Origin of the sequence: Serratia sp. CY84636, assembly GCF_052166245.1 — a bacterium.
In the GTDB taxonomy this organism is placed as follows: Bacteria; Pseudomonadota; Gammaproteobacteria; order Enterobacterales; family Enterobacteriaceae; genus Serratia; species Serratia nevei.
In genome coordinates this window covers 669602-725377 of record NZ_JBJNOX010000001.1, presented here as the reverse complement: position 1 = coordinate 725377, position 55776 = coordinate 669602, and the positions used below count along the sequence as shown (strand labels likewise).

Annotated in this window: 53 protein-coding genes (2 of these 53 only partly in view); 22 read left to right on the top strand and 31 right to left on the bottom strand. The window is 60.4% G+C overall.

The annotated features are described in order from the left end of the window. A protein-coding gene (locus tag ACJ8QI_RS03700; RefSeq protein WP_033637718.1) for an S-(hydroxymethyl)glutathione dehydrogenase/class III alcohol dehydrogenase crosses the window boundary here: on the top strand, positions 1-1012 show its 3' portion. The gene continues 113 nt to the left of window position 1, outside the view; 1012 of the gene's 1125 nt are visible here — the last part of the coding sequence; its start codon lies off the left edge, out of view; its stop codon occupies positions 1010-1012. A 14-nt stretch (positions 1013-1026) separates the two neighbouring features. Next, on the top strand, positions 1027-1869 hold the full coding sequence (gene fghA / locus ACJ8QI_RS03695) for an S-formylglutathione hydrolase (protein ID WP_015377214.1): 843 nt from the start codon (positions 1027-1029) through the stop codon (positions 1867-1869). 142 nt (positions 1870-2011) lie between these two features. Here fghA and gsiD read toward each other — a convergent pair whose 3' ends face one another. The 6 genes from gsiD to ACJ8QI_RS03665 all read right to left on the bottom strand — a co-directional run bounded on the left by gsiD (position 2012) and on the right by ACJ8QI_RS03665 (position 9207). After that, complete coding sequence (gsiD, locus tag ACJ8QI_RS03690; RefSeq protein WP_049233469.1) at positions 2012-2920, bottom strand: glutathione ABC transporter permease GsiD; 909 nt, start codon at positions 2918-2920, stop codon at positions 2012-2014. Between the two features lie 9 nt (positions 2921-2929). After that, the gene (gene gsiC / locus ACJ8QI_RS03685; protein ID WP_038880960.1) at positions 2930-3850 is read right to left on the bottom strand and encodes a glutathione ABC transporter permease GsiC; all 921 of its coding nucleotides are present in this window, start codon (positions 3848-3850) and stop codon (positions 2930-2932) included. A gap of 52 nt (positions 3851-3902) precedes the next feature. After that, on the bottom strand, positions 3903-5438 hold the full coding sequence (gene gsiB, locus ACJ8QI_RS03680; protein ID WP_064290234.1) for a glutathione ABC transporter substrate-binding protein GsiB: 1536 nt from the start codon (positions 5436-5438) through the stop codon (positions 3903-3905). Positions 5439-5461: 23 nt separating this feature from the next. Then, positions 5462-7336, bottom strand: a complete 1875-nt coding sequence (locus ACJ8QI_RS03675) for a dipeptide ABC transporter ATP-binding protein (RefSeq protein WP_442532089.1) — start codon at positions 7334-7336, stop codon at positions 5462-5464. A 19-nt stretch (positions 7337-7355) separates the two neighbouring features. Next, on the bottom strand, positions 7356-8312 hold the full coding sequence (locus tag ACJ8QI_RS03670) for an isoaspartyl peptidase/L-asparaginase family protein (protein WP_442532088.1): 957 nt from the start codon (positions 8310-8312) through the stop codon (positions 7356-7358). Between the two features lie 358 nt (positions 8313-8670). After that, the gene (locus ACJ8QI_RS03665; protein ID WP_063988863.1) at positions 8671-9207 is read right to left on the bottom strand and encodes a DUF924 family protein; all 537 of its coding nucleotides are present in this window, start codon (positions 9205-9207) and stop codon (positions 8671-8673) included. Between the two features lie 157 nt (positions 9208-9364). On the opposite strand from ACJ8QI_RS03665, the gene moeA reads away from it, so the two are divergent. Continuing rightward, the gene (gene moeA / locus ACJ8QI_RS03660) at positions 9365-10603 is read left to right on the top strand and encodes a molybdopterin molybdotransferase MoeA (RefSeq protein ID WP_147839544.1); all 1239 of its coding nucleotides are present in this window, start codon (positions 9365-9367) and stop codon (positions 10601-10603) included. A 2-nt stretch (positions 10604-10605) separates the two neighbouring features. After that, positions 10606-11361, top strand: a complete 756-nt coding sequence (gene moeB, locus ACJ8QI_RS03655; protein WP_047728158.1) for a molybdopterin-synthase adenylyltransferase MoeB — start codon at positions 10606-10608, stop codon at positions 11359-11361. Between the two features lie 50 nt (positions 11362-11411). Here moeB and ACJ8QI_RS03650 read toward each other — a convergent pair whose 3' ends face one another. Further along, positions 11412-13004, bottom strand: coding sequence for an ABC-F family ATPase (locus ACJ8QI_RS03650; RefSeq protein WP_033637709.1), 1593 nt, complete (start codon positions 13002-13004; stop codon positions 11412-11414). 399 nt (positions 13005-13403) lie between these two features. Between ACJ8QI_RS03650 and ACJ8QI_RS03645 the strand changes: the two genes are divergently transcribed. Beyond that, positions 13404-13619, top strand: coding sequence for a hypothetical protein (locus ACJ8QI_RS03645; RefSeq protein ID WP_442532087.1), 216 nt, complete (start codon positions 13404-13406; stop codon positions 13617-13619). A gap of 86 nt (positions 13620-13705) precedes the next feature. On the opposite strand, the gene ACJ8QI_RS03640 is transcribed toward ACJ8QI_RS03645, so the two are convergent. Next, positions 13706-14617 carry an alpha/beta hydrolase family protein gene (locus ACJ8QI_RS03640; RefSeq protein WP_159317828.1) on the bottom strand — a complete coding sequence of 304 codons (912 nt, stop codon included), beginning with the start codon at positions 14615-14617 and terminating at the stop codon, positions 13706-13708. Positions 14618-14708: 91 nt separating this feature from the next. On the opposite strand from ACJ8QI_RS03640, the gene ACJ8QI_RS03635 reads away from it, so the two are divergent. Beyond that, a complete protein-coding gene (locus tag ACJ8QI_RS03635; RefSeq protein ID WP_033637706.1) occupies positions 14709-15140 on the top strand; it encodes a hypothetical protein in 432 nt (143 codons plus the stop codon). Here the strand turns inward: ACJ8QI_RS03635 and cynR are convergent. Next, entirely contained in the window at positions 15064-16014 is a 951-nt protein-coding gene (cynR, locus tag ACJ8QI_RS03630; protein WP_087762195.1) for a transcriptional regulator CynR, read from the bottom strand. The genes ACJ8QI_RS03635 and cynR overlap by 77 nt on opposite strands. Positions 16015-16128: 114 nt before the next feature. Here cynR and ACJ8QI_RS03625 point away from each other — a divergent pair, with 114 nt between their 5' ends. The 4 genes from ACJ8QI_RS03625 to ACJ8QI_RS03610 all read left to right on the top strand — a co-directional run bounded on the left by ACJ8QI_RS03625 (position 16129) and on the right by ACJ8QI_RS03610 (position 18332). Further along, on the top strand, positions 16129-16782 hold the full coding sequence (locus ACJ8QI_RS03625; protein ID WP_048233124.1) for a carbonic anhydrase: 654 nt from the start codon (positions 16129-16131) through the stop codon (positions 16780-16782). Between the two features lie 19 nt (positions 16783-16801). After that, positions 16802-17272 (top strand): cyanase, encoded by a 471-nt coding sequence (cynS, locus tag ACJ8QI_RS03620; protein ID WP_060421366.1) that lies wholly within the window; start codon positions 16802-16804, stop codon positions 17270-17272. A gap of 233 nt (positions 17273-17505) precedes the next feature. Beyond that, entirely contained in the window at positions 17506-17763 is a 258-nt protein-coding gene (locus ACJ8QI_RS03615; protein WP_004939031.1) for a YjhX family toxin, read from the top strand. Positions 17764-17825: 62 nt separating this feature from the next. Further along, positions 17826-18332 (top strand): GNAT family N-acetyltransferase, encoded by a 507-nt coding sequence (locus tag ACJ8QI_RS03610; protein ID WP_089185706.1) that lies wholly within the window; start codon positions 17826-17828, stop codon positions 18330-18332. A 32-nt stretch (positions 18333-18364) separates the two neighbouring features. On the opposite strand, the gene ACJ8QI_RS03605 is transcribed toward ACJ8QI_RS03610, so the two are convergent. Next, entirely contained in the window at positions 18365-18862 is a 498-nt protein-coding gene (locus tag ACJ8QI_RS03605) for an AAA family ATPase (protein ID WP_060440377.1), read from the bottom strand. Between the two features lie 170 nt (positions 18863-19032). Beyond that, positions 19033-19929, bottom strand: coding sequence for a LysR substrate-binding domain-containing protein (locus ACJ8QI_RS03600; protein ID WP_442532086.1), 897 nt, complete (start codon positions 19927-19929; stop codon positions 19033-19035). Between the two features lie 132 nt (positions 19930-20061). Here ACJ8QI_RS03600 and ACJ8QI_RS03595 point away from each other — a divergent pair, with 132 nt between their 5' ends. Next, positions 20062-20796: an isochorismatase family protein gene (locus tag ACJ8QI_RS03595; protein ID WP_442532085.1), complete on the top strand. Its 735-nt coding sequence runs from the start codon at positions 20062-20064 to the stop codon at positions 20794-20796. A gap of 34 nt (positions 20797-20830) precedes the next feature. On the opposite strand, the gene ACJ8QI_RS03590 is transcribed toward ACJ8QI_RS03595, so the two are convergent. Then, entirely contained in the window at positions 20831-21178 is a 348-nt protein-coding gene (locus ACJ8QI_RS03590; protein WP_060440380.1) for an antibiotic biosynthesis monooxygenase family protein, read from the bottom strand. A 12-nt stretch (positions 21179-21190) separates the two neighbouring features. Continuing rightward, positions 21191-22210, bottom strand: a complete 1020-nt coding sequence (locus tag ACJ8QI_RS03585; RefSeq protein WP_442532084.1) for a cytochrome P450 — start codon at positions 22208-22210, stop codon at positions 21191-21193. A gap of 80 nt (positions 22211-22290) precedes the next feature. On the opposite strand from ACJ8QI_RS03585, the gene ACJ8QI_RS03580 reads away from it, so the two are divergent. From ACJ8QI_RS03580 to ACJ8QI_RS03560, 5 genes are all read left to right on the top strand, one after another. Next, positions 22291-22974 carry an ArsR/SmtB family transcription factor gene (locus ACJ8QI_RS03580; protein ID WP_087762190.1) on the top strand — a complete coding sequence of 228 codons (684 nt, stop codon included), beginning with the start codon at positions 22291-22293 and terminating at the stop codon, positions 22972-22974. Positions 22975-23048: 74 nt separating this feature from the next. Further along, entirely contained in the window at positions 23049-23756 is a 708-nt protein-coding gene (locus ACJ8QI_RS03575; protein ID WP_087762189.1) for a glutathione S-transferase N-terminal domain-containing protein, read from the top strand. Positions 23757-23886: 130 nt separating this feature from the next. Beyond that, a complete protein-coding gene (gene phoA / locus ACJ8QI_RS03570) occupies positions 23887-25314 on the top strand; it encodes an alkaline phosphatase (protein WP_442532083.1) in 1428 nt (475 codons plus the stop codon). A gap of 461 nt (positions 25315-25775) precedes the next feature. After that, positions 25776-27356 carry a malate dehydrogenase (quinone) gene (gene mqo, locus ACJ8QI_RS03565; RefSeq protein WP_368907139.1) on the top strand — a complete coding sequence of 527 codons (1581 nt, stop codon included), beginning with the start codon at positions 25776-25778 and terminating at the stop codon, positions 27354-27356. 206 nt (positions 27357-27562) lie between these two features. Next, entirely contained in the window at positions 27563-28021 is a 459-nt protein-coding gene (locus ACJ8QI_RS03560) for a helix-turn-helix domain-containing protein (protein ID WP_019454454.1), read from the top strand. 74 nt (positions 28022-28095) lie between these two features. Here ACJ8QI_RS03560 and ACJ8QI_RS03555 read toward each other — a convergent pair whose 3' ends face one another. Genes ACJ8QI_RS03555 through ACJ8QI_RS03540 form a run of 4 tightly spaced genes read right to left on the bottom strand, consistent with a single transcriptional unit; the run spans position 28096 to position 33062 of the window. Further along, complete coding sequence (locus ACJ8QI_RS03555) at positions 28096-29163, bottom strand: fimbrial protein (RefSeq protein ID WP_204275812.1); 1068 nt, start codon at positions 29161-29163, stop codon at positions 28096-28098. Positions 29164-29177: 14 nt separating this feature from the next. Continuing rightward, positions 29178-31772 carry a fimbria/pilus outer membrane usher protein gene (locus ACJ8QI_RS03550; protein ID WP_442532082.1) on the bottom strand — a complete coding sequence of 865 codons (2595 nt, stop codon included), beginning with the start codon at positions 31770-31772 and terminating at the stop codon, positions 29178-29180. 12 nt (positions 31773-31784) lie between these two features. After that, on the bottom strand, positions 31785-32471 hold the full coding sequence (locus ACJ8QI_RS03545) for a fimbrial biogenesis chaperone (protein ID WP_084826567.1): 687 nt from the start codon (positions 32469-32471) through the stop codon (positions 31785-31787). 48 nt (positions 32472-32519) lie between these two features. Beyond that, positions 32520-33062: a fimbrial protein gene (locus ACJ8QI_RS03540; RefSeq protein WP_033647475.1), complete on the bottom strand. Its 543-nt coding sequence runs from the start codon at positions 33060-33062 to the stop codon at positions 32520-32522. A gap of 514 nt (positions 33063-33576) precedes the next feature. Between ACJ8QI_RS03540 and ACJ8QI_RS03535 the strand changes: the two genes are divergently transcribed. From ACJ8QI_RS03535 to ACJ8QI_RS03525, 3 genes are all read left to right on the top strand, one after another. Next, positions 33577-34293 (top strand): EAL domain-containing protein, encoded by a 717-nt coding sequence (locus ACJ8QI_RS03535; RefSeq protein WP_033637688.1) that lies wholly within the window; start codon positions 33577-33579, stop codon positions 34291-34293. Positions 34294-34314: 21 nt separating this feature from the next. Beyond that, on the top strand, positions 34315-34905 hold the full coding sequence (locus tag ACJ8QI_RS03530; RefSeq protein WP_004939094.1) for a LuxR family transcriptional regulator: 591 nt from the start codon (positions 34315-34317) through the stop codon (positions 34903-34905). Between the two features lie 185 nt (positions 34906-35090). Then, on the top strand, positions 35091-36716 hold the full coding sequence (locus ACJ8QI_RS03525; protein WP_060421327.1) for an FMN-binding glutamate synthase family protein: 1626 nt from the start codon (positions 35091-35093) through the stop codon (positions 36714-36716). A gap of 101 nt (positions 36717-36817) precedes the next feature. On the opposite strand, the gene betA is transcribed toward ACJ8QI_RS03525, so the two are convergent. From betA to betI, 3 genes are all read right to left on the bottom strand, one after another. Further along, positions 36818-38485 (bottom strand): choline dehydrogenase, encoded by a 1668-nt coding sequence (betA, locus tag ACJ8QI_RS03520; RefSeq protein ID WP_141970004.1) that lies wholly within the window; start codon positions 38483-38485, stop codon positions 36818-36820. 137 nt (positions 38486-38622) lie between these two features. Beyond that, on the bottom strand, positions 38623-40095 hold the full coding sequence (betB, locus tag ACJ8QI_RS03515; RefSeq protein ID WP_123894349.1) for a betaine-aldehyde dehydrogenase: 1473 nt from the start codon (positions 40093-40095) through the stop codon (positions 38623-38625). Between the two features lie 14 nt (positions 40096-40109). Next, complete coding sequence (gene betI, locus ACJ8QI_RS03510; protein ID WP_038880897.1) at positions 40110-40712, bottom strand: transcriptional regulator BetI; 603 nt, start codon at positions 40710-40712, stop codon at positions 40110-40112. A gap of 398 nt (positions 40713-41110) precedes the next feature. Here betI and ACJ8QI_RS03505 point away from each other — a divergent pair, with 398 nt between their 5' ends. Beyond that, positions 41111-43150 carry a choline transporter gene (locus tag ACJ8QI_RS03505; protein ID WP_141970006.1) on the top strand — a complete coding sequence of 680 codons (2040 nt, stop codon included), beginning with the start codon at positions 41111-41113 and terminating at the stop codon, positions 43148-43150. A gap of 45 nt (positions 43151-43195) precedes the next feature. Here the strand turns inward: ACJ8QI_RS03505 and ACJ8QI_RS03500 are convergent, their stop codons facing one another. From ACJ8QI_RS03500 to ACJ8QI_RS03485, 4 genes are read right to left on the bottom strand one after another with little or no spacing between them, the layout of a single operon-like run. Further along, positions 43196-43666: a YkgB family protein gene (locus ACJ8QI_RS03500; protein WP_019454465.1), complete on the bottom strand. Its 471-nt coding sequence runs from the start codon at positions 43664-43666 to the stop codon at positions 43196-43198. Positions 43667-43721: 55 nt separating this feature from the next. Then, a complete protein-coding gene (locus tag ACJ8QI_RS03495) occupies positions 43722-44012 on the bottom strand; it encodes a pentapeptide MXKDX repeat protein (RefSeq protein WP_060436890.1) in 291 nt (96 codons plus the stop codon). Positions 44013-44071: 59 nt separating this feature from the next. Continuing rightward, positions 44072-44848: a molybdopterin-dependent oxidoreductase gene (locus ACJ8QI_RS03490; RefSeq protein WP_141970008.1), complete on the bottom strand. Its 777-nt coding sequence runs from the start codon at positions 44846-44848 to the stop codon at positions 44072-44074. Between the two features lie 10 nt (positions 44849-44858). After that, positions 44859-45470: a cytochrome b/b6 domain-containing protein gene (locus tag ACJ8QI_RS03485; protein ID WP_288398816.1), complete on the bottom strand. Its 612-nt coding sequence runs from the start codon at positions 45468-45470 to the stop codon at positions 44859-44861. 150 nt (positions 45471-45620) lie between these two features. Here ACJ8QI_RS03485 and ACJ8QI_RS03480 point away from each other — a divergent pair, with 150 nt between their 5' ends. Next, complete coding sequence (locus ACJ8QI_RS03480; RefSeq protein WP_047728196.1) at positions 45621-46334, top strand: response regulator transcription factor; 714 nt, start codon at positions 45621-45623, stop codon at positions 46332-46334. 3 nt (positions 46335-46337) lie between these two features. Next, positions 46338-47804, top strand: coding sequence for a sensor histidine kinase (locus tag ACJ8QI_RS03475; protein WP_230490224.1), 1467 nt, complete (start codon positions 46338-46340; stop codon positions 47802-47804). On the opposite strand, the gene ACJ8QI_RS03470 is transcribed toward ACJ8QI_RS03475, so the two are convergent. The 7 genes from ACJ8QI_RS03470 to ACJ8QI_RS03440 form a co-directional block, all read right to left on the bottom strand. Then, positions 47801-48469: a fimbria/pilus periplasmic chaperone gene (locus ACJ8QI_RS03470; protein ID WP_060438937.1), complete on the bottom strand. Its 669-nt coding sequence runs from the start codon at positions 48467-48469 to the stop codon at positions 47801-47803. The two genes, ACJ8QI_RS03475 and ACJ8QI_RS03470, sit on opposite strands and share 4 nt — an antisense overlap. A gap of 9 nt (positions 48470-48478) precedes the next feature. After that, complete coding sequence (gene ecpD / locus ACJ8QI_RS03465; RefSeq protein WP_141970016.1) at positions 48479-50113, bottom strand: fimbrial adhesin EcpD; 1635 nt, start codon at positions 50111-50113, stop codon at positions 48479-48481. After that, positions 50103-52655 carry a CS1-pili formation C-terminal domain-containing protein gene (locus ACJ8QI_RS03460; protein ID WP_442532081.1) on the bottom strand — a complete coding sequence of 851 codons (2553 nt, stop codon included), beginning with the start codon at positions 52653-52655 and terminating at the stop codon, positions 50103-50105. Before ACJ8QI_RS03460 ends, ecpD begins: the two co-directional genes overlap by 11 nt. Before the next feature lie 17 nt (positions 52656-52672). After that, complete coding sequence (locus ACJ8QI_RS03455; RefSeq protein ID WP_141970019.1) at positions 52673-53341, bottom strand: hypothetical protein; 669 nt, start codon at positions 53339-53341, stop codon at positions 52673-52675. Between the two features lie 78 nt (positions 53342-53419). Continuing rightward, on the bottom strand, positions 53420-54007 hold the full coding sequence (ecpA, locus tag ACJ8QI_RS03450) for a common pilus major fimbrillin subunit EcpA (protein ID WP_004939148.1): 588 nt from the start codon (positions 54005-54007) through the stop codon (positions 53420-53422). A gap of 427 nt (positions 54008-54434) precedes the next feature. Continuing rightward, the gene (locus tag ACJ8QI_RS03445) at positions 54435-55064 is read right to left on the bottom strand and encodes a helix-turn-helix transcriptional regulator (RefSeq protein ID WP_442532080.1); all 630 of its coding nucleotides are present in this window, start codon (positions 55062-55064) and stop codon (positions 54435-54437) included. A gap of 165 nt (positions 55065-55229) precedes the next feature. Further along, on the bottom strand, positions 55230-55776 hold the 3' portion of the coding sequence (locus ACJ8QI_RS03440) for a winged helix-turn-helix domain-containing protein (protein ID WP_442532131.1). The gene runs 293 nt beyond the window's last position; the window shows 547 of its 840 coding nt (coding positions 294-840); the start codon falls outside the window, past its right edge — the gene reads right to left on this strand; it ends in the stop codon at positions 55230-55232.

The window sequence follows — 55776 nt, the reverse complement described above, 5'->3', positions numbered from 1 at the left end:
CGCCACCGGCGTTTGTCACACCGATGCCTACACCCTGTCCGGCAAAGATCCGGAAGGCGTGTTCCCGGCGATCCTCGGCCACGAGGGCGGCGGCGTGGTGGAAGCGGTCGGTGAAGGCGTCACCAGCGTGGCGGTCGGCGATCACGTGATCCCGCTCTACACCCCGGAGTGCGGCGAGTGCAAATTCTGTAAATCCGGTAAGACCAACCTGTGCCAGGCGATCCGCGCCACCCAGGGCAAAGGGCTGATGCCGGACGGCACCACGCGCTTCTTCAAGGACGGCAAGCCGATCTTCCACTACATGGGCACGTCCACCTTCTCCGAGTACACCGTGGTGCCGGAAATCTCACTGGCGAAAATCAACAAGGAAGCGCCGCTGGAAGAAGTGTGCCTGCTGGGCTGCGGCGTGACCACCGGCATGGGCGCGGTGATGAACACCGCCAAAGTGCAACCGGGCGACACCGTGGCAATCTTCGGCCTGGGCGGCATCGGCCTGTCGGCGATCATCGGCGCGCAGATGGCCGGCGCGGGCCGCATCATCGGCATCGACATCAACACCAGCAAGTTCGATCTGGCCCGCAAGCTGGGCGCAACCGATCTGATCAACCCGAAAGACTATGACAAGCCGATTCAGGACGTAATCGTCGAGCTGACCGACGGCGGCGTCGATTTCTCCTTCGAGTGCATCGGCAACGTCAACGTGATGCGTTCCGCGCTGGAGTGCTGCCACAAGGGCTGGGGCGAATCGGTGATCATCGGCGTCGCAGGCGCGGGCGAAGAGATCTCGACCCGGCCGTTCCAGCTGGTGACCGGCCGCGTCTGGCGCGGTTCGGCGTTCGGCGGCGTCAAGGGCCGTTCACAGCTGCCGGGCATCGTCGAGCGCTATCTGGACGGCGAATTCGCGCTGAACGACTTTATCACCCACACCATGGGGCTGGAGCAGATCAACGAAGCGTTCGATTTGATGCACGAAGGCAAATCGATCCGTTCCGTCATCCACTTCGACCAATAAGCCAGGAGGCAGAGATGACGTTGTCATTGGAACTTCTCGAAGAGCACCGCATGTTCGGCGGCTGGCAGCAGCGCTATCGCCACGCGGCGCAGAGCCTGAATTGCAACATGACATTCAGCATCTACCTGCCGCCGCCGCGCGATGACAACCCGCCGCCGGTGCTGTACTGGCTGTCGGGGCTGACCTGCAACGACGAGAACTTCACGTTGAAAGCCGGCGCGCAGCGCATCGCCGCCGAGCTGGGTCTGGTGCTGGTGATGCCGGACACCAGCCCGCGCGGCGACGAAGTGCCGAACGACGAAGGCTACGACTTGGGCCAGGGCGCCGGGTTTTACCTGAACGCCACCCAGGCGCCGTGGGATCGCCACTTCCGCATGTACGACTACATCAGCGCCGAACTGCCGGCGCTGATCGAACAGCACTTCAGCGTCAGCGATCGTCAGTCGATCTTCGGCCACTCGATGGGCGGCCACGGCGCGCTGATGATGGCGTTTCGCAACCCGCAGCGCTTCCGCTCGGTATCGGCCTTCGCGCCGATCGTGAACCCGTGCCAGGTGCCGTGGGGCCGCAAGGCGTTCACCGCCTATCTGGGCAGCGACGAAAGCCAGTGGCTGCAGTACGACAGTTGCCATCTGCTGGCCAGCGGCGCGGAAAAAATGCCGGTCCTTATCGACCAGGGCGACGACGACCAGTTCCTGGCCGACCAGCTGCAGCCGGCGCGCTTGGCGGAGCTGGCGCGCCAGCGCGACTGGCCGCTGACGCTGCGCATTCAGCCGGGGTACGATCACAGCTACTTCACCATCGCCACCTTCGTGGAAGATCACCTGCGCTTCCACGCCGAGCACCTGTTCCGCTGATAAAAAAATCCGGGCGGTTAAACCGCCCGGATTTCTTCAAAAGCCATCATTGCCATATCCATACCTCATCCCTGTAATATACGCGGGTCAAATTTTCATCAATTATACTCGTAAACAGGGGTATGCCAATTCAGCGATACCCTCACCCCTTCAGTTTCGGATCGAGCGCATCGCGCAATCCGTCGCCCAACAGGTTGAAGGCCAGCACGGTGATGAATATCGCCAGGCTGGGGAAGATCGCCACGTGCGGCGCGATCACCATATCGGCGCGCGCCTCGTTGAGCATCGCCCCCCACTCCGGCGTCGGCGGCTGGGCGCCCAGGCCCAGAAACGACAGGCTGGCGGCGGTGATGATCGAGGTGCCGATGCGCAGGGTGAAATAGACCACGATCGAAGACAGGGTGCCCGGCAGAATGTGCCGCAGGATGATGGTCCAGTCCGAGGCGCCGATGCTGCGCGCCGATTCGATATAGGTCAGGTGCTTCAGCACCAGCGTATTGCCGCGCACCAGGCGGGCGAAGGCCGGAATGCTGAAGATCGCCACCGCGACGATCACATTGGCCATGCCGCTGCCCATGATCGCCACCACGCCGATCGCCAGCAGAATGCCGGGAAACGCGAACAGCACGTCGCAGACGCGCATGGTGAGGCGATCCCACCAGCCTTCATAGTAGCCGGCCAGCAGCCCCAGCAGGGTGCCTATCGCCCCGCCCGCCAGCACCGAGAACACCCCGGCCGCCAGCGAAATACGCGTGCCCATCAGGATGCGGCTGAAGATATCGCGCCCGAGGGAGTCGACGCCCAGCCAGTGCATCAGCGAAGGCCCTTCGTTCAGCCGGTCGTAATCGAAATAGTTTTCCGCATCGAACGGTGCCAGATAAGGCGCCAGCAGCGCCGCCGCAATCAGCAGCAGCACCAGCAGGCCGGCGACCAGCGCCGCCCGCTGGCGACGAAAACGCCGCCAAAACTCGCTCCACGGCGTGCGTACCGCGTTGGGGTCGATAAGCGGCATCGCCTTCAGTGCGGCGTTGCGCCGCCAATGCTTAATCATGCCGCGCCCTCATTGATAACGAATCGCCGGGTTGATCGCCGCGTACAGCATATCCACCAGCAGGTTGATCAGGATGAACTCCAGCGAGAACAGCAGCACCTCAGCCTGGATCACCGGGTAATCGCGCATCTCCACCGAGTCCACCAGCAACCGCCCCAACCCCGGCCAGTTGAACACCTTCTCCACCACGATCGAACCGCCGAGCAGGAAGCCGAACTGCAACCCCATCATGGTCACCACCGGGATCATCGCGTTGCGCAGGCCGTGTTTCATCACCACCACGCTTTCCCGCACGCCCTTGGCGCGCGCGGTGCGCATGTAGTCCTCCTGCAGCACCTCGACGAACGAAGCGCGGGTGAAGCGCGCCATCACCGCCGCCACCGCCGCCCCCAGGGTGATCGAAGGCAGAATGTAGTGCCGCCAGCTGTCGGCGCCCACCGTCGGCAGCCACCCCAGCTCGACCGAGAACACCTGCATCAGCAGCATGCCGAGCGCAAAGGCCGGGAACGAGATCCCCGACACCGCCAGCGTCATGCCGAGGCGATCCGGCCAGCGGTTGCGCCACACCGCCGACACCACGCCGATCGCCAGGCCGAACGCCACCGCCCACAGCATGCTGGTGACGGTCAGCCAGAAGGTCGGCATAAAGCGCGAGGCGATCTCTTCGCTCACCGGGCGTTTGGACACCATCGAGATGCCGAAGTCGCCCCGCAGCGCGTTGACGAAGAAGTGCGCGAACTGCTGCGGCAGCGGCTTATCCAGCCCCAAATCCTTGCGCACCAGCTGCACCACCGCCTCGTCGGCCTCCGGCCCCGCCGCCAGCCGCGCCGGATCGCCCGGCAGCAGGTGAACGAACAGAAACACCAGCACCGCCACGATCAGCAGAGTCGGGATCAGGCCCAGCAGTCGTTTCAGAAAATAATTGAGCATCTCATTCCTTCCCCCGCCCGCCGCCGCTTGGCCACGGGCGGGGATGGGCGCCTTATTTCAGATCGGCGTTATCAAAGTTGAACGAGGTATCCGGCATCACGTAGAAGCCGCTCAGCTGTTTGCTGTTGGCCGACAACAGACGTTCGGTCGCCAGGAAGATCCAGGGCGCGTCGGCCCAGATGCGATCCTGCGCGTCCTGATACAGTTTCTGCTTCTCGGCGCGGTCGGTGGTCGCCAGCGCGTCGGTCAGATCCTTGTCCACCTGCGGATTGCTGTAGAACGCGGTGTTAAACTGCTTCGGTGGCGCCGCCTGGGTAGAGAACAGCGGCGACAGCGCCCAGTCCGCTTCCCCGGTCGAGGCCGACCAGCCGGTATAGAACAGCCGCACGCCGGTGTCCTTCACCCCGACGCTCTCCACCTGCGCCGCACGCTGCCCGGCATCCATCGCCGTCACCGTCACTTTCACCCCCACCTGCGCCAGCTGCTGCTGGGTGAACTGCAGCACCTTCTGCGCGGTGCTGTGGTTGTGGGAAGACCATAGCGTGGTGGTGAAGCCGTTCGGGTAGCCGGCCTCTTTCAGCAGCTCGCGCGCCTTGGCCGGATCGTACGGCCACGGCTTATAGCGGGCGGCGAAGTCGATCGCCGGCGGCACCGGCCCTTCCGCCGGCACCGCGTAACCGGCGAACGCCACCTTGATCAGCGCGTCCTTGTTGATGGCGTAGTTCAGCGCCTGGCGTACCTTCGGGTTGTCGAACGGCTTTTGGGTGACGTTCATGCTGATGTAACGCTGCAGGATAGACGGGGCGGCCACCACGTCCAGCTTGGCGTTGCCCTCCAGCACCTTGGCCTGCTCGTAAGGGATCGGGAAGGCGAAGGTCGCCTCGCCGGTCTGCAGCATCGCCGCGCGGGTGTTGTTATCCACCACCGGGCGCCAGGTGATGCTGTCGAGCTTCGGCAGCCCCGGCTGCCAGTAGCCGTCGAACTTCTTCACCTTGACGAAATCGGTCTGGTTCCAGGTCACGAACTGATACGGCCCGGTACCGACCGGGTGGAAACCGATCTCTTTGCCGTATTGCTTCAGCGCCGCCGGCGAGATGATCGCCGCCGCCGGGTGCGCCAGGTTGTTGACGAACGCCGAGAACGGCGCCTTCAGCACGATCTTCACCGTATTGGCGTCCACCGCCTCGGTTTTGTCGATCATCTTGAACAGGTTGTAGCGCTTGAGGTGGCTGTCCGGGTTGCTGGCGCGATCGAGGTTTACCTTCACCGCCTCGGCGTTGAGCGCGGTGCCGTCGTGGAATTTAATCCCCTGGCGCAGTTTGACCGTGTAGGTCAGGCCGTCTTTGCTGACCTCATAGCTGTCCGCCAGCACGTTCACCAGCTTCATGTCCTTATCGAAGCCGAACAGCCCCTGATAGAACGACTTGGCCACCGCCTGCGACAGCGTGTCGTTGGCGTCGTAAGGATCGAGGGTGGTGAAGTTGGAGGCCACGGCGATCACCGCGTCCTTCGCCGCCCAAACCGGGCCGGTTCCCGCCGCCAGCAGTACGGCGGCCAACAGCGCATTGCGTTTGAATGTGTGCTTCATGTCGCTTGTCTCTCCTGAGGTCTTTAAAAAGCACCGGCGATCGGGTGGCGGGCGACAAAGTGCCCGGCGCCAACCTGCACCAGCGGTGCGGTAACGGGTTCATCGCCCAGCGCGCGCACCGGGCTCGGGATCTCATCGGCCGGCAGCGGCTGCCGTTTGTGGGCATGAGCGGGATCGGCCACCGGCACCGCCGCCATCAGCTTGCGGGTGTAGGGGTGCTGCGGATTGTCGAACACCGCCTGCCGTGGGCCAATCTCGACGATCTGCCCGAGGTACATCACCGCCACCCGGTGGCTGATGCGCTCCACCACCGCCATGTCGTGTGAAATAAACAGAAAAGCGATGCCGAACTCGCGCTGCAGATCGAGCAACAGATTGACGATCTGCGCCTGAATCGACACGTCCAGCGCCGAGACCGCCTCGTCGGCGATCACCACTTTCGGGTTCAGCGCCAGCGCACGCGCGATGCAGATACGCTGGCGCTGGCCGCCGGAAAATTCGTGCGGGTAGCGGCGCGCATGCTCCGGCAGCAGGCCGACGCGCTCCAGCAGCCAGGCCACCCGTTGCTCCGCCTCCCGGCCGCGCATCACGTTGTGCACCAGCAGCGGCTCCATGATGGAAAAACCGACCGTCAGGCGCGGATCGAGCGAGGCGTAGGGATCTTGAAAGATGAACTGAATATCGCGCCGCAGGTGCTGCAGCGCCGGCCCCTTCAATTGGTCTATCCGCCGCCCGGCGAAGGTGATAGTGCCGCTCTGGCTGTCCACCAGCTTCAGCAGAGAGCGCCCGGTGGTGGACTTGCCGCAGCCGGACTCGCCCACCAGCCCCAGCGTCTCGCCGGGGTAAAGATCGAAACTGACGTTTTCCACCGCGTGCACCCGGCGAGTGACCCGATTGAACAGTCCACCGCGCAGATCAAAGCGCGTAACCAGATGCTCCACTCGCAGGATCGGCGTAGCGTCTGGCGGTACGGTATCCTGCGGCGCCGTATCCTCCTCGCTGCCCGGCAGCGGAAACTTCGCCGGCAGCGGCCGATCGGCCATCGCCCCCAGCTTCGGCACCGCCGCCAACAGCGCCCGGGTATAGGCCTGTTGCGGCGCGGCAAACAGCTCGCGCACCCGATTCTGTTCCACCTGTTCGCCGCGGCGCATCACCAGCACCCGATCGGCGATCTCCGCCACCACGCCCATGTCGTGAGTGATGAAGATCACCCCCATCTGCATCTCCTGTTGCAGCACGCGGATCAGCTGCAGGATCTGCGCCTGAATGGTGACGTCGAGGGCGGTGGTGGGTTCATCGGCAATCAGCAGCGCCGGTTTGCAGGAGAGCGCCATGGCGATCATCACCCGCTGGCGCATGCCACCGGAAAGCTGGTGCGGGTAGCGCCCCAGCACCTCTTTGGCCTCCGGAATACGCACCAGATCGAGCATGCGCAGCGCCTCCTGGCGCGCGCTGCGGCGATCCATGCCCTGATGCAGGCGCAACGATTCGGCGATCTGCTCGCCGACCGGAAATACCGGGTTGAGCGAGGTCATCGGCTCCTGGAAGATCATCGCCATGTCGGCGCCGCGCACCGTGCGCAGCGTGCTCTGCGAGGCGCGCGCCAGATCGAGCAGCGCGCCGTCGCGCCGGCGCAGCGTCATGGCGCCGCTGACGATGCGCCCGCCGCCCTGCTCCACCAACCGCATCAGCCCCAGCGAAGTCACCGATTTGCCGGAGCCGGACTCACCGACGATCGCCAGCGTCTCGCCGCGATCGAGATCGAACGACAGGTTACGCACCGCTGCCACGGCGCCGTCCGGTTGAGGAAAGCTGATGCTCAAATCGCGCACCGTCAGCACCCGCTGCGGCGGCAATGACAACCCGTTGCCGGCGGGCCGGAGTGAAACGTCGGTCATGCACCCTCCCGGTGAACGCTTAGCGGTAAATCCCGACGGACGGCGCATCGCCGACATAGCCAAAACCGCGATACATCCCCTCGCAGTTGAACGGCAGCGCGATATTGCCGTGGCGATCGACGGCGATCATGCCGCCGCTGCCACCGAGCGTCGGCAGCTTATCCATCACCACCCGGTCGCTGGCGGCCTGCAGGCTCAGATCGCCGTATTCGATCAGGGCGGAGACGTCATAGGCCGCCACGCCGCGCATGAAGATTTCACCGGTGCCGGTGCTGGAGACCGCCACCGTGGCGTTGTTGGCATAGCAGCCGGCGCCGATAATCGGCGTGTCGCCTATCCGCCCGGCCTGCTTGTTGGTCATGCCGCCGGTGGAGGTGGCGGCGGCGAGGTTGCCCAGCGCATCCAGCGCCACCGCGCCGACGGTGCCGAATTTGCGATCGGGATCGAGCGGCTCGCCGGCCTGCGCCGCGCCGTCGTGATCGAGCAATACCCGGCCCTGCTCCGCCTGAGCCCGGTGCAGCTGATCGAAACGTTCCTGGGTAAAGAAGAAATCGGGGGTGACCAGTTCCAGGCCGTGTGCCGCGGCAAACTTCTCGGCGCCTTCGGCGGCAAACAGCACGTGTTCGCTGTTTTCCAGCACCGCGCGCGCCGCCAGCACCGGGTTGCGGATGCGGCTGACGCCGGCGACGGCGCCGGCATCGCAGGTGCGGCCGTCCATCACGCAGGCGTCCAGCTCGTGGGTGCCCTGATGGGTGAACACCGATCCTTTACCGGCGTTGAACAGCGGGCACTCTTCGAGCAGCCGCACCGCTTCGGTCACCGCGTCCAGCGCGCTGCCGCCCTGCGCCAATATCGCCTGCCCGGCGGCCACGATCTCGGACAGTGCCTGAATATACTGCCGTTCTTTTTCCGCACTCAGCGCCGTCCGGGTAATTGCGCCCGCGCCGCCATGAATGGCAATCACTGGTTTGCTCATTTGCCTGACACCCTGTGTTAATCCCGCCGTTGCGCAGCGAATAAGCTGAGCGCGGTATCATTATTATTCAGTCTTTTTCGACTCTATTTAGTCCTGCAGTGGAAGTACAGCATAACGTCCACGCCCCGCTTTTAGCGTAGCGCGCTTAGACCGTTTCGCACCTTGAAATAGCTTATTGGAATAAAAACAGCAGGTTATAAAAAACGGCAAACCGCCGATCCTGCGGCTGAGATTATTGGTAATTTCACGTGCGGAAATAGCGGCATGGCGAAAGGAAATAAACGTTCGCGCTGAATAACGCTTATTGCGGCGCCCGGCCTGCTGTTTTTTCCCCGGCCGGGCGCAGATGATCCAACGATTAAAAGCCTGATCCAGGCTGTTGTAAAAAGGCCTCTTCTTCCGGCGTGCTGGTGCGCCCCAATATCGCATTGCGATGCGGGTAGCGGCCGAAACGATCGATGATCGCCTTATGCCGCAGCTCGAACTCCAGCTGGTCGCCGTTGTTGAGCTCGGTATACAGCACCAGCGCCTGCTGGTGGATCAGCGGCGATTCCGAATGCATGAACGGCAGATAGAGGAAGCCACGCTGCTCGCGGCTCAGCCGTTCGCACTCGCCGCTGCGGATCGCCTCCTGCGCCAGGATCAGCGCCATGCCGTCGCAGGCGAACGACTGTGGCGTACCGCGAAACAGGTTGCGGCTGAACTGATCGAGCACGATCACCTCCGCCAGGCGCCCTTCGATGGTATCGCGCCAGTGCGCCAGCTCCCCCGCCGCCGCTGCCCGCCAGATTTCGCCGAAACGGCTGTGCAGCAGACGATCGAAATCGTCGTCCTTTTTAAACCACATGATCGGTTCGATCTCTTCGAACCAGAACTCGATAACCTGTTTATGCATCATGATTCTCCTCTGTTTTGCGCAGTTTATACCCGTTCGCCCCGGCGCCGCAGTACGAAAGATGGCAAGCATAACCCGTTCTCCCCCCCGGCGTTCTCTGCCATAATACCCGCACTTTGTCGCTAATTTAGCGCACCCTGATTACGGAGTTCCCTTTATGGATCATTGCCATACTTCCGATCTCATCTCCCTGGAGCAAGCGCTGGAAAAAATGCTCGGGCAGATCGCCCCGCTGCAGCAGACCGAATCCGTTGCCCTGACCGCCGCCGCCGGCCGCATCACCGCCGCGCCGGTGGTCTCGCCGCTCGACGTGCCGCCGTTCGCCAACTCGGCGATGGACGGCTATGCGCTGCGCCTCGCCGACCTGGCGGCCAATGCGCCGCTGCCGGTCGCCGGGAAGGCCTTCGCCGGTGCGCCGTTCGACGGCCAATGGCCGGCCAACAGCTGCGTGCGCATCATGACCGGCGCCCCGATCCCGGCCGGGGCGGACGCGGTGGTCATGCAGGAGCAGGCCGAGGTGAGCGACCAGGGCGTGCGTTTTACCGTGCCGGTTGAAGCCGGCCAGAATATCCGTCTGGCGGGTGAAGACATTCGCCGGGGCGCGAGCGTGTTGCCGGCCGGCGTGAAGCTGGGCGCCGCGCAGCTGCCGCTGCTGGCTTCGCTTGGCGTCGCCGAAGTGCAGGTAATGCGTAAGCTGAAGGTGGCAGTGTTCTCTACCGGCGACGAACTGCAGCCGGTCGGCCAGCCGCTGCAGGCGGGCCAAATCTACGACACCAACCGTTTCGCGGTGCGCCTGATGCTGGAACAGCTGGGCTGCGAGGTGCTCGATCTCGGCATTATCCGCGACGATCGCGATGCGCTGCGCGCCGCTTTCGAACGGGCGGACAGCCAGGCCGACGTGGTCATCAGCAGCGGCGGCGTCTCGGTCGGCGAGGCCGACTACACCAAACAGATGCTCGACGAGCTGGGCCAGGTCAGCTTCTGGAAGCTGGCGATCAAACCCGGCAAACCCTTCGCCTTCGGCAAGCTGGGCCACGCCTGGTTCTGCGGCCTGCCGGGCAACCCGGTTTCCGCCGCCCTGACCTTCTACCAGCTGGTGCAGCCGCTGCTGGCGAAGCTGGCCGGCCACAGCGACTGGCGCCTGCCGCCGCGCCTGCGGGCGCGCGCATTGACGCCGCTGAAGAAATCGCCGGGCCGCCTCGATTTCCAGCGCGGCGTGTTCAGCAGCAACGCTGCGGGCGAACTGGAGGTCAGCACCACCGGCCACCAGGGCTCGCACGTCTTCAGCTCCTACAGCCAGGGCAACTGTTTCATCGTGCTGGAGCGCGAACGCGGTTCGGTGGCGGTAGGCGAAACGGTGGAGATCGAGCCGTTCAACGCCCTGCTGAGGAGCTGAGCATGCTGCCGGAATTGACCGACGCCGAAGCGCTGCGCTACAACCGCCAGATCGTGCTGCGCGGCTTTGACTTCGACGGCCAGGAGAAGCTGAAGGCCGCCCGCGTGCTGATCGCCGGGCTGGGCGGGCTGGGCTGCGCCGCCGCGCCTTACCTGGCGGCGGCCGGCGTCGGCCATCTGGTACTGGTGGATTTCGACACCGTCTCGCTCTCCAACCTGCAGCGCCAGATCCTGCACCGCGACGATCGCATCGGCCAGAGCAAAGTCGCCTCCGCCAGGCAGGAACTGAGCGCTATCAACCCGCATATCCGCATCGACGCGATCGACGGCCGTTTGGAAGATGAGGCGGTTGCGGCAGAGATCGCCGCCTGCGATCTGGTGCTGGACTGCACCGACAACGTGGCGGCGCGCGACGCCCTGAACCGCCTGTGCCACGCGCAGCAGAGGCCGCTGGTTTCCGGCGCAGCGATCCGCATGGAAGGCCAGCTCAGCGTATTCACCTATCAGCCGGGCGAGCCCTGCTACCGCTGCCTGAGCCGTCTGTTCGGCGACAGCGCTCTCACCTGCGTCGAAGCGGGCGTGATGGCCCCACTGGTCGGCACTATCGGTACCCTGCAGGCGATGGAAGCCATTAAGCTGCTGGCCGACTATGGTCAGCCGCTGCGCGGCAAGCTGTTGATGTTCGATGCGATGAGCATGCAGTTCCGCGAGATGAAACTGCCGAAGGATCCGCACTGCGAGGTGTGCGGCGGGGAATGACGGATAAAAAAAGGGCGGGATAATTCCCGCCCTGATGCGTTGCGCGAGGGTTACACGATGCCCTGGCTGCGCAGATAGTCTTCGTAGTTGCCGGTAAAGTCGATCACCTTGTTCGGGGTGATTTCCAGAATGCGCGTCGCCAGCGAGCTGACGAACTCACGGTCGTGGGAGACGAAGATCAGCGTGCCTTCGTACATCTCCAGCGCCATGTTCAGCGATTCGATGGATTCCATATCCAGGTGGTTGGTCGGTTCGTCCATCACCAGAATATTTGGGCGCTGCATCATCAGCTTGCCGAACAGCATACGGCCCTTCTCGCCACCGGACAGCACCTTCACTTTCTTCTTGATGTCGTCCTGGCTGAACAGCAAACGGCCCAGCACGCTGCGCACCGCCTGCTCGTCGTCTTTTTCCTGCTTCCACTGGCTCATCCAGTCGAACACGGTCAGGGTATCGTCGAACTCGTATTCGTGATCCTGCGCGTAGTAACCGATGCGGGCGTTTTCCGACCACTTCACGGTGCCGCTGTCCGGCTGCGCGTCGCCCACCAGCGTTTTCAGCAAGGTGGTTTTACCGATGCCGTTGGCGCCCAGCACCGCAACCTTCTCACCCACTTCCACCATCAGGTTCAGCTTGCTGAACAGCGGGCCGTTGTCGAAGCCCTTGGTAAGCGCTTCCACTTCCAGCGCGTTACGGAACAGCTTCTTGTCCTGATCGAAACGGATGAACGGGTTCTGGCGGCTGGAGGCCTTCACTTCTTCCAGCTGGATCTTGTCGATCTGGCGGGCGCGCGAGGTGGCCTGCTTGGATTTGGAGGCGTTGGCGCTGAAGCGGCTGACGAACGATTGCAGCTCGTTGATCTGCGCCTTCTTCTTGGCGTTGTCGGCCAGCAGACGTTCACGCGCCTGGGTGGCGGCGGTCATGTATTCATCGTAGTTGCCCGGATAAACGCGCAGTTCGCCGTAGTCCAGATCCGCCATGTGGGTGCAGACCATGTTCAGGAAGTGACGGTCGTGCGAGATGATGATCATGGTGCTGTTGCGTTCGTTCAGCACCTGCTCCAGCCAGCGAATGGTATCGATGTCCAGGTTGTTCGTCGGTTCGTCGAGCAGCAGGATTTCCGGATCGGAGAACAGCGCCTGCGCCAGCAACACGCGCAGCTTCCAGCCCGGCGCGATTTCGCTCATCGGGCCGTAGTGCTGTTCCACCGGAATGCCGACGCCAAGCAGCAGTTCGCCGGCGCGCGCTTCGGCGGTGTAACCGTCCATCTCGCCGTAGGCGACTTCCAGATCGGCCACTTTATAGCCGTCTTCTTCGCTCATCTCCGCCATGGCGTAGATGCGGTCGCGCTCTTCCTTCACCGCCCACAGCTCGGTGTGGCCCATGATCACGGTGTCCAGCACGCTGTACTGTTCGAAGGCGAACTGATCCTGACGCAGTTTACCCAGGCGCTCGTTCGGATCGAGGAACACATTGCCGCCGGTCGGCGCCAAATCGCCGCCGAGGATTTTCATAAAGGTGGACTTGCCGCAGCCGTTGGCGCCGATCAGGCCGTAACGGTTGCCGCCGCCGAATTTAACAGAGATGTTTTCAAACAACGGCTTGCTGCCGAACTGCATGGTAATGTTGTTGGTGCTTAACACAGCGCTCGCTCTTTATACATAGGGAATGTGATTTGGCGCGCATTATGCCACAACGGGGTTCAGAGATCGCGGGAAGTTTTGGTGACATTTTGAGCGGTGGGTTCACACCGTTTGCCGGTGGGCATTGGCTTGATTCAGAGATTAATTTCTGATGTCGCAGTAGGTTCCATTCTCACTCACCATCGGGGCAAGCCTACCGCGCTCTGTCTATACATCACGCGACTTGAGGGCAAGAAACTCACGGATGTATGATCAACTCAGACGCTTGGAAAACCTCGATCTGCTGTACTTTCTGTTAGAAAGCAAAGTCCGACCATTCGAGGATGCCGTCTCGGTTTGGGAAAGAGATCGAAAGAAATTCAGCCAAATTTGTCAGTACTTTTTTGCAAAGGTTAACGTATGAAGAACTTTATGCTGGCGGCTTTATCCAGAATTATTCAGGGCATTGGGTGCGGCGTTGTGGCCCTTTCGCTGTTAGCCATTGCCTGGTTCATGTTTTATTCCGACGACCATTTGAAATCGCTGTGGGTTGCGATCTCCATAGCGGGAGTTTTCTTAGGGTATGTCATTTTTAGATTTGCGGTTAAAAAAATACACGATGGAAGCCCTGATTAAATAACATTGTGTTCAATTGAGCAGCAGATCACTCAGTCCAAAGAAACTCGCGTCAATTATTACATAACTTGTCCTAATACCGACGCTCAGCGCAGCTGCTTCTCCAGCCACGCGCGCATGTCCGCCACCACCCGCGCCATCTCGCTGGCGCCATTTTCGCGCCGCATCACATGGTCCAATCCAGCGTAATTGACATAGGTAATGTTCGTTTTGCCGGCGGCCCGCAATTCGTCGATCATATTGTCGACCGCCCCCGGCGAAACGGCGCGATCCTGGTCGCCCTGCACGATCAGCACCGGCGTCTTGATGCTGCGCAGCGTGGCGAGCTGATCGATGTTCAGCATGCCATGCCACCAGGCATAGCCATGATCGCTGGCATTCAGGGGGAACGGCGGCGCCGTCATCACCTGCTGCAAAAATGCGTTCAGCCCGGCCACCTCTTCCTTCGGCGCGTCGGCAGCGCTGTGGCGCACGTCGTCGATAAACCAGCGCCCGCCACCGCTGAACGCGAGGGTGGCATCAATCCGGCCCGAGGAGGCCGTCACCAGATTGGCGATCACCGCCCCTTCGCTGCCTCCCAGCACCGCGACCTTTTGATAGCCGTTGCGCGCAATCACCGCCTGCAGCACCTGGGTGACATCGCTCACCCGCCGCTGCGGCGTGTCATGCTGCACAAAAGCGTCCGGGCAATCCTGCCGCGGGACTTCTTCGCGGTACGGCAACCGGTCGTCGATGCCGTATTTCTCCACCGTCAGCAGGTCTGCGGCGGGGAACACCTGCCGCAACGGCGCCAGCAGGCGGATATGCCGTACGCTGTTGCAATCCGATCCTTGCAGGATCACCAACAGCGCCGCCGACGATTGCCCGGGCACCGCAGCGTCCAGATAGTAATGAATACTCGAACCGTCTTCCCTGGGCAGCGTCAGCGCCGCAGGTTGCGCCATCGCCAGCCCGCTCCACAGCGCCAATGCGCTCAGCATACCCGTCGCCAGTCTCATTACTTGCTCCTCTTCCCTGTTACGTTCGGTTAATTCGCCTTTTCTGGTCTACGCTTCATGCCAACCACTTTTCTGACAGGGAAGCGCTACCATGCCGCACCTCTATAACACCGCGCTGCTGATCGGCGCCGCGCTGAGCGCCATCGCCGCGCTGCTGCATATCTGGGTGATCGCCGCCGGGCCGCGCGGCTACCGGCTATGCGGCGCCGGCGATCGCTTCATTAAGGCGGCGGAAGCGGGTAAAAAGTTCCCGGCCGTCGTCACCGCCGGTATCGCGCTGGTGCTGTTTATTTGGTCGCTGTATGCGCTTTCCGGCGCGGGCCTGATCGCGCCGCTGCCGCTGCTGCGGCCCGCGCTGTTTATCATTACCTTCATCTACCTGCTGCGCGGCGTCGCCGGCCCCTTCGCCCTGCGCGATACCGGCCGCAGCCAGCGCTTTATCGTCGTCAGCTCGCTGATTTGCCTCGGCTTCGGGCTGGTGCATCTGCTGGGGATGACGCAGCGCTGGGGGGCGTTGGCGTAACGCCCTGTTCCTGCAAGACGGCAATAAACGCCTGCGCGGCGGCGCTGCGGTAAGCGCCTTTGCGCTGCAGCCACACCGCCTGCCGCACCGGCATGGCGTTGGCCAATGCCACTTTTTTCAACTGCCGATTCTCGCGCGCAATGGCGGCCGGCAGCAGCGTGGCGAGCTGCCCGCGCCGCACGATCTCGACGATGGCGCCCAGCGCGTTGGCCTCCACCGCCACCTGCGGCCGAAATCCCAGCTGCGTGCAGTAGCGATCGATAAACTGCCGCGTGGCGAAGTCGCCGCTCAGCAAGGCCAGCGGCAGATGTTGCCACTCCGCCAGCGTCAGCGGCCGGCGATGAGACGCCAGGGGATGGTCGGCGCCGACCATCAGCTCCAGCGTCTCGCTGAACAACGCCGCCGCTTCCACCTCCGCCGACTGCGCCATCTCGAAGGCGATGCCCAGATCCAGCCGATCCTGCGCCAGCAGCGCCTCAATTCGCTCTTGCGCCATCTCCTCAATGCTCAGGGTAATCCCGGGATAGCGGCGGTAGAACGCATCGATCGCCGGCCCCACCAGATAGGCGGTGAAGGTCGGCGTCATCGCCAGCCGCAAATGGCCGCGCTCGAGCGTCGCCACGTCATGGATCGCCCGCGCGCCGGCATCCAGATCCTGCAGCGCCAAGCGCGCATAGCGCATCCACGCCTCACCGGCGTCGGTCAGGCGCACGGCTCTGCCGCTGCGATCGAACAGCGGCGCCCCCAGTGTGTCTTCCAGCTGCTTGATCTGTTGAGACAGCGTCGGTTGCGAGACGTGCAGCGCTTCGGCGGCGCGGGTGAAGTTGCCCTGTTCGGCAACGGCCAGAAAATAACGGATGTGTCGCAGCAGCATAGCGCCCCAGCTATTAGTAAAACCTATAGCTGGCATTATAAATGGGTCTTAGACCCTATAGCCAGAAGCGTTCATCATGCCGCCATCGCATAACGACACCCAATGGAGAAACGGATGAAAGAGGTGATTGAAGGCTTCCTGAAGTTCCAGCGCGAAGCCTTTGTTGAACGCACGGCGCTGTTTCAGCAGTTGGCGACCCGCCAAAACCCGCGCACCCTGTTTATCTCATGTTCCGACAGCCGCCTGGTGCCGGAGCTGGTCACCCAGCGCGAGCCGGGGGATCTGTTCGTGATCCGCAACGCCGGTAACATCGTGCCTTCTTTCGGCCCCGAACCCGGCGGAGTTACCGCCTCGGTCGAGTACGCCGTCGCCGCGCTGGGCGTGGAGGATATCGTGATCTGCGGCCATTCCGACTGCGGCGCGATGACCGCCATCGCCACCTGCCAGTGTCTGGAGCATCTGCCGACGGTCGCCGGCTGGCTGCGTTACGCCGATTCCGCGAAGGCGGTCAATCAGGCTTATCCGCACGCCTCCGACGAGGCCCGGGTCGCGTCGATGGTGCGCGAAAACGTCATCGCCCAGCTCAACAACATCAAAACGCACCCTTCCGTCGCCCTGGCGCTGGATCAGGGCCGCCTGACGCTGCACGGCTGGGTCTATGACATCGCCAGCGGCGCTATCGAGGCGCTGGACGGCGAAACCCGCCGCTTCGTGCCGCTCGCCACCCATCCCGACGTGACCGCCACCCCGGCGATCGCCCGTTTTTAAGCCAACAAAAGGAGCTAACATGACACACTCTCTGCATAACGCCGCCCCGCGCGAAGCGCTCACCGACACCATCATGGTCGCCAAGATCCGCCATAACCTGACTTTCGACGCGCTGGCCGAGGGCACCGGTCTCAGCCTGGCGTTCGTCACCGCCGCGCTGCTGGGGCAGCATGCGCTGCCGGAACCGGCGGCGCGCACGGTAGCGGCCAAGCTGGGGCTGGACGAAGAGGCGGTGCTGTTGCTACAAACCATCCCGCTGCGCGGCAGCATTCCCGGCGGCGTGCCGACCGATCCGACCATTTATCGCTTCTATGAAATGCTGCAGGTTTACGGCTCCACGCTGAAAGCGCTGGTGCACGAGCAGTTCGGCGACGGCATCATCAGCGCCATCAACTTCAAGCTGGATATCAAAAAGGTCGCCGATCCGGACGGCGGCGAACGCGCAGTGATCACCCTGGACGGCAAGTACCTGCCGACCAAGCCTTTCTGATTGGCCTTGCGCCGGCGGCCCGCGCCGCCGGCAAATTGACAGCCAACCGGCCATTGGCTACATTATCTGCGCTGAAACGCCGCCCTGGCGTTTTTCACTGCCCGAGGCCTGTATGTTGGAGATTGTAACCACCCGATAGTCGCTTCCTTGCCGTATGGCGAGGGACTCTGACGTATCCGACGCGCGTTTGCGCGGGGATGCGCGTATCTGGGGTTATTACAGGATCTCCCAACATGAACATTTCCAAAGCGGAACAACGCGTGCTGCACGTGTTGGCCAAAGGCGGCTATATCGCCTTCACCCGCAACGACGCCGGTCGCGTCACCCACGTCGAATGCTACACCCGCGAAGGGCTCGGCCTGGCCGACTGCTCACTGGCCGTCTTCACCAAACTCAAAACCAAACGCCTGATCCTCTCTCGCCAGGGGCGCCCTTATCGCGTCACCTTCGCCGGGCTCAAGGCCGTGCGTGCGCAGCTGGATAACCGTTAATCATCGATACCGGCCGGGCAGGTAGCCCGGTCGGCTCAGCCTTATTTAATCAGGATACAACCATGAACATCACTTTACGCCACGAAACGCCGGCCGACGTCGACGCCATCACCACCCTGACCGCCGCCGCGTTCCTGCATGCCGAACACAGCAGCCACACCGAGCAGTTTATCGTCAACGCGCTGCGTGCGGCAGGCGCTCTCACCCTGTCGCTGGTCGCTGAGCACAATGGCACACCGATCGGGCACGCGTCCGTCTCGCCGGTCATACTCAGCAACGGCACCGCCGGTTGGTACGGGCTGGCGCCGGTGTCGGTGCTGCCGGCCAGTCAGAGCCGGGGGATCGGCAGCCGGCTGATCCGCCAGCTATTGGCCGAGCTGCAGGAACGGCACGCCGCAGGCTGCGTGGTGCTGGGCGATCCGAACTATTACGGCCGTTTCGGCTTCCAGGCGCAGACCGCGCTGACCCTGCCGGGCGTGCCGCAAGACTACTTCCGCGCCATTGCCTTCCAGGGCACGCTGCCGTGTGCGGAAGTCGCCTTCCACAACGCGTTTAACGCCGAATCCTAACCCTGTTGCCGGCGCCGTCATGGCGCCGGTTTTCAGTTCTGTTCGCCATAACGCAAGACGGTCATCCCTTCCTCTTCCGCCGGGGGAACAAAGTACTGTGCCAGGCGCTCAAACTCCGCTTCGCTCAGTGTAAACGGGTGCTCACCGCGCGCGTTTCTCAGCGTTATCCGGCTCAGGCACTGCGCATGGCTGACGTCGAGAAAGTGCAGGCAGTGCGCGACGCCGGCCTCCTCCGCCAACGCTTTGGCCCAGCGCCGCCTGTCCGGCGTATTCATCGGGAAATCGAGCGCCACGGACCAGCCGCCGCGCAGCAGCTGAACGAGGTGCCCGCCCAGCGCCCGCCGTAACCGTTCGGAACAGCGCGCATAGTCTTGCAAGCTGGCCATCTCCTGTTCATACAGCGTCGCCAGCCACGCATCTTCGACCAGCAACAGCGTTTGCGGTTGCTGGGCCAAACGCTGCGCCAGCGTCGATTTGCCTGCGCCGGCCTTGCCGCACATCAGGTGTAAAACTGCAGGGTAGGTTTTCATGCCGTTCTCCGGTCGTTGCCGGAAGGGGATAAAAAAACCCGCCTTGCCGGCGGGTTTTTTATTGGCGACACACGCGCTATCCCACCACACGAAGCATGGTGATAATAATTTGCGCGAATGGGCGATAGGATCTTTTCATAACTAAGGAATATGACAACCGTGCGCCGTTGTCAATTCGCCGTCATCAATCCCTGTTCTCGCACAAACTCGGTGAATAAACTCACTTTCTGCTGCACATGCCGGCGCGTCGGGTAAACCGCGAAGACCTGATGCGCTTCGGCAATCTGTTCAGGGAACAGCCGCACCAGCCTACCGGCGGCGATTTCGGGATCCGCCACGAACGACGGCAGCGAACCGATGCCCAGTCCCGCCACCAGCATGTCCCGCAGCATCAGGCTGTTGTTGGCGATCAATCGGGGAGTGAACGTCACGCTCAGGCTCTCCTCGCCGGCGGTGAACTGCCACTGCCCCGGCCTTTCCGCCAGGGAATAGGCCAGACAGCTGTGACGCGGCAAGTCATTCGGCGTTTGCGGCACGCCGTGCTGCGCCAAATAGCCGGGTGCGGCGCAAATTCGCTGGTGCACTTCACCCAGTGCCCGGGCACTGAGGGAAGAATCCGGCAGCCGTCGGCGAATGCGCAAGGAAATGTCGAAACCGGCCGCCACCACGTCCAATACCCTGTCGTCCAGCGTCAGTTCCACCTGCAGCTGCGGGTAGCGTTGCATAAACGGCGGCAGCAGCGGCGACAGCACCGTCAGGCCGAATGAGAGCGGCGCATTGACCCGCAGCGTGCCGGAGACCTGCTGCGCACTGGCGGCAACCATCTGCTCCAGCGCGTCAAACTCGCCAAGCAACCGACAGGCTTCCTGGTAATAGATCTGCCCGGCTTCGGTCAGGCTCATGCTGCGGGTGGTACGCACGAGCAACAGCGTCCCCAACCGGCTTTCCAACTGCTTAATCTGCTTGCTCAACGCCGCCGGGGTGATCGCCAGATCCTCCGCCGCCTTATAGAAACTGTTGCGCTCAACCACGCGGCGAAAGGCGCGCATCGTCAGTAGCACGTCCATATTATGTCCTGATAGTTAATTATAAATTCAATAAAACACAGATTATTAACCCCAACAACCTCAGTAGACTTTATCCAACCGCTTCCCTGAGTGGAAAGTGAATTTAATCTACTGATAATCATGGAGTTAATAATGAAAAAGACCCTGTTCGCCCTGATGCTCGGCCTGAGCGCCGCCGCCGCCCCCGTCGCCGCGCTGGCACAATCCCCCGCCGCCGCCGACAGCCGCCAGGCGGGTTATGTGCAGCCGCTGACCGCCGAGAACAGCCTGCTGCTGCTGGTCGATCTGCAGGACATGTTCGGCATGACCATTTCCTCTATCGACCAAACCAACCTGGTCAATAACGCCGCCGGCATCGCCAAGGCCGCCAAGGTGTTCAACGTGCCGACCATTCTGGCCTCGGCCAACGCCAAAAGCTTCGCCGGGCCGGTATTCCAGCCGGTGACGCAGGCACGCCCGGATCTGCAGGTGTACGATCGCACCGCCATCAACGTCTGGCAGGATCGGCGCGTGGTGGATCTGATCAAACAATCCGGCCGCAAGAAAATCATCATCGGCGGGCTGTGGACCGCCAGCTGCGTGATGCTGCCGGCGCTGTCCGCCCTGGGCGAGGGATATGAGGTTTATATTCTGTCGGACGTCACCGGCGACATTACGCCAGACAGCCAAAACAACGCCATGCAGCGCCTGATACAGGCGGGCGCCACGCCCATCAACTGGGTGGCGTTGATGCTGGAATGGCAGCAGGACTGGAGCCGCAAAGCCACGGCGGGAGGCGTATTGCAGATCGCCCGCGACCACGGCGCTGCCTGGGGGATGGGCGCCAGCTACGCCGGGGCGATGAAGGTGGGCAGCGAAGCGAAATAACGGACGAAGAAAGCCCGCCGCCGGCGGGCTTTCTTCAGGTGCGGTGATAGCCACGGCTATCCTGCGGCGCCTGATCGCGTCTCTCCAACCCGTAGTCCCGCACCACCTCCGCCACCCGCAGCCGATACTGCGCCAGCACCTCGCCACGGCCGCGCGCCTGCGCCGCCCGGTGCTGCTCGAGATTGCGCCACTGCTGCACCGCTGCCTCGTCGCGCCAGAAGGAGAGCGACAGCAGGCGCGCAGGATCGGCCAGGCTTTGAAAGCGCTCGATGGAAATGAATCCGTCGATCTGCGCCAGCAGCGGCTTCAGCTCTGCCGCCAGCGCCAGATAGGTATCACGCTGCCCGTCGGCGGCCTGCAGTTCAAAAATCACGGCGATCATTATCGTTTCCTCTCAACGGTAAAACTCAGGTACGCGTGCATTGTAGGAATGGCGCCACCGCACCGATTCCAACGCCCGCTCATCAATATTCAGCGAACACAGATGCGCCACGCCGCAGCGCGCGATAATCCTCGCCCAGCGTTCGCCCGGGCAGCGGTGTGCCCCTGCGCCGAAGGCCAGTTCGCCGTCGGTGCCGAGCAACAGCAAGACGGTCTGCCCCACGCGCAGCGTACAACCGGCAAGCTGCGTCTCGCGTAAGACGAAACGGCGCGTGTTTTGGATAGGTGGCGTCAGCGCCCGCACCCGATCCAGCGCGGTGTCCACTTCGCCGTTCTGCCGTGCCAGCAAATACGCCTGCCCGAGCCAGCCCGCCGTCGCCTCACAGGCCTGAAACAGCAGACCGAGCGCATTGGCCAACTCAAGCCGGACGTCGCCGATCTCCCGCGCTAATGCCTGGCGCAGCACGCCCTTTCCCGTCGCCAGCCGGGCGCAGAGCCGCTGCGCCGCCGTAATGCCGCGTGCCAGCTGCTGCGGCGTGCCGCCGGGCGCGATACAGCGGACAAAGTCCAGGCTGTCATCGATAAGATGTTGCCATTGCGCTTCGGGCACGCCCAGCAATGCGCCGAGGGTGCAGACCGGCAATCCGTAGTTAAAGCGGGTGATCGCTGCCGCCTCGGACGCTTTTGGCGCTAAACGCACCGCGCACTGTGTCGCGGTTTGCTGAATCAGGATATCGTCGCAGGAAGCGAACGCCCGCTGCAGCGCCGCCTTAAGCATGCGGTGCTCCTCGCCGTCGCGCATCCGCGCCAGCCCGGCGAACAGCGGCGCCATCGGCGTCTCCAGCAAAGCCGTCGGCACCGGCTCATCGGCCGGCCGCACGCCGAGATCGGCATTGAGCAGCGCTTCACTCACCCACTGCGGCGTAGCGGCCACCCAACATTGCCCTGCGCTATCCCAGCTCAGGGGCGGCAAGGCGCGATAGTGCATCTGCGGCTCGGCGGCGAGCGCGGCGGCATAAGGACATACGGACATGGTTTTCTCCCTCGGTACCAGATGGCGATAACCACAGGCTAGCGCTGGACGCGCAGTCATACTTCGCCTAACCTCGAAGTATGCATAACATCGACATAGAAGATCGTTTAGCGGCGCTGAGCGCCGCCATCGCCGACCGCACCCGGGCACGCATGCTGTGCCTGTTGATGGATGGGCGCGCCTACACCGCCACCGAGCTCAGCGCGGCGGTCGAGGTCGCCCCGTCCACCGCCAGCGCACATCTGGCGAAACTGCTGGAGCAGCGGCTGATCGCCTGCGTCAAACAGGGGCGCTACCGCTATTTTCGGCTGGCCGGTCAGCCGGTAGCCGAAGCGCTGGAAGGCCTGATGGCGCTGGCGGGCGTACCGCGCCCATCGGTGAAAAGCAGTACGCCCACCACGCTGCAATATGCCCGCACCTGCTACGACCACATGGCGGGCGAGGTGGCGGTGAAGCTGCACGATCGGCTGCATGCGCTGAACTGGCTGAACGGTGAGGAAGACTACCGGTTAAGCGACGTCGGTCAGGCCGCGCTGGCGCGGCTGGGCGTCGATTGCTCCCCCGCTCCCACCCGCCGCCGCTTCGCCTGCGGCTGCCTGGACTGGAGCGAACGCCGCTCTCACCTCGGTGGCGCACTGGGCGCCGCGCTGTTGGCCGCCTTTATTCAACGCGGCTGGATCGTCCGCCGGCTCGACAGCCGCGAGCTGCAGCTGACCCCCGCCGGTAAAAAAGCGCTGGCCGCACATTTTGAGCTCACGGTGTAACCCGGCGGCGGGGTAGTTTTACTGCAATACTCAAAGGGTACGCTTAAGCGCCCCCGCCAACCCGAGGAGTTTCCATGCTCGATTCCACCCAATTCCCGATCGTCAAACGCTGGCCGGCTCAGCACCCGGAACGGCTGCAGCTCTATTCCCTGCCGACGCCGAACGGCGTCAAAGTGTCCATCATGCTGGAAGAGATCGGCCTGCCTTATGAAGCGCACCTGATCGACATCGGCAACAACGAAACCTGGACGCCGGAATTTCTGGCGCTGAACCCGAACGGCAAGATCCCGGCGATCATCGATCCCGATGGCCCCGGCGGCCGACCGCTGCCGCTGTTCGAATCCGGCGCCATTCTGCTCTACCTGGCGGAAAAAAGCGGTCGTTTCCTGCCGCAGGATCCGGCGCAGCGTTATGAAACCATTCAGTGGGTGTTCTTCCAGATGGCCGCCGTCGGCCCGATGTTCGGCCAGCTCGGTTTCTTCCACAAGTTTGCCGGACGCGAGTATGAAGACAAACGGCCGTTGGAGCGCTACAAGAACGAATCGAAACGCCTGCTCGGCGTGCTGGAAACGCGCCTTGAAGGCCGCGACTGGATCATGGGCGCGGACTACACCATCGCCGATATCTCGCTGCTGGGCTGGGTGCGTAACCTGATCGGCTTTTATGAGGCGCGCGAGCTGGTGGAGTTCGACAGTTTCCCGCGCGTCGCGCAGTGGCTGGAGCGAGGTCTGGCGCGGCCGGCGGTACAGCGCGGGCTGTCTATCCCGGCGCGCGCGGCCTGACGCCAAACGGGGTGGCCGCCGGGCCATCCCGTCTTTCGCTGTCATAAAATTGTCATCCCTCTGCTCTACTCTCCTTACGTAACAATTTGATGTTATTTACATTGTTGTATTACGACAAGGAGCTTACCCCATGCAACCTGCTGTATCCCTGATCGCCGGCGCCGTGCTGTCCGCCCTGCTCTGTTCTTCCGCCATCGCGGCGGAAACCTCGGCCAATGCCGATGGCCTGACCGAGCGCGCCGCGCGCGGCACCCTCACCGAGCCGGGCGGTGCCCGTCGTCTGGCCGGCGATCAGACCGCCGCGCTGAAGGCGTCGCTGTCGGACAAAACGGTGAAAAACGTGATCCTGCTGATTGGCGACGGCATGGGGGATTCCGAGATCACCGCCGCGCGTAACTACGCCGAAGGCGCAGGCGGTTACTTCAAGGGTATCGACGCTCTGCCGCTGACCGGGCAATACACCCACTACTCGCTGGACAAGAAAACCCACAAACCGGATTACGTAACCGACTCCGCCGCCTCCGCCACCGCCTGGGCCACCGGGGTGAAAACCTATAACGGCGCGCTCGGCGTGGACGTGAACGGCAAAGACCAGCCAACGCTGCTGGAGATCGCCAAAACGGCCGGCAAGGCCACCGGCAACGTCTCCACCGCCGAACTGCAGGACGCCACGCCGGCGGCGCTGGTGTCGCACGTCATCTCGCGCAAATGCTACGGCCCGGAGGAAACCAGCGACAAATGCGCCGCTAACGCGCTGGAAAACGGCGGCCGCGGCTCCATCACCGAGCAGCTGCTGAAAACCCGCGCCGACGTCACGCTGGGCGGCGGCGCGAAATCCTTCAACCAACTGGCGAAAAGCGGCGAATGGCAAGGAAAATCTCTGAAGGACCAGGCGGCAGCGCAGGGTTACCAGTGGGTGAGCAATGCGGATGAACTGCAGGCCGTTACCCTGGCCAATCAGCAAAAACCGCTGCTGGGCCTGTTCGCCGACGGCAACATGCCGGTGCGCTGGCTGGGGCCGAAAGCCAGCTATCACGGCAACCTCGACAAGCCGGCGGTAACCTGCGAAAACAACCCGGCGCGCACCGCGGCCACGCCAACGCTGGCGGCGATGACCGAAAAAGCGATCGCGCTGCTGAAAGACAACCCGAACGGTTTCTTCCTGCAGGTAGAGGGCGCGTCGATCGATAAGCAGGATCACGCCGCCAACCCGTGCGGGCAGATTGGTGAAACCGTCGATCTGGACGAAGCGGTACAAAAAGCGCTGGCCTTCGCCCGCGCCGACGGCAATACGCTGGTGATCGTCACCGCCGACCACGCGCACTCCAGCCAGATCGTCGCCGCCGACGCCAAAGCGCCAGGCCTGACCCAGACCTTGACCACCAAAGACGGCGCGCCGATGACCCTCAGCTACGGCAACTCGGAAGAGGAATCGCAAGGGCACACCGGCACCCAGCTGCGCGTCGCGGCCTATGGCCCGCACGCCGCCAACGTGGTGGGGTTGACCGATCAGACCGATCTGTTCTTCACCATGCGCGATGCGATGGGCATCAAGTAACCGCCTTGTGAATCCTGGCCGCCCGTAACGGCGGCCATTTATTATTGGTTACCGATGCGTATTTGCAATTTAACCGCAATTATTGTGTGATAACGAAATAACGTTTAATTGCGCGACAATTAACCCCTGGAAATAACGCGGTTATACGGCCTTTCTCCCCTCTCTGTTTATTCCTGCGACAGCAACCGGCCGTTTTTTGCTTATATTCATTTTTTTTAGTTACAAAAGTAGTTTTTAACATTCTCGCAAACAATAATACCCCGCCAGTAACGTGAACCGATCAATTTGCATCCGGACGGCCTGCAATAGTTCACTTTTCGTTAAAAACCCTATTAACAAAAAGGCATTATCGCTGCCTATCGGCTCACGCCGGGCGGTCGGCTTCATTATTTTCCAGGGTAACTCCCGCTAAATTCTTTCACCTGCAATGAGTAGAATTTACACACAAGAGATTTAATTCAATGAGAAAATTACTCGTCCTGATTTTCAGTCTCAGCCTGTTTAGCGTTACGCAGCAGGCAGCGGCTGAAGAGAAGAATAAAACCGTCGACGTGGTGTTGATCGGCGGCGGCATCATGAGCGCGACCTTGGGTACCTATCTGCATGAGCTGGAGCCGACCTGGACCATCGACATGTACGAGCGCATGAACGGTGTGGCGGAAGAGAGCTCCAACGGCTGGAACAACGCCGGTACCGGCCACTCCGCCTTTAGCGAAATGAACTACACGCCGGAAAAAGCCGATGGCACCATCGACATCAGCAAGGCGGTGAAGGTCAACGAGTCTTTCGAAATCTCCCGCCAGTTCTGGTCTTACCAGGTGAAGAACGCTGTCCTGAAAGATCCGAAATCCTTCATTAACAGCGTGCCACACATGAGCTTCGTGTGGGGTGACGACAACGTCAACTTCCTGCGTAAACGCTACGCGGCGCTGCAGCACAGCACCCTGTTCCGCGGCATGGAATACTCCGAAGATCCTGCGCAAATCAAACAGTGGGCGCCGCTGGTGATGAACGGCCGCGATCCGGCGCAGAAAATCGCCGCGACCCGCATGCCGCTGGGTACCGACGTTAACTTCGGCGTGATCACCCACCAGCTGGTTGACGCGCTGAGCACCAGCGACAAGTTCAAGCTGAACCTGAGCCACGAAGTGCGCGACATCAAGCGCAACGCCGACCAGACCTGGAGCGTGACCGTTGCCGATCTGAACCGCGACGGTAAAGAAACCACCGTTAACGCCAAGTTCGTGTTCATCGGCGCCGGCGGCGCGTCCCTGACCCTGCTGCAGAAATCCGGCATCCCAGAAGCCGACGGCTACGGCGGCTTCCCGGTCGGCGGCCAGTTCCTGGTCACCACCAACCCGGCGATCGCCAACCAGCACCTGGCCAAAGTGTATGGCCTGGCCAGCGTAGGTTCGCCGCCGATGTCCGTGCCGCACCTGGATACCCGCATGCTGGACGGCAAGCGCGTGCTGCTGTTCGGGCCGTTCGCCACCTTCTCCAGCAAGTTCCTGAAGAACGGTTCGCTGTTCGATCTGATGCACTCGCTGAGCACCTCGAACCTGATGCCGATGACCCACGTTGGTCTGGATAACTTCGATCTGGTGAAATACCTGGTCGGCCAGCTGATGATGAACGACGACGATCGCTTCGCCGCGCTGAAAGAGTACTTCCCGGACGCCAAGCAGGCAGACTGGAAGCTGTGGACCGCAGGCCAGCGCGTACAGATCATCAAGAAAGACGCAGATAAAGGCGGCGTGCTGCAGTTCGGCACCGAAGTCGTCAGCTCTGAAGACGGCAGCATCGCCGCTCTGCTGGGCGCTTCGCCGGGCGCTTCCACCGCTGCGCCAATCATGCTGCACCTGATGGAAACCGTGTTCAAAGACAAAGTGGCGACGCCGGAATGGCAGAGCAAGCTGAAAGAGATCATCCCGTCCTACGGCCACAAGCTGAACGGCGATATCGAGATGACCAACAAGATCCGCGGCTACACCAGCAGCGTACTGGGTCTGAACTACATTGAAGTGAAGCCGGAAACTAACTGATTTTCCACTCGTTTCCTGCTGAAAAGGCCGCTTTATGCGGCCTTTCTTTTATCCCCCTGCCGTTCAAAGAGCATTTTTGGCCACCTTTTTACCCCCGGTTTACCCTTGCGTAACGGCGCACTCACGCCTATTATCAAAGCATATTCTTGGATAATTAAGCTAAGTCACTGTGACCTGAATGTCGTTTTTGCGGGAGAACTAAAACCATGGATCGCGTCAATATCATTCACGATTTACTAGACTGGATTGAAACTCATCTGGACCAGCCGCTGCTGCTGGATAACGTCGCCGCCAAATCGGGCTACTCCAAATGGCACCTGCAGCGCATGTTCCGCAGCACCACCGGCCACGCGCTCGGCAGCTATATCCGCGAGCGGCGTCTTTCGCAGGCGGCGCAGGCGCTGCGTTCCAGCCCACGCCCGATCCTGGATATCGCCCTGCAATACCATTTCGACTCTCAGCCTTCGTTCTCACGCGCCTTCAAGAAACAGTTTGGCAAAACCCCGGCAGTCTATCGCCGCACCACCCGCTGGGACGTCGCGGAATGGCCGGCGCAGCCGGTAGAGGCGGAGGCCGAACCGCGCCACGATGCCCCTACGCTGCCTCGTTGGTATGCGGGCAAGCCGCCGGAAGGCGTCTGCACCAGCTGGATGGGGCTGCGTTAATCGGCACGGCATAAGGCACAAAAAAAGGGTCAGTTCGCGAGAACTGACCCTTTTTTTATTGAAGCGACACCGGATTATTTGAAGGTGACGTCGACGTTGGCAGTGGCATTGAACACCCCGGTCTTCGGCGTATTGGTCAACCACTTCAGGTTCGCGATAAAGGTCTCTTTCACTTCGTTCTGCTTATCCTGCAGCACGCCGCCGAAATCCACGTTGGTTTGCAGTGGGATCGGTTTTTTACTGGTGTCGCGCTGCTGCGTCAGGAAGATCGCCACGCCCGGTTGGGTGGTTGGCAGGATCTGCGTGTTGTCTGACGGATCGGCGTTGGTGCTGCTGAAACTGGCCTGCAGAGATTGGCCGGCACATTCGCCGCCGCTCAAGGTAGCCTTGATATCGAACGGCACCTGCTTGGCGATAGTGCCGGTTTTGGCGCTGGAGCTGGTTAGCACGCCGAAATCGACGCTGGCACCGTTGTTAGCCAACACGGTGATCTGCGGGTTGCACTGGATCACGCGGATCTTGTCCAACCCTTTGATATAGGCGTTAAAGTTGCTGTCTTTGGTGGCGTTCAGCCCCAACTCACCATCGATCTGGAACAGCGACGCGCGCGCCAATGGCGGGAAGTTACCCGCCGGCGGTTTCACCCCGGTGGCTTTGATATACACCGAATAGGTGGCAGTCACCGCCTGAGGATCGGCTTTTCTTCTGTTACTACCCGGTTTGGTACCCGGCCCCAAATCAGGGCCCGTCGGCCGGTTGGAGCTTTGCTTCAGGTTAATCGCGTCATAATCACGCCCGTTGATCGATACCCCAATCTCCAGCGACTTATCCAGTGCACCGAACGAGTTCTGCGGGTTCCAATAGATGTAAGCGTTCTCTCCGCGCGGGTAGTTATCCGTATCCCAGCAGGTAAAGGTGGAGGTAAAGTTCTGCGAACGCCAAATCAGGTTGCCTTTGACGAAGTCGCTGGCGGCCAGCACGATCGGGCGGCCGACGTCGATATCCTGCGTTACGCTGCCAACCGGGTTTTTTGAACCCGTCGAGTTGCCGAAGCGGCACTGCATCGCCGCCGCCTGTTGCGCCATCGCCAACCCCGCCAGCCCCACCACCGACAGAAGTGTGTTACGTGCTAATTTGCTCAAGTTCATGGTGTACCTTACAGTTTTTGGCATTGCAGGGTCAGTTCCTGATATCCCATGGCCGCTTGTTTGTCGCCCACGTCCGCCGGAATCGGCAGTACGCATTGCTGGTCGGCTTTCGGGCCCCATTTGATCGTCAGTTTCTCGCCCGCTTTCACGCCGGAAACATAGGTTGCGCCTTCCAGACCCACGGTGCCGCTGTTGCGGCCGGACTCGTTGAACACGCCGGCGCCGATGGCCGGATAACCGTTGTCACCCAGACGAGCATGAATCAGCAGGCTGACGCCCTTGAAGGTATCGAAGCTCACCTTCACCACCGATTTCTCGGTCGGCACCACTTGTTTACTGGCCACCGGCACATCCAGGCCCGGGCCGAAGTCTTCGGTGCGCAGCGCCACATAGTTGTAGCGGTACGGGTTGGCCGACGGCACCACCGCATAACCGAAGCGATCGATGGTCACGCCCGGCTGGTTTTCCAGACGCACGCCTTTGGCATCTTTCGCTTCCACCAGCAAGATGGTGTTCTGCAACGGCTGAGTCAGGGTCGCGCCGCCGGAGTGCACCAGCAGACCACCGGAGAGGCCCAGTCCTTCCTGGCGGTATTTCGAACTGTAGGCATAGCTACCGTCGATGTTACCGATGCTGCTGCTGTAGCCCAGGTTCAGGTTGCTGCTCTGACCGGAGGACTGCGTATGCCCGGTGGAAACCGAGTAGTTCATGCGACGGTCGTCCAGCATGGTGCCGCTGATGCCGGTCGAGTAGCTGTCGCCGCTCTGTTTGCTGTGCGCCGCGCTGAAGTTGGCGGTGGTCGAGTTGTTGCTCTGGCCCCAATCCAACGGGATCGACATCGTGAAGTTCACGCTGCGATCCGAATAACCGTACTGGCCGCGCGTATCCTGCAGATAAACACCGTAGGAAATGCGCTTGAAGCCGTCGTTGTAACCCAGTTGAATCGTGCGGTCGTTGCCGGACACGCCCCAGTAATTCTGGTGGCTCACGTTGGCGTACAGGCTGGCGCCCGCCCACAGCTGCTGGCTGAGCGACAGCTCGACGCGTTCACGCTTGTTGCCGTAACGCGCAGTGTATCGGGTACGTTTCTGGTTGTTGCTCCAGGAAGGCTGGCCCGGCTGCAGATCGCTCGGATCCCAGTAATCATTGGCATAAATGCCGTTGCGCCAGCTGTTGCGCTCCTGGACCGCATCGCTGAGATCATAGTAACCGGAAGTCGCATAGCGATAGCCCGCCAACTGGAAGTTGGTGCCCATCTGGTTAAGCGACTTGGAGTACAGGAAACGGAAGCTCTGCCCCTGCTTGCGATCGCCGTTCGCCAGCTCGGTATCGGAGATCGAACCGTCCACGGAGATGGCCCCCCATGACCCCAGGCTCTTACCGATACCCACGGCAGCGGAACGGTAGTGCTCCGCGATGATGGCGCCGCCGAACGGCGTCAGGCCATAGTTCATGCCGTATGCCGCGGTGCCCTGAATCAGTTTCGGCTGATAGCCGCCGTTACCGTTGTGGTATTTACCGGCGGTCAGCTGGAAGTTCCAAATGCCTTCGCGCAGCATGTTGGCCACGGAAGAGTAGGCGACGCTGAACGTTTTGTGCGAACCGTCGGCCTCGTTCACGGTGACCTGCAGGTCACCGTTATTGGTATGCGGATAGACGTCGTGGATCTCAAAAGGACCCGGCGCGACGTTGGTGCTGTAGATGACGTAACCGTTCTGGCGAATTTCGACGCGGGCGTTGGTCGCCGCCACGCCGCGCACCACCGGCGCATAACCGCGCAGGCTGTCCGGTAGCATGTCGTCAACGCTGGAGAGTTGCACCCCACGGAACTGGAAGCTGTTGAACACGCTGTTGTTGGTGCTCGCCTGGCCCATCACCAAACGGCTGCGCCATGGCACGATATCGGTTTCGGCCCAGGAAGAGACGTTGGTCCAGTTGCTGCTGCTGCCACTCTGCTTATCCCAGGTGGAGTTGTTGCGCAGGCGCCATCTGCCCAGGTTGAGGCCGCTGTTCAGCGCGAGGAACATGTACTCGCTGTCGTCGGCGTCATCTCGGCGATAGCTGTTCTTGTTGTAGTTGAAGTTATAGTTGGCGAACAGCGCGTTGATGCCTTCATCGTACATGCTTGGCGGGATCGCCCCGATCGCGCTCAGATCCATCATGGTCTGCGGCACGGAAATGTTGATCTGCTGCACCGCCGCGTCATAGCTGACGGTGGCGTCTTTAATCAACTCAGACACATCAACACAGCTGCCGGCCTGCAGCGTTTCCGGCAGTTTGATGCCGTAGTTGCGTAGGTCTTCAACTTTCAGGCAGGGTTGAGACGCGGTCTGGCCTTTAACCTGACGAAAAGTAACATCCTTATGATCGACCTGAGTCAGGTTGACATAGATGTCGAATGGGTAAACGCCCGGTTGCAAAGCATCGCCCTGAGCGACCGCTTCCGCGTTGCTCAGGTTTTCATCGCCGTGAATAAACGACATGTTAAACTCTGCCAGCGCCGCTTCACTCCATAACATCGGCGCACTGGCGGCAATGATTGCAATTCGGATCAGCTGTGTCAGCCGCGTCGTTCCGCCTGCTACTTTTCGTTGATTTGCCATTCCCTGTCTCTCTTATTGTACTGGAACGTCCTTGACTTCCGTTCTACCGCCAAAATCGTTGATATAACTGAAAGCAATCTTGTTGCCGACGCTGACGCCCGCCGGGATGTTGATCGATAAGCGATCTTTCGGGCTCACCATGTTGGCGTCCACATCCACGGTCTTGCCCGCGCTGTTTTTCAAATGCAGCGCCCCAAAGGTGATATGCAGCGGGCCATCGTTAATCACTTGCAGACGTGAACCTTCACGCTGCCAACGCAAGTTTTGTACTTGCTCGTCCAGCGTCGTTTTCAACGCCACCGGCCGGTAAAAAAGTTTGATTCGGGTACGCACCGCAACCTGCAGCACGTTTTCCTGCTTCGGCGCCGGTGGAATTTCCTGCACGTTAATCCACAACAGGGTTTCTTTATCCTGAGGTAAGCCATTACCGGAATAGATAAAGCGCAGAACGGCAGTTTTAGCAGCGTCCAATTTCAGAATCGGTGGAACGACAACGACAGGCAGATTTTTCGGCACTTGGTTTCTGTCACCGGTGTCCAGCCAGGTCTGCACCATATAAGCTTCTGAAGCATCGTTATGAATCGGCAGAGAGGCGGATTTGTCATCGCCTTTATAGATCACGCGAGTGGCATCTACCTGGATACCGGCGTAGCTGTTAAAGGCGCCCAGCATCAGCAGAGCAGCAAAGAACTTTTTCATCGGTTTCCTCTACGGGCCATCCTTGGCCGTGTGTGTCCTGAAAGACGATTATTTGTATTCGATAGTGAACGGGCTGGTAGCGTTAGCCAGACCTGCAGTTACGTTGCTATCGAATGAACGGTAACGTGCCTGCAGGTTGAAGGTCGCTTTACCGTCAGCAGCGATGGTGACTTTCGCTACGTCGTCGTTGATGTTGGAACCGTCGCCGATAGCGAATGGCTTGCCGTTGTTGTCAGTGATTTCGATACCCACGCCGGTAGCTGCAGCGCCGGTGCCGCCCACGTTGCTTACGGACAGCAGGTCTGGGTTGCCAGCAACGGTGTTACCGTCGAAGCGCAGGCTGTAATCGCCGGCATCACATTTTTCCAGAGAGATCTGGAAAGCTTTAGAAGCGGATTTAGAACCCACGGTTGGGAAAGCAGAAGTTGGGTAAGTACCCAGGTAAACTTCTTTATTCTGAGTATCGCTAGTTACCTGGCAGGTAGACTGTTTGATTTCACCGGTGAATTTAACAGTGCCGTTTGCTGCCATTGCGTTGGAAGCAGTTGCAGACAATACCAGGGCAGCCAAAGGCAATAATACTTTTTTCATTTCCAGCTCCATAGAACAATAAAATAATCGATTCAGTGGCGGGCTTATATATATATTGCCGCCACTGAGCATACACTCAGCGATAGCACTCCCTTGCTGAAAAGGAGCGTTGCCTCGATGAACTCATTGCCGGACGAAATATAGACTAAGCATATTCTTAATGTTAAATCGTTTAAAACATTCATAAGGCCCCTCTTGATAGGAATAAACTATCGGCGGATACCTATCGATCGATGTTGACGATTCATATGAATAGGAATAATCTGTGTTTGGGAAAGCTGCAGAGTTCAAGATTTTGCATTAAGGCCTGAAAATCAGAATATTATCCCGAATATTTACATTTAGTAACAGATTGCGACGTTTGGACTTTGGCACAAATTACGCGTTAAATGGTCTGTCGACACGCTTCGGCCATCCTGACGTTTTAAATAAGAAATTTACCAATAAACTCGGAGTAACTTTCTTTTTAATCATTTAAAATCAACAAGTTAAATATCAATCCAAGGATTGGGAAATGAGCGGTTCTTTCAGAGAGAAAAATAACGGCATTAATTATGTTTTTCAGCCAATGTTCGCGAAATCGGGACAATTGCTGGCCGTTGAATGTCTGTCTCGCTTTACGTTTAATAGCGAATATGCCCATTTTTCTCCTGAACAGTTCTTTCGCCACGCCGACAGTGCCACTCGGATTGAGATTTTGATGGATCAGATCAATCTGATCGATAAATACAAACACTGGTTTCATGAAAACCAAGTGATAGCCACTTTGAATGTTGACGATTATTCCCTGCAATCGCTGGCGAATACTCACTTTGCCGAAAGAATTAACGCTATGCGCTGTATTCATTTCGAGATCAGCGAGAATTCAACCCGGCTGGTGAAAGATCGCGTGCACGGCGATCCGTCATTGAATAGTTATTCATTTTGGCTCGATGATTTTGGTTCTGGCTACGCGGGTTTTTCCGCGTTGTACAACAGCCAGTTCCGCTTCGTTAAGCTCGACCGTTTTCTGCTTTGGGACTTCATGAAAAAGTCCGGCGGCGAGGGCTTGATGCGCGCGTTACTGCGCTTCTTTTACCTTAATCATTACAAGGTAATTATCGAAGGAGTTGAAACTCCCGAACACAAGAAATGGCTGGATGAAATGCCATATTACGCACTGCAGGGAAAGCTGTGGAAGGAATCCAGCATCAAGGATTTGAACTCGCTTCTTACAGCTGAATACTTTTAACTCGGTATTGGTGTTTGCCCTATGTCTAAAAACAACGTTCTTGTGATTAGTGAGTGTAAGTACAGCTATGTTGGCCTGTCGGTGCTGCTGAAGAAACACTACGGCGCGTACGATATCCGCCTGTTTTCCGATTTCATGCACGGCGGCGCCAAAGCAGAGAAGATCACCAAGCACGATATCGCGCTGATTTTCACCTCGCAAAACCTCGAACAGAGCGTCAACGTGATCGAAAGCCTGGTGTCCCTGCACCAGCAGTACAACAGCAAAACGCGCCTGTTGGTGTTCTATGACGACGAGCGCGTGGTGAAACTGTTGTCGATCCTGGGGATTTCCGTCGAGTTGGTCTCCACCCGCATTCCGCTTTATTCGCTGCAGGAAAAAATCCAGCGGCTGCTGGAAAGCAAAGAACCGGGCGGCATCAGAGTGCAGAAAACCCGCGAGCTCAGCCCGGCGGAAAGCGACGTGATCTTCAATCTGCTGCGCGGCGACAGCCTGCTGCACATTGCGGAAAAGCGCGGTACGCACCCAAAAACCATCTTCTCGCAGAAATACAGTGCGATGAAAAAGCTGCGGCTGCGCAGCATGAGCACCATCTTCGTCGCCGGCAAATAACCGGCCCTGGCTTGTTGCGCGGTACGCCGCGCGGCAACCGGCCCTCCCCCGCCAAGTTAAATTAATGTAACAACCGGCGACAAAGCAGCAACAGACACACAACATCCTCTCCTGTTGGCTACGATTTGCACACGGATTATCCGTGAGTCATGTCGTGTGGATTAAAATAAACATCAGGAGATGTTATGAAGTCGTCCTTATTCAGCCGCTACACCTGCTTTGTGCTGAGCATCTTGCTCACCCTGGTTTTCTTAATCATGATGCGCAACCATCCGTGGTTCTGGCTGCCGGCCCTGGCCTGCGGTGGCTTGATGGTGCTGGGTATCTACGATCTCACGCAACAGCGCCACGCCATCTGCCGCAACTACCCGATCATCGGCCGCCTGCGCTTCTTCTTCGAATTCATCCGTCCGGAACTGCGCCAGTATTTCCTCGAGCAGGATAATGAAGAAATCCCGTTTTCGCGCACCCAGCGCACGCTGGTGTATCGCCGGGCGAAAAACGAGATGGGCGACAAGCCGTTCGGCACCCTGCTGGATGTGTACCAAACCGGCTATGAGTGCATCGGCCACTCCATGCGGCCGGTGGAAGCCGCCGACCCGACCAGTTTTCGCATCACCATCGGCGGCGCCGACTGCCGCCAGCCCTACTCTGCGTCGATCTTCAACATTTCGGCCATGAGCTTCGGCGCGCTCTCCGCCAATGCCATTCGCGCACTCAACCTCGGTGCGGCCAAGGGCAATTTCTACCACGACACCGGCGAGGGCAGCATCAGCCGCTATCACCGTGAAAACAACGGCGATCTGGTGTGGGAGCTGGGCAGCGGCTATTTCGGCTGTCGCACCGCCGACGGCCATTTCGATCCGCGCCGCTTTGCCGAACAGGCGCAAAGCCCGCAGGTGAAAATGATTGAAATCAAGCTCAGCCAGGGCGCCAAACCCGGCCACGGCGGCATTCTGCCGGCGAAAAAGGTAGATGCGGAAATCGCCGCCACCCGCGGCGTGCCGGAAGGCGTCGACTGCATCTCGCCGGCCTCGCACAGCGCCTTCACCACCCCGCTGGAAATGATGCATTTCATCCAGCAGCTGCGCGAGCTGTCAGGCGGCAAACCGGTCGGTTTCAAGCTGTGCATCGGCCACCCGTGGGAGTTCGTCGCCATCGTCAAGGCGATGCTGCACACCCGCATCCTGCCGGATTTCATCGTGGTGGACGGTAAGGAAGGCGGCACCGGCGCCGCGCCGCTCGAGCTCTCCAACTATATGGGCATGCCGCTGCGCGAAGGGCTGCTGTTCGTGCATAACACGCTGGTGGGCTGCGGCCTGCGCGACCAAATCAAGGTAGGCGCCAGCGGCAAAATCATCAGCGCCTTCGACATCGCCAGCGTGCTGGTGCTCGGCGCCGATTGGGTGAACTCGGCGCGCGGCTTTATGTTCGCCGTCGGCTGCATCCAGTCGCAAAGCTGCCACACCAACCACTGCCCGACCGGCGTGGCGACGCAAGATCCGCTGCGGCAGAAGGCGCTGGTGGTGCCGAACAAGGCGGAGCGCGTCTACCACTTCCATCAAAATACGGTGAAAGCGCTGGCGGACATGCTGGCGGCGGCCGGCGTCAGCCGCCCGGAACAGCTGACCTCGCACCATATGCTGCGCCGCATCACGCCGACCGAGATCAAAGTGTACGCCGATATCTATTACTACCTGGAGCCGGGCGCGCTGCTGCAACCGGAGATCAAAAGCGAGTTCTACGCCCGCATGTGGCGTATGGCGACGCCCACCAGTTTCGATCAGGCGATCTCGCTGCCGGCGGCATAAGGGGATAAAAAAGAGTTGCCCCCTCGCCTTGGGGAAGAGCATATGGAGAGGGGTTGCTTGCTACGGCGGCCCTCCCCCTCAACGGCGAGAGGGCGTGTCGGTTACTGCTTGCGCACCGGCGCATCGCCGGCGACGTAATAGTCGGCGGTGCTGCGCGGCAGTGGCGCGCGCTGGCGAATGCGATCGGCTAACTTCTCGGCGATCATGATGGTGGTGGCGTTCAGGTTGCCGGTGATGATCAGCGGCATGATCGACGCATCCACCACCCGCAATCCTTCCATGCCGTGCACCCGGCCCTGGCCGTCGACCACTGCCATCTCATCCTCGCCCATCTTGCACGAGCAGGACGGGTGGAACGCGGTTTCGGCATGCTCGCGCACGAAGGCATCCAACTGCTCATCGGTCTGCACGTCCGGCCCAGGGCTTATCTCGCGGCCACGGTATTCGTCCAGCGCCGGCTGCGCCATGATCTCGCGCGTGATGCGAATAGCGTCGCGGAACTCCTGCCAATCCTGTTCGGTCGCCATGTAGTTGAACAGAATGCTCGGGTGCTGACGCGGATCTTTCGATTTCACCTGTACCCGGCCGCGGCTCGGCGAACGCATCGAGCCGACGTGCGCCTGGAAGCCGTGCTCTTTCACCGCGTTGCTGCCGTTGTAGTTAATCGCCACCGGCAGGAAGTGATACTGAATGTTCGGCCAGGCGAACTCTGCACGGCTGCGGATGAAGCCACCGGCCTCGAACTGGTTGCTGGCGCCGACGCCGGTGCCGTTGAACAGCCATTCCGCGCCGATCTTCGGCTGGTTGAACCATTGCAGCGCCGGGTACAGCGATACCGGTTTCTTACAGGCGTATTGCAGGTACATCTCCAGGTGGTCCTGCAGGTTTTCCCCGACGCCCGGCAGATCGTGTACCACATTAATATCCAGACTTTTCAGCAGCGCAGCCGGGCCAACGCCCGAACGCTGCAGGATCTGCGGCGAGGCGATGGCGCCGGCGCACAGCAGCACTTCGCGCCGTGCTGTGGCGTGGGTCAGCTGATTGCTGTCGCCCTGCAAATACTTGACGCCCACCGCACGCTTGCCGTCGAACACGATATGGTCGGTCAGCGCATGGGTGACGATTTTCAGGTTCGGCCGCGAACGCGCCTGATCCAGATAACCGCGGGCGGTGCTGGCGCGGCGCCCTTTCGGCGTCACGGTGCGATCCATCGGGCCAAAGCCTTCTTGTTGGTAACCGTTCAGATCGTCGGTACGCGGGTAACCCGCCTGCACGCCGGCTTCCACCATCGCGTGGAACAGTTCGTTGTTACCGGCTTTCGGCGTGGTGACGCTCACCGGGCCCTCGCCGCCGTGGTAATCGTTCGGGCCGATATCGCGGGTTTCCGCCTTGCGGAAATACGGCAGGCAGTCCAGATAGGTCCAGTCTTCCAGACCCGGCGCCTTGGCCCAGTTATCGAAGTCCATCGCGTTGCCGCGAATGTAACACATGCCGTTAATCAGGGACGAACCGCCCAGCCCTTTGCCGCGGCCGCATTCCATCCGGCGGTTGTTCATGTGCGGCTCAGGATCGGTTTCATACGCCCAGTTATAGCGGCGACCCTGCAGCGGAAACGCCAGCGCGGCCGGCATCTGGGTACGGAAATCCATCCGGTAGTCCGGGCCGCCGGCTTCCAGCAGCAGGACGCTGACGTCGGCGTCCTCGGTCAATCGGGTGGCTAACACGTTGCCGGCGGAACCGGCACCGATAATGATGTAGTCAAATTCCATTCATTATCTCCTTACTTTATAGAGGCCTGGTCAGGCAAAGACGCGAAGCGCGACTCGGCAACAGGCTGTGTATTTTGGCTCTCTAGATATTGTCGGCCGCAGCCAACGCGGCTGCGGCTCGAAAGACGGCGGGAAGATCAGAATACCGAGGCGTATTCGCCCAGCTCGACCTGCACCGATTTGATCTGGGTGTAGTGTTCCAGCGTCGTCAGGCCGTTCTCGCGGCCGACGCCGGACTGCTTGTAGCCGCCGACCGGCATTTCCGCCGCCGACTCGCCCCAGGTGTTGATCCAGCAAATGCCGGCTTCCAGCTGGTGGATCACGCGGTGCGCACGAGCCAGATCGTTGGTCACCACACCGGCGGCCAGGCCGAAGGTGGTATCATTGGCGCGGCGCACCACTTCCTCTTCGCTCTGGTAGCTGAGAATGCTCATCACCGGCCCGAAGATCTCCTCACGCACGATTTCCATGTCGTCGCGGCAGTCGCTGAATACCGTCGGCGCCACGTAAGCGCCCTTGCCGAATTCGCCGTGGGTGACGCGTTCGCCGCCGCACAGCAGGCGCGCGCCGCTGTTCTTGCCGCTCTCGATAAAGCGCAGCACCGACTCCATGTGCGCGAAGCTGACCAGCGGCCCGAAGTTGGTCTGCGGATCGGTCGGATCGCCGAGGCGAATGCGCTTGACGCGCTCGAGGATCTTCGCCTCAAACTGTGCCTGCAGCGCCGCCGGCACGAAGACGCGGGTACCGTTGGTGCACACCTGCCCGGAGCTGTAGAAGTTGGCCATCATGGCGATATCGGCAGCGCGATCCAGATCGGCATCGTCGAAGATAATCAGCGGCGACTTGCCGCCCAGTTCCATGGTGACTTCCTTCAGCGTCGATCCCGACGCGTTGGCCATCACCTTCTTACCGGTTTTCACCCCGCCGGTGAAAGAGACTTTGGCGATGCCCGGATGATCGGTCAGGTACTGCCCCACCTCCGCGCCGCTGCCGGTCACCACGTTGAATACGCCGTCCGGCAGGCCGGCTTCGGTGTAAATTTCCGCCAGCTTTAACGCCGTCAACGACGTGACTTCACTCGGCTTGAAGATCATCGCGTTGCCCGCCGCCAGCGCCGGCGCGGACTTCCACAGCGCGATTTGAATCGGGTAGTTCCAGGCACCGATGCCGGCCACCACACCCAGCGGTTCGCGGCGGGTGTAAACGAATGAGGTTTCGCGCAGCGGGATCTGTTCGCCTTCAATGGCCGGGATCAGGCCGGCGTAATACTCCAGCACGTCGGCGCCGGTGACGATGTCCACCGCGGTGGTTTCCGACATCGCTTTGCCGGTATCCAGCGTTTCCAGCGCCGCCAGCTCATCGTTGCGCTCGCGCAGAATATCCACCGCGCGACGCAGGATGCGCGAACGCGCCATCGCCGTCATCGCCGCCCACACCTTCTGCCCGCTGGCCGCGCTGGCCACCGCACGATCGACGTCTTCAGCGCCGGCAGACTGGACTTCAGCCAGAACTTCGCCGTTCGCCGGGTTAATGGCGTTGAAGGTTTTTCCAGCGGTGCTGTCTACATAGGCGCCATGAATATAGAGCTTCTGCAAGCCAAAACGGGACATAGGATCTCCTTGGGTTATCCTCCGGGCGGCGTTTGCCCCCGGAGTTGGAACGTGATGTATTCGGTCGTGAGCGCCAACGCCTGCGACTGATTGAACGCCGAGCCGCGCAGCGCGCTGCGCAGCCACAGCCCGTCGATCAGTGCCGCCAGCCCCTTGGCCGCCAACCGCGCCTGCGGCTGCGGCATAACGCGACGAAACTCGGCGCACAGGTTGGAATAAAGCCGGCGGCCGTTCACCTGCTGCAGCCGGTTGAGCTGCGGCTGGTGCAGACTGCTGGCCCAAAAGGCCAGCCAGGTCTTCATCGCCGCGCTGTTGATCTGGCTGTCGTCGAAGTTGCCGGCGACGATCGCCTGCAGCCGCGCCGCCGGGCTGTTATCGGTCAGCGCCTGCAAGCGCAGCTTCACCGCCTCGCCCAGATGGCTGATCAGATAGCGCATCGTGGCTTCCAGCAGGCCGTTCTTGTCCTTGAAATAATGGCTGATGATGCCGTTGGAAACGCCGGCCCGCCGCGCGATCTGCGCGATGGTGGCGTCATGCATTCCCACTTCGTTTACCGCGGCGAGCGTGGCATCAATCAACTGCTGCCTTCTGATTGGCTGCATTCCTACCTTTGGCATATTTCGACTCTCACAAAACCGACTTCGGCCTTATCTCAGCGGGCAAATTTCACTGCCGTTTCGCCCGTGATTCAGGTCATCATGAGGACTATTAAACTTTTTTTTGATTGAACGTTCAATAAAAATTGCATATATTTTATTGCCGCCTGGTTAAAAATTTGTACTATCTGGTTGTGGAACTGGCTGATTTTTGTGAGGTAATTAACGAATCTGACCAAAATCAGTGGCTGTAAGCGGTTCCCGCCGCGAAGCGCTCCGGCGCTTCAGCAACAGGCGAAAGCGGCATCATTCAGGCCCTCCTCTGCGGAGACGGCCGCCGCCTTCATTCGCCCGTTTTTCAGAGGCCAACGCGCCCCGGAATACGGAGCGGCACGATTTTCTCAGTTCAGAGGATGACGATGACAACCCACGAAACCTCCTCCAAACCGCAGCAGGACCGCCTCAACCCTGTGGTTTTCTTCACCTCGGCGGGGCTGATCCTGGCCTTCTCGCTGATGACCATCTTTTTCACCGACTTCTCCGGGCAGTGGATCACCCGCACGCTGAATTGGGTGTCAGCCACCTTCGGTTGGTACTACCTGCTGGCGGCGACGCTGTACATCGTGTTCGTGGTGTTTATCGCCGCTTCGCGCTTCGGTTCGATCAAGCTCGGGCCGGAACAGTCCAAACCGGAGTTCAGCCTGATGAGCTGGGCGGCGATGCTGTTCGCCGCCGGCATCGGCATCGACCTGATGTTCTTCTCAGTCGCCGAGCCGGTGACCCAGTACATGATGCCGCCGGAAGGCGACGCGCAAACGCTGGAGGCCGCACGCCAGGCGATGGTCTGGACGCTGTTCCACTACGGCCTGACAGGCTGGTCGATGTATGCGCTGATGGGCATCGCCCTCGGCTACTTCAGCTATCGCTACAATCTGCCGCTGACCATCCGATCGGCGCTGTACCCGATCTTCGGTAAACGCATCAACGGCCCGATCGGCCACAGCGTGGACATCGCCGCGGTGCTCGGCACCATCTTCGGCATCGCCACCACGCTGGGTATCGGCGTGGTGCAGCTCAACTACGGCCTCAAGGTGCTGTTCGAGATCCCGGAAAACCTGACGGTGCAGGGCTCGCTGATCCTGCTGTCGGTGATCATGGCCACCATCTCGGTCACCTCGGGCGTCAACAAGGGCATCCGCATCCTGTCCGAGCTGAACGTGCTGCTGGCGCTCGGCCTGATCCTGTTCGTTCTGTTCTTTGGCGACACCGAGTTCCTGCTCAACGCGCTGGTGCTCAACGTCGGCGATTACGTCAATCGTTTTATGGGCATGACGCTCAACAGCTTCGCCTTCGATCGGCCGGTGGAGTGGATGAACAACTGGACGCTGTTCTTCTGGGCCTGGTGGGTGGCGTGGTCACCGTTCGTCGGCCTGTTCCTGGCGCGCATCTCGCGCGGGCGCACCATTCGCCAGTTCGTGGTCGGCACGCTGATCATACCGTTCGTGTTCACCCTGCTGTGGCTGTCTATCTTCGGCAACAGCGCGCTCTACCAGATCATTCACGGCAACGCCGAGTTCGCGCAGGAAGTGATGCAGTTCCCGGAGCGCGGCTTCTACAGCCTGCTGGCGCAATACCCCGGCTTCACCTTCAGCGCCTCGGTGGCCACCATCACCGGCCTGCTGTTCTACGTCACCTCGGCGGACTCCGGCTCGCTGGTGCTGGGCAACTTCACCTCGCGCCTGGCCGACATTAATAATGATGCGCCGAACTGGCTGCGGATTTTCTGGTCGGTGGCTATCGGCCTGCTGACCATCGGCATGCTGATGACCGACGGCGTGCCGGCGCTGCAGAAAACCACGGTGATCATGGGCCTGCCGTTCAGCTTCGTGATCTTCTTCGTGATGGCCGGGCTGTATAAATCGCTGCGGGTGGAAGACTACCGCAAGGCCAGCGCGCTCAGCACCCTGGCGCCAGTGCCGGTCTCCAGCCACGACGTGCTCAACTGGAAGCAGCGCCTGTCGCGGGTGATGAACTACCCGGGCACCCAGTACACGCAGAAAATGCTGGATAAGGTGTGCCGCCCGGCGATGCAGGACGTGGCGCGCGAGCTGGAGTTGCGCGGCGCGAAAGTGGAGTTCAGCGAAGTGCCGCCGACCGAAGACGAACGCCTGAACCACCTGGAGCTGCTGGTGCACCTGGGTGAGGAACAGAACTTTATCTATCAGATCTGGCCGATGCGCTACTCGGTGCCGGGCTTCACCTACCGCGCGCGCTCCGGCAAGTCGCACTACTACCGGCTGGAAACCTTCCTGATGGAAGGCACCCAGGGCAACGACCTGATGGACTACAGCAAGGAACAGGTGATTGGCGATATCCTCGACCAGTACGAGAAGCACCTGAACTTCCTGCACATTCATCGCGAAGCGCCGGGGGGCACCCTGACCTTCCCGGATATGTGATAACCGGTCAATCAGCGAAAGGGCGTAGCCAGGCTACGCCCTTTTTTATGCCTGCTCGGCCGGCAAGTCGGCTTTCAGCAGCACCAGGGAACCGGCCAGCAACACCAGATCCTTGATTAAAAAACTGGTGGCCCCGGCCATGGCAGGAAAACCGCCGGCGGAAGGCTCCCAGGCGCCCGGCGTGGAAAAGATCAGCGTCAGCGTGGTCAGGTAGGTCACCGTCGAACCGATCGCCCCCAGCAATCCCAGCCGCCGCGACCAGAATCCCGCCAGCAGCAGCAAACCGAAGCTCCACTCGGCAACGCCCAGCGCATAGCTGGCGCCGCGGATGCCGAACGCCTGATGCATCCAGCTCAGCAGCGGGCTGTTGCCGATCAGCGGTACCAGCCCCTGCGCCTCGTAATCAAACCACTTGGCGTAACCGAAGGCGGCGAAGATCACCACCAGCGCCGCGCGCATAAAGATAACGTCCCCGTTCGAGCGCTGAAAGCGCCGCAGCCATGTCGCCTGCATCATCCTCTCTCCTTAATTGTCCGCGGCTCGCCCGCTTGCGGCCGCGGGGTGCGGCGGCTTAGTGCCCCATCGCGTCCTTCTTCATTTCGTCTTTCTTCATGCCGTCTTTGGCCATACCGTCTTTCGCCATGCCATCCTTTTTCATCGCGTCTTTGCCCATCTTGTCTTTCTTCATGCACTCCTTGCCCATACACTCTTTCTTCATGCCGTCTTTGGCCATGCCGTCGTGCGACATCTGGCTCATGCCGTCCTTTTTCATCGCGTCTTTGCTCATGCCGTCCGCGGCGTTGGCGCCGGCCACGCCCAGCATCAACGCGCTGCACATCATCATTGCGAATAACTTTTTCATGGTATTTCCTTCCGTCATGTCAAAGGCACCGGGGTGCCGGAGAATGGCCGGCGGCCGCCTCAGCTGCCGCCAAACCAGTTGTAACCCTGGTCTTCCCAGTAACCGCCCGGGAAACGGTTGGTGACCTCGATCACCTGAATGTGTTTCGGATTCTTGTAGCCCAGCTTGGTCGGCATGCGCAGCTTCATCGGGTAGCCATACTTGCGCGGCAAGATCTGGCCGTCATAGGTCAGCGCGATAATCGTCTGCGGGTGCAGCGCGGTGGCCATGTCGATGCTGGTGTAGTAGTCATCGGCACATTTGAAGCTGACGTAGCGGGCGCTCAGATCCGCGCCGATCGCCTTGAGAAAGGTCGCGAACGGCACGCCGCCCCACTTGCCAATGGCGCTCCAGCCCTCGACGCAAATATGGCGCGTCACCTGGCTGACCTGCGCCATCCGGTGCAGCTGCGGCAGGCTCCAGGCGCGTTTGTCCTGCACCAGTCCCGCCACCTCCAGACGGTAGTCGTCACCGTTGATGTCCGGCGCGTCCTCCTCGGCGTAGAAAGCGTTGAACGGGAACGGCCGGGTGATCATCGATTCCGGGTAGACCGGCGCCAGGCGGTCGCCATTGAACAGCCAGCCCTGCACCCGATCGTTGAAGCGCGAGATGCGGCTCAGCGCCTGTTCGACGTTGGCGTTATCGCTGAGATCGCAGCCGGTGAGCATGGCGATGCCGCCCAGCGTCAGGCCGTTGCGCAGAAAGCGGCGGCGCGAAGGCGCGCTCAACAGCCGCTGCGCTTCTTTGACGATCGCCTGCCCTTCAATGACCGTCATGATCGGTTTATCCTTTTCCATCATTCACTCCTTAGCGTCCGCGCAGCATGGCCAGCAGCGTCCGTGGCACCAGCGCCACCATCACCAGGTGAATCGCGACAAAGGCCACCAGCGCCGACATGGCGAAAAAGTGGATATAGCGCGCCGCCTCATAACCGCCGAGCAGCGTGCGCAGCAGCGGAAACTGCACCGATTTCCACAGCACCAGCCCGGACAGCGCACTCATCACGCCGAGGATCATCACCGACAGATAGGCCACGCGTTGCACCATGTTGTAGTGGCGCAGGTCGGCGTGTTGCAGCCTGCCGCGCAGCGCGGCGCCTGCATCGGCGAGAAACTGCCGTGGGCTGAGCGGCCAATACTTGCGTTTGAAACGCCCGCTGGCCAGGTTGATCAGCAGGTAGCACAGCCCGTTGACACCGAACAGCCACATGCCGGCGAAGTGCCACTGCAGCGCGCCGCCCAGCCAGCCGCCGAGCGTCAGCTCGTTGAAAAAGCTGAAGTTGAACAGCGGCGAGGCGTTGTAAATACGCCAGCCGCTGGTCACCATGATCAGCATCGCCAGCGCATTCAGCCAGTGCGTCAACCGCAGCCACAGCGGATGTACGGTCTGTCGTTGTTCCGGAGTGAGAGTGAGGCTCATAAAGATACCTGCCAGCTAGCGATGCGATGAGCCGAGTATTCCCCGGATTTGTTCCCCAAGACCTCACGCAAAGTTAAATAAAATGTGATAACTCCACCGGTGGGGGTTGTGTAGACTTCAGAGAGAATCAGGCAATCAGCGGTAATGAGAATGGACAAGCCAAAACGAATTTTGATCGTCGAGGACGACGGCGACATCGCCGAGCTGTTGCAGCTGCATCTGCGTGACGAGGGTTACGCCATCAGCCACGCCGCCGACGGCAACCGGGGCATGGCGATGCTGGAACAGGGCGGCTGGGATGCCCTCATCCTCGATCTGATGCTGCCGGGCGTGGACGGATTGGAGATTTGCCGCCGGGCGCGCACCATGACGCGCTACACACCGATCATCATCACCAGCGCGCGCTCCAGCGAGGTGCACCGCGTGCTGGGGCTGGAACTGGGCGCCGACGACTATCTGGCCAAACCCTTCTCCATGCTGGAGCTGGTGGCGCGGGTCAAGGCGCTGTTTCGCCGCCAGGAAGCGATGAGCCGCAACCTGCGCATGGACGCCGGCGTGCTCAGCTTCAACGATTTGACCATCGATCCGATCGCCCGCGAGGTGCACCTGCACCAGCAGCCGGTCGAGCTGACGCCGCGCGAATTCGATCTGCTGTACTTTTTCGCCCGCCACCCGGGCCAGGTGTTCTCGCGCCTCAGCCTGTTGAATCAGGTCTGGGGCTATCAGCACGAAGGGTATGAGCACACCGTCAACACCCATATCAACCGGCTGCGCATCAAGATCGAGCGCAACCCGGCGGAACCCGAGCGCATCCTCACGGTGTGGGGCATGGGCTATAAATTCGCGGCCGCGCCGCAAGAGTAAGCCATGAAAAACCTTACGTTAGCGCAACGCCTCACGCTGATCTTCGCGCTGCTGATCGTCATCGGCTGCGCCTTTTCCGGCTGGATGCAGGTGCGCAGCAATACCCAGTACAGCCAGGCGGTGATCCAGCGCCTGTCCGGCAACCTGGCGCAGCATATCGCCGACAGCAACCCGCTGCTGGGGGTGAACGGACCGGATCCGCAGGCGGTGCATACCCTGTTCGATCAGCTGATGGCGGTGAACCCCAGCGTGGAGGTTTACCTGCTCGACAAACAGGGCGCGATTATCGGCAACGCCGCGCCGGCCGGGCATCTGAAACGGCAGCGGGTCGCATTGCCGCCGCTGCAGGCGCTGCTCGATGGCGCGCAGATGCCGGTGTATGGCGACGATCCGCGCAGCGAGGACGGGCGCAAGGTGTTCAGCGTCGCGCCGCTGAAGGTCGATGGCCGGATCGAAGGCTATCTGTACGTGGTCTTGCTCGGCGAAGAGTACACGGCGCTGGCCAGCAACGCCCAGTTCAACTCGGCGGCCAGGATGGCCCTGTGGACCTCCGGGGTGATGGTGCTGTTCAGCCTGCTGGCCGGCGGTTTCGCGTTTTATTGGGTGACGCGCCCGATCCGTCGCCTGACCCGGCAGGTCAATGCGCTGGACAGCGGCGGCATCGAAGCGGTGCAGGCCTACGCGGCGCTGCCGGCGGTACGGGCCGGGCGCGACGAAGTCAGCCAGCTTCAGCAGGCCTTCCACCGCATGGCGCAGCGCCTTGCCGAACAATGGCAAACGCTGGCACAGCAGGATCGGCTGCGGCGTGAGTTCATCGCCAATGTCTCGCACGATCTGCGCACCCCGCTCACCTCGCTGCACGGCTATCTGGAGACGCTGTCGGTCAAGGCCGCCACCCTGAGCGAAGCCGATCGGCGGCGCTATCTGGAGATCGCGCTGGCGCAGAGCCGCAAGGTGGGCAAGCTGGCGCAGGAGCTGTTCGAGCTGGCACGGCTGGAGTACGGCGTGGTGAAGCCGCAGAAAGAGCCCTTCTCCCTCAGCGAACTGTTGCAGGACGTATTCCAAAAGTTCGAGCTGGCGGCGGAGGCGCGTAACCAGCGGCTGCACGCCGACATCGCTCCGGGCATTCCGCCGGTGTTCGCCGATCTCAGCATGATTGAGCGGGTGCTGACCAACCTGCTGGACAACGCCATTCGCCATACGCCGCCCGGCGGCGACATCGGCGTGCGGCTGTGGCGGCAGGAAGACCAGGTAATGGTGCAGGTCAGCGACAACGGCCCCGGCATTCCGCAGACGCTGCGCGCCGATCTGTTCGTGCGCCCGTCTGTTCTGAGCGGCGCCCGGCGCCCTTCCGGCGGACTGGGCCTGATGATCGTGCGGCGCATTCTGCAGTTGCACGACAGCGATATTCAGCTGATCGAACAAGCGCAAAGCGGCGCCTGCTTCCGCTTTGCCATTCCGCCGCGTTAATCGAGGCAGCTGCGATCGACGCTGATAAATTTGTCGTTATAAATAATGAATTTCTGCCCCTTCAGCCGAATACCGGCATGGGTCAGCGTATCGCCGGGGCGCAGGTATTCGGTGACGCCCTCTTCATCCGTGCTGTTGCAGCCCGGCTTGAGCAGGAACTTGAAGTAGGTGTTGCCGGTGTTGGTGAGCGTACCGCGCTGGGTATCGAGCCGATAGGCAAAGTTTACCTGACGCGGGCGCACCACCAGAATGGTGTCCATCACCACGATCGGCTCCAGGTTGACGCCGGCGCCCCGACGCGGCCCCGGCTCGAACAATCGGGTCGGCACTTCGCGAAATGACACCCGGTAATAACGCTCGCGATTATCCTGCGGCCCGCGGTAGAAAAACTTATAGTACTCCGCCTGCCCGGCCTGCAGCGTCAGCTGACGCGGCGCGAACAGCAGCTCGCCGTCCGCCGGCCGGCTGCGCACCTCGCGCTCTCCCGGCCGATCGATGGCGCGAATGCTCACCTGATACAGGCGCGCGCTGCGGTTGTTATTCAACACCCGCTTGGCGGTGAATGAGCGATCCTGATCCATGGCAAACGTCAGGGTACCGACATTGATCGCGGCGGCGGTAAAGGGGAAGGACAAACACAGCAACCCTATCAGCACAAGTTTCACGCCCTGCCCTCAATTGATGTTGCGCCAGGTGGCTTCGACATGAATTTCACCGGCGGCGCTGACGTCGCCATACCAACCGTTGCCGTCGACGGTTCTCAGCGAGATCGGGTTGTTCATCGGAATGCTAAAGGTCACGCGGGTCTTGTTCAGCACCCCCACTTCACCGGAGATATCATTCCACGGGGTGCTGCTCCAGAGCGCATTGGTCATGTCGTGCCACTGGCCATCGCAGCCGGCGGCGAAGCTCTGCTGGCCGTTGGTGCTGGTGGTGATGCCAAGGGTGGCGGGGAACGGTACCCGGGTACTGTCATCCGCAGAAGAAAAGAGGCAATAGTTCACCCCGTTGATCGCCTGAGTCGGCCCGGTCGCCATCACCCTCACCTGATCGGCGGCGGTTTTGCCGCTGGTGGTCACGAAGTAGCCGAACTCCAGCGCCGGCTCCGCCGGGCCGACATAGCCTTCACGGTGTGGGCTGTTGTCGTAATCATCGGAAATAATGCTGATGCTGAAATCACGCGGCTTGATAATCAGCTGGTTTGAAGTGGAAAACTCATACCATCCCGACTCCGGCGAGGTGGTGTTCTGAAAACGGAAATTGATCAGATCGCGGGTGCCGCTGTCGGAAATCCCCAGCGCGACCATCTGTTTGAAGAAGTTACTGGAGAAGAACACATAGACCGCGTTGCTGCTCTTCAACTCGTTAAACGTATAGTAGCTGCCGGTGCCCGACGTGTTTTTCCAGGTGTTGCCGTTCAGACTGAACTGCAGATCGGCGGCGTTCACCGCAGAGGACAGCGCCGCATGGTTAATCGCCGGGAAAATATGAATCGAGGTATTGCTGACGCTGCCGTCGGTCTGCAAATCGTAGCTGACCATCTTGCACATGATGCCTGAGCGGGCGCCGATGGTCTGGTTCTTGCAATCGGCATTGCCCTCGCCGATGATCGGCACCCCATCGCTGTTGACGAACACCTCCGATACGGCATTGGTATTGATAAAGCGCAGGTGGGCCGCCTTGCTGTGCGTGACGGTGCGCTTGTACCAGCTGCCGCTGGCCTGATCCCGACAGCGGCCGCCGGCCGCGGCGTCGTAAGCCACCGACGTTTGGCAGCCGTTGATCTGCATGCTGAAAGCTTCGCCCGCCGCCATCTGCTTCAGATATTGATAGAAGCTCGGCGACATCATGCCGTGCATCCATTTTGCACCGCCGGGCGTGACCACGGCGCCGTAAAATCCCTTTTCGTCGGTGGTCTGCGGCAGAATCAAGCTGGTATCCATATTGCAGCCGGCATACCAGTTGATGCAGCGCAAGCCGAGGAACGGATTCTTTATCGGCGCATTTTCCAGCCACATGTCATAGCGCCAGTTGGCATTCAGCCCCGTGTTGTAACCATTATCCACGTACCCCAGGCTTTGCTGATAGACAGTGCCGGAACCGCCGTATTTCAGCCCGGTCCACTTATTGGCGCCGGTCATACGCGGATCCAGCCCGCCGGCCGGCGTGACGAAAAAGTTGTCGTCGGCGTTGTTCTCCACGAAGACAAATTTCATGACCGCCGCATCCGGCCAGTTGGTCTGGCTGACCGCCGCCTGCAGCGCGGGGGCGACCAGCGCCAACAACAACAGCGCAACGTTAGCTCTCATGATCAGACTCCCCGGATGACATATTGCCCGCATAGGTTTTCAGCCCGGTGCAGATCACGTCGCCGACCCACACGGCGCCTTGCGCCTTGCTGAGATCCAAATCCACTTCGCATGTCTGATTGCCGCTGTGGGTAAAATCGATAACCGGGAATTTCTTGTCGACGTCCATGATAAATTCGCCTTTCTCATCGGTGCGAGTGCGGCCGATATGGTTCTTGATATAGGCGTTGGCCAGCAGCGTGCCGTCCTCCGCTTTGATGCGACCGAACACCGTCACCATCTGTTTTATCTCCGGCGAGATCACCGCCACGTTGCCCGGATACAGGGTGAGCTTGCTCTTGCGCTTGGTGACGATGTCGAAGCTCTCCGCCGAGTTTTTGTTGTTCATCAGCTCAACGTCGTACTGACCGTAAGGCGACAAAGGCAGGTAATTCTTATTGCCGCTCAGCTTCACCATCCGGCCGTCAACACGTGCGGTCAGCAGGCCGTCGTTTTCAATGCCGGTATTGAAGATGATCCCGGCGTTGCCTTCGTTGCGGCCACTGATGGCGATATCACGCCCTTGCCAGCCCACGCTGCCGCTCGCGGTCAGGCTGCTGTTAACGTAGCCGTCGGCGGAGCTGCTGACGTTGAGCGTGCCGGCCGAATACTTGGTGTCGAAGCGCGCATAGCCGCCACCGTTGAAGCGGTTGTCGCCGCGGGTATCACCGGAAATCGCCCGCGACAGGTTGGCGCCCAGGGTACGGATCGGCCCGTCCTTGATGTCCTTGCGTGCCGCCAGGTTGGCGGTGGTGTAGCCGTTCTGGTTGGAAACGCCGGCGCTGAGCCAGTTGCCCATCGGCAGTGAAAAATCGAGCGCGATGTACTTGCCGGTATTGGCGTTGCTGCTGCCGTTGTTGTAGCGTTGCACGCCCGCACGTACGCCCAGCGTGCCGAAGCGGCCGGTAAAAATATTTTGGTAATAATCGGCGTTGTAATAGTGACTGTCGTTCTTCTTATCGTCGTTGTAGCTGGCGCTCAGGGTGCCCAGCGGAGACCACAGCGCCCCCAGATTAAGGCTGCCGCCAACGGCGCGGTTATAGGCGTCATTTTGCAACAGACGATCGCCAATCTGCGTTTTCTCCTGATTGATCCATACGCTGCTGAAGCCGCCGGGCAACGCGGCGCTGACGCTATTGACCAGGCTCCAGGAGCGATCGGAGGCCGCCATATTTTGCAGGTTGATCTGAATCGACTCGGTCACCGGCAGGCTGACGCGGCTCTCGCCGACGGCGTTGCCGTCAAACGAATACCCCGACAGCGCCCAATTAAGCGTTTGCAGATTGCCCGTAGCCGAAGCGCCAAGCAAATAAGAGTCCTTTGCCGGGCGGTGACGTTCCCGTTCACCGCGCCAGTCGTCCATGCGCAGCATCCCGCCCCAGAATTGCCAGGCCAGCGGCGCATTGGCGCCGCGATTGGGGCTGAACAGTTTATTCACTCGCTGCATGCGTTTATCGACCACTTTGCCGTTGACCACGACCTCCACCTCTACGTCATAGATACCGTAGGGCAAACTGCCGGTATCCACTTCATGGTTGCCCATCGTGAAGTTTTGTACGCTGAGCAGCCGCCCGTCGCGCGACAGATGCACCTCGCCGGCCGAGGGGAAAAAAACCACGATCGGCGTCAGCGATTGGGAATTATCGAATACCGTCGAGTTGGCGCGGTTGCCGTAGGACAGACCATAAATCTTGCTCGAGTTGATGGTGGTGACCGGCCCCAGCGACTGCAGATTCCAGCTGTCCAACATGCCGGCGGCGAAACGGCGACCGGCGAAATCACGCTCGTACATCGCTTTGTACAGCGTGGCGTTTTCATCGCCGCTGCCGATACCGTAGATGGAGCCGTTCAACTCCACGTGGTGTTCACGCAACGCCGTGACGCTGTTGAGCGATAAATAACTGGAGGTGTTGCCTTCGCTGGCGCGGGCCCGGTTATCGTAGACCCCGAGGTTATAATCCAGCGTGCTGCTCACGGCATCCACGCTGGACGCGCCGATGTCGCTGGAACGAGCGCGCAGCACCGTCCCCAACGCGGATTCCTTCACCACCAGCTGCAGGTTGAGCTGCCGGAAATCCAGCGCCAGCCAAGCGTCGTCCGCGACCCGGATATGCTGCTGCCGATCGAATGGCGCATCCTGCAAAGCCTGCAGCTGGCCGGCAATCGCCGCCGTCAGCCGGGCGCCGTCGTCGTTATCCTCCAGCGTCACCCGACGAATCTTTAGCCTGTCCTGATCCAGGTAGAGAAAGGCATGGCCGATGCGGCTGTCGTCTTTGACGCCATCGCTCTTTTCATAATGCAACAACAGCGGAATACTCATCCCCTCGCGCAACGCCAGGCTGAAAGTGTGCGGGATCAGCACGCCGTTAATCTGCGTCAAACCGGCCGCCATCGCCATACGGCCAGGCAACAGCGTCGGGAGCGCCAGCGCACCGGCAGCCAAAAGCGTTCTCAACAGCACAGCGTTCACATGCCACTCCTTGCGTGATTGTTTTGCATCCATCGTGGATAACGCGCGCATCACTTCACCGGGATAAACTGTTCGCCGTGCCACAGCGCGACGCGTCCTTTTTTATCGTTGACGTCAACCTTGCTGAAGGCGCGATCCTTCCCCGGCATCACGAAATAGTTTTCCTTGCAGTCGCTGCCGTCTTGCTTGTTCCTGCAATTGCCGTAGGCCACCACTTTGAACGTGGCGTTGCCGGTGTTTTTGATCCGTCCGTTGGCGAACTGATAGGCGAAGCGATCCTGCCGAGGCGCCACCACCAAAATGGTGCCGATGCGCGCCGACGTGGTGGCCACGGCATTACGCCGAGCGGAGTTTTGCCCCGCCTCGCTCAGCGCCTGATCGAACCAAACGATGCGGTAGTAACGCTCCTGGGCATCATTCGGCCCCTTGTAGTAAAAGCGGATCACATCGCTGGCGTTGGCCGGCAAGATCAGGCTGGCGGGCGACAGCAGCATTTCATCCCGGCTGCTCATCGGGATCACCGTACCGGAGGCCAGGGGACTGGAAATGCGTTCGATCTTGATGTTCACCAGCCGGCCGCTGTCGGTGGTGTTTTTGATCTCCTTGCTCAGGCGCGCGCTGTCGCCAGGCATGAAGGAGCTGATCTCACCCACATCGAGAGCCAAAGCCGGCCGCAGCAGCATTAACATCAGAGTGACGGCGAGAGAAAAGCGTGTCATTGCGGTATTCCACTGGCGTTGATGAACGATAAATAGCAGGAGGTCTCCCCCCTGCCAGATGCAGATCGTTCGGAGGGATTAGGAAGTCCAGGTCGCGTTGAACTCGACGCTGACGTCGCCGCTCCAGATACCTTCCGGCAGCGTGCTGAAATCCGTGACGGCGGTGGTGCCGTTTGACGTCGCGCCGATGATGCTGAAGGTGAACTGATCCTGCGCGCTGGTGCGGCCGGCCTGGTTGTAGGCGTTGGACAGGGCGCTCAGATTGCCGCCCAAAATGCCGGCGGTGGTGTCGATCATGGTGGTTTCAGCCGTTTTCCCAACCACTGCACCGTTATAGTTCACCCCGACTTCCAGCGTAGAACCGGAAGTATCCAGCTGAGTCAGCGTATTGGAGACCAGTTTTGAGGTCAGTTTGAAAGCGGTGGCCGTGGTATCGCCTTCCACGGTGACGTCAAACAGGCCTTTCTGGCTGTTGAAACCCTTAATGCCTTCTGCATAGTTGAAGGCCAGGCTGCCAATCGGCGTCACAACCAGTTTGCTGGTGGTGTCTTTCTTGGCGGTCGCAGACCAGGTTGCCAGCGCCTGAGCGGTAACGTCGGCGGCTTGAGCAGTGCTGACCGCTGCAAAGGCGGAAACGATCGCCAGAGCCAGTGTCATTTTCTTCATGGTATAACTCCCTTCAATGTTGAATATGTTTTCTTTCTTTCGTCCATTCTCAGCCAGCCGTTTGCATCACTGCGTTTAGCCAGTCTGCTTGACGCCACAAGAATATCCCCGACCGATCAAAAAAGAATCATTAACTACTAAAGTTCAAATATTTAGATTTAAATCCCGACATTAATGTTTTAACCCCCACCAATCACATTAAAAAGTGGGTTAAGCCTTTAATGAAAGCACAATCACATTGTGGTTTATCCCCTGCAAGGCGGTGATTGTTTAACCACAAATATGCTCTGTTCGCCCTTCCCATGTCGGTGCAAAATTTCAGCGCCGGCGTTGTTCGCTGAGGGGGGATTGATTGGATTTACGCAGGGGGCAGCAGCCAATCAAGATCGGCCGCTGTAGAGAAAAGGGGGGGGCTTCTCGTCACGTGTCAGGAAGGGTATCGGGTTCTCAGAGTAAGGATAAGCCGCATAAAGCCGGCCTGATTGAGGCCCAGTTTTCGCATAATATTCAGTTTATGGGAGCTTATGGTTTTGTAGCTTCGGCGAGTCACGGTGGCGATACTTCGTGGAGATGCGCCGGCAACCATCATGGCCAAAACTCGCCATTCACCGTCAGATAATGCGGCTGTAGAGTGCACCAGCCGGGCGCGAATATGCGGGGAACGATAGCCAGAGAACTTGCCCGCAGCCGCAATGGCGTCACTCAGGCAATGCAATGGCTCCTCCTTAGCCACGATAGCTATGCGCGCATCCGCCGCCAACAACGCTAATATGCCGGGATGTTCTATCGTGGTGAAAATCACCAAGGGAATTTCCGGCCAGACATTTTTTGCCGTCAGAACGAATCGTAATACATCATACAAATATTCGCTCTGATGATATAACTCCATAATAAGCGCGCGAGGCTTTCCCTCTTTCAATGCCCCCTCCAGCTCCCTCAAGGTATCGATAAAATAGCTGTCACTTGATTGGGTAACGAGAAATGCTTCCATTCCTCTTCTCACTAAATAGCTGGGTTCAAAAAATAGCAGCGCATCACCGAAATCGGCTTTAACCATACATAATCACCATAATGAGGTAGAAAGCGGTAGAGAAAGGGAAATACCTCTCGTAAACGCCACACGGCAACCCGCCCAATGAAAGTCGAACGTTCTATTTCAACACTGTAATATTTTTGTCATATCCATCGTCCTTCAGTCGCGTTGGGCAGCGGCTATCAATGGTCAATTAATAAACTCGGCATTGTCGCTTTCCAAACCTGAACAGATCTCCATTTTATGTTCACGCAAGATCTTGCAGCGCAGCAGGAATAAGCGGGAAATGCCGGAAATGTAAGCCCTAACCTGATTGCTGCGCACCACCAGCAAAAACTCATCGCCGCTGCACTCTCCCGTTTGGTGCGCGGCGTAAGCCAGAATATCCCGATTCAGGCTGGCGTTGACCGTCGCGGAGGCATCAGGCAACGACATGAAAACCTTACAGTTGCCCGACTTTCCCAGGTAGCTCTCCTGCCGGGCCCCCGAGCCGCTGAAATAGGCCGTGACAGCAATAGCCATGAGGATCCCCCCCAGAACCATCGCGCTGAACATCAGCCACCCGCGGCGGGAATAACCAAGATGAGAAGTGGCCCTAATGATGGCGGTTTCGGACGGCGGATTGGTTGCCGCTTCGGGCGTAGTTCCCGGCACCGCCGCGGCAGGCTCCGCGTCGTGAATATCTTCCGCGTCCTCATAAGACTCGATGGTAATCTCATCACGCAACATAAAGCCC

What these genes read in the sequence shown, in the direction of transcription:
- phoA (WP_442532083.1), top strand. Translation starts at nt 23,887, where the DNA reads ATGCAACCTGCTGTATCCCTGATCGCCGGCGCCGTGCTGTCCGCCCTG.
- ACJ8QI_RS03530 (WP_004939094.1), top strand. Translation starts at nt 34,315, where the DNA reads ATGTCTAAAAACAACGTTCTTGTGATTAGTGAGTGTAAGTACAGCTAT.
- ACJ8QI_RS03675 (WP_442532089.1), bottom strand. Translation starts at nt 7,336, where the DNA reads ATGACCGACGTTTCACTCCGGCCCGCCGGCAACGGGTTGTCATTGCCG.
- gsiB (WP_064290234.1), bottom strand. Translation starts at nt 5,438, where the DNA reads ATGAAGCACACATTCAAACGCAATGCGCTGTTGGCCGCCGTACTGCTG.
- ACJ8QI_RS03480 (WP_047728196.1), top strand. Translation starts at nt 45,621, where the DNA reads ATGGACAAGCCAAAACGAATTTTGATCGTCGAGGACGACGGCGACATC.
- ACJ8QI_RS03550 (WP_442532082.1), bottom strand. Translation starts at nt 31,772, where the DNA reads ATGGCAAATCAACGAAAAGTAGCAGGCGGAACGACGCGGCTGACACAG.
- ACJ8QI_RS03505 (WP_141970006.1), top strand. Translation starts at nt 41,111, where the DNA reads ATGACAACCCACGAAACCTCCTCCAAACCGCAGCAGGACCGCCTCAAC.
- ACJ8QI_RS03545 (WP_084826567.1), bottom strand. Translation starts at nt 32,471, where the DNA reads ATGAAAAAGTTCTTTGCTGCTCTGCTGATGCTGGGCGCCTTTAACAGC.
- ACJ8QI_RS03670 (WP_442532088.1), bottom strand. Translation starts at nt 8,312, where the DNA reads ATGAGCAAACCAGTGATTGCCATTCATGGCGGCGCGGGCGCAATTACC.
- ACJ8QI_RS03575 (WP_087762189.1), top strand. Translation starts at nt 23,049, where the DNA reads ATGCTCGATTCCACCCAATTCCCGATCGTCAAACGCTGGCCGGCTCAG.
- ecpD (WP_141970016.1), bottom strand. Translation starts at nt 50,113, where the DNA reads ATGAGAGCTAACGTTGCGCTGTTGTTGTTGGCGCTGGTCGCCCCCGCG.
- ACJ8QI_RS03540 (WP_033647475.1), bottom strand. Translation starts at nt 33,062, where the DNA reads ATGAAAAAAGTATTATTGCCTTTGGCTGCCCTGGTATTGTCTGCAACT.
- ACJ8QI_RS03585 (WP_442532084.1), bottom strand. Translation starts at nt 22,210, where the DNA reads ATGTCCGTATGTCCTTATGCCGCCGCGCTCGCCGCCGAGCCGCAGATG.
- moeA (WP_147839544.1), top strand. Translation starts at nt 9,365, where the DNA reads ATGGATCATTGCCATACTTCCGATCTCATCTCCCTGGAGCAAGCGCTG.
- mqo (WP_368907139.1), top strand. Translation starts at nt 25,776, where the DNA reads ATGAGAAAATTACTCGTCCTGATTTTCAGTCTCAGCCTGTTTAGCGTT.
- ACJ8QI_RS03605 (WP_060440377.1), bottom strand. Translation starts at nt 18,862, where the DNA reads ATGAAAACCTACCCTGCAGTTTTACACCTGATGTGCGGCAAGGCCGGC.
- ACJ8QI_RS03475 (WP_230490224.1), top strand. Translation starts at nt 46,338, where the DNA reads ATGAAAAACCTTACGTTAGCGCAACGCCTCACGCTGATCTTCGCGCTG.
- ACJ8QI_RS03490 (WP_141970008.1), bottom strand. Translation starts at nt 44,848, where the DNA reads ATGGAAAAGGATAAACCGATCATGACGGTCATTGAAGGGCAGGCGATC.
- ACJ8QI_RS03485 (WP_288398816.1), bottom strand. Translation starts at nt 45,470, where the DNA reads ATGAGCCTCACTCTCACTCCGGAACAACGACAGACCGTACATCCGCTG.
- ACJ8QI_RS03615 (WP_004939031.1), top strand. Translation starts at nt 17,506, where the DNA reads ATGAACATTTCCAAAGCGGAACAACGCGTGCTGCACGTGTTGGCCAAA.
- ACJ8QI_RS03625 (WP_048233124.1), top strand. Translation starts at nt 16,129, where the DNA reads ATGAAAGAGGTGATTGAAGGCTTCCTGAAGTTCCAGCGCGAAGCCTTT.
- ACJ8QI_RS03455 (WP_141970019.1), bottom strand. Translation starts at nt 53,341, where the DNA reads ATGACACGCTTTTCTCTCGCCGTCACTCTGATGTTAATGCTGCTGCGG.
- ACJ8QI_RS03445 (WP_442532080.1), bottom strand. Translation starts at nt 55,064, where the DNA reads ATGGTTAAAGCCGATTTCGGTGATGCGCTGCTATTTTTTGAACCCAGC.
- fghA (WP_015377214.1), top strand. Translation starts at nt 1,027, where the DNA reads ATGACGTTGTCATTGGAACTTCTCGAAGAGCACCGCATGTTCGGCGGC.
- ACJ8QI_RS03500 (WP_019454465.1), bottom strand. Translation starts at nt 43,666, where the DNA reads ATGATGCAGGCGACATGGCTGCGGCGCTTTCAGCGCTCGAACGGGGAC.
- cynS (WP_060421366.1), top strand. Translation starts at nt 16,802, where the DNA reads ATGACACACTCTCTGCATAACGCCGCCCCGCGCGAAGCGCTCACCGAC.
- gsiC (WP_038880960.1), bottom strand. Translation starts at nt 3,850, where the DNA reads ATGCTCAATTATTTTCTGAAACGACTGCTGGGCCTGATCCCGACTCTG.
- ACJ8QI_RS03665 (WP_063988863.1), bottom strand. Translation starts at nt 9,207, where the DNA reads ATGCATAAACAGGTTATCGAGTTCTGGTTCGAAGAGATCGAACCGATC.
- ACJ8QI_RS03535 (WP_033637688.1), top strand. Translation starts at nt 33,577, where the DNA reads ATGAGCGGTTCTTTCAGAGAGAAAAATAACGGCATTAATTATGTTTTT.
- ACJ8QI_RS03610 (WP_089185706.1), top strand. Translation starts at nt 17,826, where the DNA reads ATGAACATCACTTTACGCCACGAAACGCCGGCCGACGTCGACGCCATC.
- ACJ8QI_RS03580 (WP_087762190.1), top strand. Translation starts at nt 22,291, where the DNA reads ATGCATAACATCGACATAGAAGATCGTTTAGCGGCGCTGAGCGCCGCC.
- ecpA (WP_004939148.1), bottom strand. Translation starts at nt 54,007, where the DNA reads ATGAAGAAAATGACACTGGCTCTGGCGATCGTTTCCGCCTTTGCAGCG.
- ACJ8QI_RS03635 (WP_033637706.1), top strand. Translation starts at nt 14,709, where the DNA reads ATGCCGCACCTCTATAACACCGCGCTGCTGATCGGCGCCGCGCTGAGC.
- betA (WP_141970004.1), bottom strand. Translation starts at nt 38,485, where the DNA reads ATGGAATTTGACTACATCATTATCGGTGCCGGTTCCGCCGGCAACGTG.
- cynR (WP_087762195.1), bottom strand. Translation starts at nt 16,014, where the DNA reads ATGCTGCTGCGACACATCCGTTATTTTCTGGCCGTTGCCGAACAGGGC.
- betB (WP_123894349.1), bottom strand. Translation starts at nt 40,095, where the DNA reads ATGTCCCGTTTTGGCTTGCAGAAGCTCTATATTCATGGCGCCTATGTA.
- betI (WP_038880897.1), bottom strand. Translation starts at nt 40,712, where the DNA reads ATGCCAAAGGTAGGAATGCAGCCAATCAGAAGGCAGCAGTTGATTGAT.
- ACJ8QI_RS03600 (WP_442532086.1), bottom strand. Translation starts at nt 19,929, where the DNA reads ATGGACGTGCTACTGACGATGCGCGCCTTTCGCCGCGTGGTTGAGCGC.
- ACJ8QI_RS03560 (WP_019454454.1), top strand. Translation starts at nt 27,563, where the DNA reads ATGGATCGCGTCAATATCATTCACGATTTACTAGACTGGATTGAAACT.
- ACJ8QI_RS03495 (WP_060436890.1), bottom strand. Translation starts at nt 44,012, where the DNA reads ATGAAAAAGTTATTCGCAATGATGATGTGCAGCGCGTTGATGCTGGGC.
- ACJ8QI_RS03525 (WP_060421327.1), top strand. Translation starts at nt 35,091, where the DNA reads ATGAAGTCGTCCTTATTCAGCCGCTACACCTGCTTTGTGCTGAGCATC.
- moeB (WP_047728158.1), top strand. Translation starts at nt 10,606, where the DNA reads ATGCTGCCGGAATTGACCGACGCCGAAGCGCTGCGCTACAACCGCCAG.
- ACJ8QI_RS03460 (WP_442532081.1), bottom strand. Translation starts at nt 52,655, where the DNA reads ATGGATGCAAAACAATCACGCAAGGAGTGGCATGTGAACGCTGTGCTG.
- ACJ8QI_RS03590 (WP_060440380.1), bottom strand. Translation starts at nt 21,178, where the DNA reads ATGATCGCCGTGATTTTTGAACTGCAGGCCGCCGACGGGCAGCGTGAT.
- ACJ8QI_RS03645 (WP_442532087.1), top strand. Translation starts at nt 13,404, where the DNA reads ATGAAGAACTTTATGCTGGCGGCTTTATCCAGAATTATTCAGGGCATT.
- gsiD (WP_049233469.1), bottom strand. Translation starts at nt 2,920, where the DNA reads ATGATTAAGCATTGGCGGCGCAACGCCGCACTGAAGGCGATGCCGCTT.
- ACJ8QI_RS03640 (WP_159317828.1), bottom strand. Translation starts at nt 14,617, where the DNA reads ATGAGACTGGCGACGGGTATGCTGAGCGCATTGGCGCTGTGGAGCGGG.
- ACJ8QI_RS03595 (WP_442532085.1), top strand. Translation starts at nt 20,062, where the DNA reads ATGAAAAAGACCCTGTTCGCCCTGATGCTCGGCCTGAGCGCCGCCGCC.